The following is a 56,881-nucleotide window of genomic DNA, read 5'->3' on the forward strand; positions in this document are numbered from 1 at the left end:
TTCATAATGATAAATATAAATTATATATAAATATATAGTGTAGAAATTTTAATAGTAGTCAATTTCACTTATCATATAAAACTAAGAGATTGCAACATATATCTTCTGTGCTATATTCCACATGAAATTTACCCGCGATCAATTTATTTATTATTAAATATTTAAAATACGCAGAACATTAATTCTCTATTATTATTTTATTCATCCAATATCAGATGAATATTCGCAAAGGTTAACCCTATGATGACAAGACGTTCGTTCGTCAGGCAAGGTCTGGTGACTTCAACGAGTATGCTAGTCGCCGGTATGACAGGCATCAGTTTTAGCCAATTTGCCCGCGCAACAGAGAACCGCCGCTGGCAAATGCCGGATGAAGGCGCACCACATGCGGCAACCTGGATGGCGTTTGGTGCCAGTGCGGAGATTTGGGAACCTCATCTGCTGCCGGTGGTGCAGGAAAACCTGGCGTTAGTTGCCAAAACCATCGCCGCATTTGAACCCGTGAATATGTTAGTACGCAAAGAAGACAGCGAACTCGCCGCGCGTCTGTGCGGACCGTCGGTCAATCTTCTGGTTCAGCCGATAGACGATCTGTGGATCCGCGACACCGGGCCGGTGTTTGTGAAAAGCGCCAGCGGTGCGCTCGGCGGTGTGGGATTTAATTTCGATGGCTGGGGGAATAAGCAAGAGCACGAACGCGATGCCGATGTGGCTGAATTCGTTACTGATTACGTTCAGGCCGAGTTTATTCGCTCGGCGCTAACACTGGAAGGTGGCGGTATTGAGGTGGATGGTGAAGGTACAGCAATCATCTCCGAGAGCTGCGTACTTAATTCCAACCGTAATCCTGGCGTCAGCAAAGCCGAATGCGAAGAAGAACTTAAGCGACTGCTAGGTCTGGAGAAAATCATCTGGTTGCCGGGTATTGCCGGTAAGGATATTACCGACGGCCATACAGATTTTTATGCCCGATTCACGCATCCGGGTACGGTGGTGGCGGGTCTTGAGCAGGATCCGTCTTCCTTTGATTACGCGATCACCCGGCGTCATCTGGACATATTACGGGCCGCCACGGATGCCAAAGGCCGCCGGTTGAAGGTAGTCACGCTGGAAGGACCTTCTACCATCCGCCAGACTTATGCGAGTGATGATTTCGCCGCGGGGTATATCAATTTTTATCTGTGTAATGATGCCGTCATTGCACCGCAATTTGGCGATAAGCGCACCGATCGTAATACCCACGCTATTTTGCAGGAGCTGTTTGCCGATCGTGAAATTATACAACTGAACATTGATGGCATTGCGGCTGGCGGCGGCGGCATTCACTGCGCAACGCAGCAGCAGCCTCGTTAATGATTAACAATTGAGTGTGTTGTGGGAAGGTGGGGAAACTCACTTTCCTCACAATGACAGAATGATTCCCTTAGAAAGATGCCTCCGTAGGTTAATTTTTAATAAACAAAGCATTCAATTAACATTTGCGAAATAAGTACCATTAAAATATAACACTTTAATAGCTTTCATCGATCTTTCGTGGTATTTATGATCTGCTAAACCTATCGATAAAATCTATCAAAAGATTTATATTGATCGTTATTATCGATCGTATATTCTGTCTTAAATAATGGCTGCTGACGGAGTTTTTATTATCAGCACAGCCACAAAGATTGTTCTCCCCTGCGTTGTGAAACACAGGGAAATTATCGAGGGTTACCTTTAAAAAATTCATGTAACATATTTTAGAATGGTTTTCAATTAGCGAAAACATCCAAAAATACACATTTCAAACCTCCAGTCTAACCTGCTTTAAGTAGATAGCTTAAATCGATAACGGTGATAAATCACTGAGAATTGCGAATGATGATATTGCTAAGAAAAACGGAAAATATAAATTTCATTAATACATTTAGAGACTATTTTTGTGTCGGCATCGCGTTTTTTGCATTACAGTTGGTCGCTGGTCATCTCAGTAAGCAGGAGGATGTTGCGGGTATAACACTGCATTTTTACGATCTCACTTTACCTCTCATTTCTGCACTGCTGGTTTTATACCGGCAAAAGGCGCTGCCCATTTTGGGTGCCTTTTTCTTGTATGCGCTTTACTCTTACTCTTTATCTTCGGTATTCACGCTAACGGCTCAGCTACTGGCTGCTCTCATTAGCCAGACACTCTACTTTTTCTCGACAGGCAAACGAGGCGCGGTTAGCTTTGGTCGTAGCCAGCTTACAATCCTGCGTATTATCTGGCTCGTGTGTTTCAACGCCTTACTATTCATCTCGATTGATCACTGGTTCCAATCGAACACTGCCTCTGCACCGATCGCAAACCTTTTTACACTGCAAACATTAATAAACTTACAGTGGTTGATGAACTCTTGCCTGACTGGCATCCCTTTTTGTTATCTGTTGCTTAGAAGCGTTCAAAATCCTGCATGGTGCATTCTATACACCAGACAAGTGAAGGCGTTGATAAAATCCGGCCCTCCTATCCTGTATCAAGTATTATGGCTGGTGCTGTTACTCTGCATTATGTCCGCTTTGATCGTCATCAGAGAAGATATTCTTATATTTACAGACTATTCATTACTGTGGTTACTTCCAGTAATGCTATGGGGAGTGATCTGCATTGGCCATGCTTTTATATCCCCTGTCTGGGTAACAATGCTCATCCTGTTGGGATATTATATAAACAGTTATATTCCGCCTGCTAACTATAATAGTTATTTACACAGTCTCGTGATTTCCTCAACGATAGTGTTTGTCTTTTCTCTTACGATTGTTGTTACCGGTGTACTTGTAGTCCGTAACCGAAAATATCTCCGCCGCCTCAAACAACTTTTTAGATCAGAGCCTAACACCGGACTGCCTAACTTTCAGGCCCTGCAAATGGACATCCGTAAACACGCAACAGAGTGCTTGTGTTACATCCGTTGTACAGAGTTGAATACGCTTGAGCAAACTCATGGAATAGAATTCCGTTTTGAATTTGTAAAAGCGCTAAGCGCATATGTACGTAAATTGATTAAGGGTACAGGTGATATTTATTACGCACCAGGTCATGGAATAATTCTTCGCCTTAATGCTGTCCCTGACATTCCTGATTTTTACAAAGAGCTAAACTCTTTTCGTTTTATCTGGAAGGACTACCAATTAGGGCTATCTTGTGGTGTGGCATATACCACCGAGAAAAACCTGATTAAAAATTTATCTCAAGCAATTAAGCATCTTAATACCCAAAGCTACATCTCGTTAATGCAGGGGCAACCGTTGTTACTCAGCCCGCAAGTGCCAGGTGATAAAATTGTCAGTCAGGCTGTCATTCGTCATATGTTGCAAAAAGCAATTGACAGAAAGTCGTTTGAGCTTATGGCTCAACCCATCGTATCAACGATGCTGGTTGTTCAGCCGATCGTTTCAACCACGGGACTGACACGTTATCACGAGATACTTATTCGGATAAAAATGGTTGATGGTAAGTTAATCTTTCCAGATACCATCCTACCGGTTGCTCGCGAGGCAGGATTACTTCCTGCGCTGGATATCACTGTCATAGAGCAAACATTTCGTTTTATACAGTCACGGCAGAAATCTGACCCGAACAGTCATTTCTCCATTAATCTGACGCCAGATTCACTTAATAAAATCGATTTTCTTGATAATGTTTTCACACTATTTAGAAAATACTCAATCGCACCTGAACGTATAATCTTTGAAGTCATTGAGTCAGATATCATTGACAACGCTAATGTCACTGATGTTCTGAGAGCACTACGTAAAGCCGGTTCTAAAATTGCTATTGATGATTTTGGCACAGGAGCGTCAAGCTATTCACGACTACGAACGTTAGATGCAGATATTCTGAAAATTGATGGCTCCTTCATCCGTAATATACTGACCGATGAATTTAGTCGATGCGCTGTCAGATCCTTCTGCGAAGTAGCAAAACTCAAAAACATGGAAGTAGTCGCTGAGTTTGTTGAAAATGAGGAAATTGAAAAGATGCTAATTACGATGGGTATTGGTTGGTTACAGGGATACCATATAGGGAAACCCGTTCCTATTGAGTTGGCTGAATTATAATTCAGTAATTATAATAATAATGATATTCCTACATTGATTCACTTACCGGCTCCCGTGCCGGTTTTTTTATTCCCTAAAGTAAGCAGTACATTAATTAAAGCAGGTATGCCGCGATCGTTTGCCGCGACATACCGTGTTTCATTTTTAAGCCAACTCAACCAAACACGTCGACCGATTCCGTATCCATCACTCCCATGCCCGTTCGGTTTTCGCGGCGTCAAACTGCGGCGGCGGTTTGCGAAAACGTCCGGTCAGCCAGGCGAGATACACCAGCCCAACGCCGGCCCATACCAGACCCAGTGTCAGCGATGTAACTTCCAGATTCACCCACAGTACGGCAACCGTGGCGGCACCGACCATCGGCAATACCAGATAGTGCAACTTCTCCTGCCAGGTATGCTTGCGTCCTTCACGACGCCAGAAGTGGTTAAACACCGAGAGATTAACAAACGTAAAGGCCACCAGCGCACCAAAGTTAATCAACGCCGTGGCTGTCACCAGGTCAAAAAACAGAGCTGACAGCGCCACAATACCGACCATGATGACGTTCAACGCGGGAGTACGCCATTTGGGATGGACATAACCAAAGTACTTCTCCGGGAAGACGTTATCGCGGCCCATCACGTACAGCAAACGCGAAACGCTGGCATGCGACGCCAGACCTGACGCCAGCGTATTCACAAAGGTGGTACACAGGAAAATAGACTGGAACAGTTTGCCGCCGACGTACAGCGCAATCTCCGGCAGCGCCGCATCCGGGTCTTTGAATCGGCTAATGTCCGGAAAGAACAGCTGCATAAAGAATGAGGCGGCAATGAAGATCAGCCCACCGTACAGCGCGGTAAGGAAAATAGCTTTTGGAATGGTGCGCGCAGCATCCGGCGTCTCTTCAGAGAGGGTCGTCACCGCGTCAAAGCCGAGAAACGAGAAGCAGACGATGGTCGCCCCGGTGATAATCGGGATTAAATGCGCATTCTGGCTGACAAACGGTTGCAGCGACCAGACGGTCCCGACCCCTTCCCCTTTGTGCAGCCCCTGTACCACAAGGAAAATGAACACCACGATTATTGCGACCTGCACCAGGACAAACAGCGCATTGAAGTTCGCCACCAGATTAACGCTTTTCAGATTGGCTGCGGTAAGGATCGCGACGAACATCACCACCCAAATCCAAGGAGCAACCCCAGGGAACAGCGCAGAAAGGTAAATTTTCGCCAAGAGTACGTTAATCATCGGCAGGAAAAGGTAGTCAAGCAGTGACGACCAGCCAACCATAAACCCGACATGTGGGTTGATCGCTTTTTGCGCATAAGTATAGGCCGAACCGGCCTGTGGAAACTGGCGCACCAGCTTTCCGTAACTGATGGCAGTAAACAGTACTCCTGCCAGAGCCAGCAGGTAAGAGGCCGGAACATGGCCATTGCTGATACCCGAAACAATGCCAAAGGTGTCAAACACCGTCATCGGCGTGAGATAGGCCAGCCCCATCACCACCACCTGCCACAGCTTCAGGGATTTACGCAGCTGTGCTTTGCCCGGCTGAGCAGAGAGATCCGCAGAAGAATTAGTCGACATAGCTTCCCTCCCCGCGACGAGTCCAGATCTGCGTTCGAAACGTGGGTACTGCAGACCTGGGTCGTGTCGGGGAGGAAAGCCATAAGAAAGGCATCAATGTTGTACGGCACAGATGCGGTCCGTACTTGCTGCGGGAGCCATGGATGCTCACGCGGGGCGGGTTTTTAAACATTGGCATCATCACATTTCCTCGTCACAAACTCTGTCGGTTATCTGAAGACCCGTTGTCGCCCGCGCTCCATTACGCGACATCCGGGAAATGGCAGGTATTCCTGCAATTTTTACGGGCTGGCTCCGCTCAGCCCGCATGATGCGACTTCTTTTTCAATGACCTGTACAACGGTCAGGCGTTTTTCAGCATCCACTCAATTTCAGTGTCGGTTATCAGACGTTCAAACTGGATAAGCTCATCGTTTTTACAGGCGTGATACACATGGCTAAACCGCTCCCCGAGCAACTCACGCAGATGATCGTTTTGCATGAACTCCCACAGCGCATCACTCTGGCGGATCGGGAACGGTAGCCCTTCCTGCTCCAGTCCGTTGCCTTCTACTTCTTCCTGCAATGGCAATTCGTTATCCAGACCGTGAAGGATCCCCGCCAGGATGGTCGACATCACCAGATACGGGTTGGCATCAGCCCCCGCTACGCGATATTCAACCCGATGGTTATCACGGTCGCCGCAAGGAATACGCAGCGCCACCGTACGGTTGTTGTGCCCCCAGGAAGCCTGAGTCGGAACATACATCCCCGGCTGGAAGCGGCGGTAGGAGTTTACATTCGGCGCCAGCAGCGCCATTGACGCGGGCATCAGATCAATCATCCCGGCAAGCGCACGCTTAAGTAACATAGAATCATCGCCATTCGCATCGGCCAGCACGTTATCGCCTTTATTGTTCATGACGCTGATGTGGATATGCATCCCGCTACCGGCATGCTCCTCATAAGGCTTTGCCATAAACGTGGCATGCATCTTATGTTTTTCCGCCACCAGCCGTACCAGACGTTTCAGCGCCAGTGCGTCATCGCAGGCGTCGAGCACGTTGTCGGTATGGTAGAGGTTGATTTCAAACTGCCCTGGGGAGGCTTCAGCCACCGCGCCGTCAGCCGGGATCAGCTGCAAACGGGCCAGTTCATCGATATCGTTCAGCACATCAGCAAAATGGTTCAGGTTATCAACCGAGTAAACCTGACTTTGGGTATTTCTGTCGTCCGTTCCCGGCGCGCACGGCGGCTGCAAATAACCTTCGGGATCGCGCTTACGATCGAGTAAATAGAACTCCAGCTCTACCGCTACGACGGGGAACAAACCGCGCTGGCGAAGTTTCTGCCAGAGTCGGTTAAGAACGTTCCGCGGCTCAACGTCAAAGGGAGCGCCATCTTCATCCAGCATCGTCAGCATCATCTGCGCAATAAATTCCGGATCGGCAGCCGAAGGGGTTAACGTACCAGGCACAGGTACACAGGTCCGATCCGGTTCACCAAGCTCCTGACCTAATCCCGCCTCTTCCACCACATTGCCCAGAATATCCATCGCGAAAACGGATGCCGGGAAATAGCAGCCTTTCTCTAACTTATGCAATCCCGCAACGGGAAGGCGTTTACCGCGAAAACAGCCATTAAGGTCGGTTAACAGCACATCCACATACTGCGTATTAGGATAGCGTTCCAGATACTGCTTAACTTCGCGTGCAAACGCGCTACTTCGTCTCTCTTCAGAATGCTGAACAAAATTCTCAACTTCTACGATATTGGTTTCCATGATTCACCGCCGTTGGCCTGGTAAGCTGTTCTGTGATTTGACTGTTAAATATAATGTCCACCCTTCGACTCTGGATGCAAACAAATTGTTTGTCAAATGTTAAATTAAGTTTGCTGGAAGGTTATTTCGCTGCTAGATTGAGAAAATAATGAACGGAATGGCACAACAAGGAACCGTTTGGCAATAATTTATTCCAAAACGTGAGGTCGATCATGGGCAATATATTTGACAAGCCAGTTATTGGTGTAGTGATGTGTAGGAACAGGCTTAAGGGTCACCAGACCCAGACTCTGCAAGAAAAGTACCTGAATGCGGTATTAAATGCCGGTGGATTACCGATAGCGCTTCCCCATGCGCTCGCGGAACCCGAATTGCTAAACGCGCTGTTACCGAAACTGGATGGTATCTTCCTGCCAGGAAGCCCAAGCAATGTGCAGCCGCACCTCTATGGTGAAAATGGCGATGAGTCTGACGCCGATCCCGGGCGTGATCTTCTGAGCATGGCGCTAATTACCGCCGGACTCGAAAGGCGCATTCCCATTTTCGCCATCTGCCGGGGCTTACAGGAATTAGTTGTCGCCACTGGCGGGACTCTGTATCGTCGCCTGTGCGATCACTCACAGTTTCTGGAACATCGTGAAGATGCGGAACTCCCGGTGGAGCAGCAATATGCGCCATCTCATGAAGTCCAGGTTCAACAGGGAGGATTGCTATCTCAGTTAATACCAGGTTGCAGCACGTTTTGGGTTAACTCCTTGCATGGTCAGGGCGCAAAAACCCTTGGCCCGCAGCTGCGCGTGGAAGCACGCTCGCAGGATGGATTAGTGGAAGCAGCCAGCGTGCATGACCATCCTTTCGCGCTCGGCGTGCAGTGGCACCCGGAATGGAACAGTAGCGAATACGCCCTGTCGCGTTTGTTACTTGAAGGTTTTATCACCGCTTGTCAGAACCACCTCGCTGAAAAACAGCGACTCTGACCACTACAGTTAAGGAAATGCAATTATGAGCGATGACGGCCTGGCGCCGGGTAAACGTTTGTCAGAGATCCGCCAGCAATTGGGTCTTTCGCAGCGTCGTGCCGCCGAACTGTCTGGGTTAACGCATAGCGCCATCAGCACCATAGAGCAGGATAAAGTCAGTCCTGCCATCAGTACGCTGCAAAAGCTATTGAAAGTATATGGGCTGTCGCTCTCCGAGTTCTTCGCGGAACCGGAAAAGCCTGACGAACCGCAGGTGGTTATCAATCAGGATGATTTGATTGAGATCGGGAGTCAGGGAGTATCCATGAAGCTGGTACACAACGGAAATCCGAATCGTACGCTGGCAATGATGTTTGAAACCTATCAGCCGGGCACGACAACCGGGGAGAGAATTAAACACCAGGGTGAAGAGATTGGCACAATACTGGAAGGTGAAGTGATACTGACCATCAACGGTCAAACGTATCCTCTTGTTGCTGGGCAAAGTTATGCCATTAATACCGGCATACCTCACAGCTTCAGCAACACCTCGGCAGGGATCTGCCGCATCATCAGTGCCCACACTCCCACCACTTTCTAATAAGTAGCGGCCTGAGTTTCTCAGGCCTTCTTAAATAACGCGCATTAACAGGGTACATCCCTGGGGCATCGTGCAGCCTGATTTTGCCTGAAAAAGATCAGCAACGAACTTTATCTTATTGATATAAAAGGAGTAGCTATGAACTTTCAGAATTTTAAATATTGGCGTGAGAAAGCCAGCCATTATTCACCAGAAACCCGTTTATTTATTAACGGCGAATATTGCGCCGCCGCCGATAACGAAACCTTTATTACGTTGGATCCGGCAGGACAACGTCCTCTGGCTAAAGTCGCCCGCGGTAAAAAAGCGGATGTGGACCGCGCGGTCACCGCAGCCCGTACCGTGTTTGAACGCGGAGACTGGTCGCAAGCCTCACCCGCAGAGCGCAAAGCGGCACTGCACAAACTCGCCGATTTAATGGAGCAGCATCACGAGGAGCTGGCGCTACTGGAAACGCTCGATACCGGTAAACCGATTCGCCATAGCCTGCGTGATGATATTCCCGGCGCGGCCCGCGCTATCCGTTGGTACGCCGAAGCCATTGATAAAGTCTATGGCGAAGTTGCCACCACCTCGGTGAACGATCTGGCGCTGATTGTCCGCGAACCGGTGGGCGTGATTGCGGCCATCGTCCCGTGGAATTTTCCTCTGCTGCTGGCCTGCTGGAAACTCGGCCCGGCACTGGCGGCGGGCAACAGCGTGATCCTCAAGCCTTCCGAAAAATCACCGTTGACCGCCATTCGCCTGGCTGCGCTGGCTAAAAAAGCAGGTTTGCCCGATGGCGTTCTCAGCGTTGTTAGCGGGTATGGTCACGAAGCGGGCCAGGCGTTGTCACAGCACCCGGATGTTGATGTGATCACCTTTACCGGCTCGACCCGCACCGGCAAGCAACTCCTCAAAGACGCGGGCGACAGCAACATGAAACGCGTCTGGCTGGAGGCCGGAGGTAAAAGTGCCAACATCGTGTTTGCTGACTGCCCGGATCTGCCGAAAGCCGCCGCTAATGCAGCGGCAGGTATCTTCTATAACCAGGGCCAGGTTTGTATCGCCGGAACGCGCCTGCTGCTGGAAGAGAGTATTGCCGACGAGTTCATCGCCCTGCTGAAAGAGCAGGCGAAAAACTGGCAGCCTGGCAACCCGTTGGATCCGGAAACCACGATGGGCACGCTTATCGACAATGCGCATGCTGACACCGTGCACGGTTTTATTCGCGACGGCGAAGCGCAAGGCACGCTGGCGCTGGATGGCCGCAGCCACGTACATCCGGCCGCTATCGGCCCGACTATTTTTGTCGATACCGCACCGCAGGCCCACGTTAGCCGTGATGAAATCTTCGGCCCGGTACTGGTCGTCACCCGTTTTAGCAGTGAAGCCGAAGCCCTGGCGCTAGCCAACGACAGTGACTACGGCCTGGGTGCTGCGGTCTGGACCCGCGATTTATCGCGCGCCCACCGTATGAGCCGTCGCCTGAAAGCCGGTTCTGTCTTCGTGAATAACTACAACGACGGTGATATGACCGTGCCGTTCGGCGGTTATAAGCAAAGCGGTAACGGGCGCGATAAGTCCCTGCATGCGCTGGAAAAATTTAGCGAACTGAAAACCATCTGGATCTCCCTGGAGTCTTAATCATGACTGAACATACCAGCAGTTATTACGCCGCAAGCGCCAATCAATACGAACCGTTTCCGACCCTTAGCGAATCGGTTAGCTGTGATGTTTGCGTCGTGGGCGGTGGTTATACCGGACTCTCCTCCGCCCTGCATTTAGCGGAAATGGGTTATGACGTGGTGTTACTGGAATCCGCGCGTATTGGCTTCGGGGCCAGCGGACGTAACGGCGGTCAGTTGGTGAACTCCTACAGTCGCGATATCGACGTTATCGAACGTACCTATGGCCCGGACGCCGCCAAAATGCTTGGCAGCATGATGTTTGAAGGCGGCAATATCATCCGCGAACGCATCAAGCGTTATCAGATCGAATGTGACTATCGCCCCGGCGGGCTGTTTGTGGCGCTGAACCACAAGCAGATGGAAACGCTGGAAGAGCAGAAGTCGAACTGGGAACGCTACGGCAACACGCAGCTTGAACTGTTAGACAGCAGCGAAATTCGCCGCGAAGTCAGCAGCGATCGATATGTCGGTGCGCTGCTGGACCACAGCGGCGGCCATATTCATCCGCTGAACCTTGCGATTGGCGAAGCTAACGCCATTCGTCTGAACGGTGGGCGCGTCTTTGAACAGTCGCCAGTCACCCGTATTCAGCACACCAGCCCGGCGGTGGTCAGCACTGAAAAAGGCCAGGTGACGGCCCGCTTTGTGATCGTCGCGGGCAACGCCTACCTCGGAGACAAACTGGAACCTGCGCTGGCAAAAAGCAGCATGCCGTGCGGCACGCAAGTGTTAACCACCGAACCGCTGTCGGCGGAGATGGCGCGTTCGCTGATCCCGAAAAACTACTGTGTGGAAGATTGTAACTACCTACTCGATTACTACCGTCTGACCGGCGATAACCGCCTGCTGTACGGCGGTGGCGTAGTCTACGGCGCTCGCGATCCGGATGATATTGAGCGTCTGGTAATGCCGAAACTGCTGAAGACCTTCCCGCAATTGCAGGGGGTAAAAATTGATTACCGCTGGACCGGTAATTTCCTGTTAACGCTGTCTCGCATGCCGCAGTTCGGCCGTCTTGATACCAACATTTACTATATGCAGGGCTACAGCGGCCACGGCGTGACCTGTACCCACCTGGCAGGGCGCCTGATTTCCGAACTGCTGCGCGGAGATGCCGAGCGCTTTGACGCGTTTGCCAAACTGCCGCACTACCCGTTCCCGGGAGGCCGGAGCCTGCGCATTCCGTTTACCGCCATGGGGGCGGCATATTACAGCCTACGCGATCGCCTTGGGGTTTAAGTTCTTCCGCGATAAACCCGACGCACAGGGCGGTCCCCCCTGTGCGTTTTTTTATTCCTGGAAAGCGAAAAACAGATAACAGGCACGAAAATATCGCAATAGGACATAACCACACTCTTTGCATTGTTTCTCTACTCCGATCGGATACGCTTTTTTAGATATCGCTGGCGGCATGCGCCAGAACTCAACGGGGGAAGAAACGCGTGTTATGAATACGAATAACGAGGAGACCTTTTATCAGGCGATGCGCCGCAAAGGCGTGAGCAGACGTAGTTTTCTCAAATATTGTAGCCTCGCCGCTACATCGCTGGGGTTGGGAGCCGGAATGACGCCCAGAATTGCCTGGGCACTGGAGAACAAACCCCGGATCCCGGTAGTCTGGATCCACGGGCTGGAATGCACCTGCTGCACCGAATCATTTATCCGCTCCTCTCACCCACTTGCCAAAGACGTCATCCTCTCCCTGATTTCCCTCGATTACGACGACACCCTGATGGCCGCCGCCGGAACGCAGGCCGAAGAGGTATTTGAAGACATTCTGAGCCGCTACCACGGCCGATATATTCTGGCAGTCGAAGGCAACCCTCCGCTGGGCGAGCAAGGGATGTTTTGCATTAGCGGTGGGCGTCCGTTTATTGAAAAGCTAAAACGAGCCGCCGCAGGTGCCAGCGCGATTATCGCCTGGGGAACCTGCGCCTCCTGGGGCTGCGTGCAGGCAGCCCGGCCTAACCCCACCCAGGCTACGCCGATCGATAAGGTGATCACCGATAAGCCGATCGTGAAAGTGCCCGGCTGCCCGCCGATTCCGGATGTCATGAGCGCCATCATTACCTACCTGGTAACGTTTGACAGGCTGCCTGAACTCGACCGTCTTGGGCGTCCGCTGATGTTCTATGGTCAACGTATCCACGACAAATGCTACCGCCGCGCCCACTTTGATGCCGGGGAATTCGTTGAGAGTTGGGACGATGACGCCGCTCGCAAAGGCTATTGCCTGTACAAAATGGGCTGCAAAGGGCCAACCACCTATAACGCCTGCTCCACCACCCGCTGGAATGGCGGCGTTTCCTTCCCCATCCAGTCCGGCCACGGTTGTCTGGGATGTTCAGAAAACGGCTTCTGGGATCGCGGTTCGTTCTACAGCCGCGTGGTCGATATTCCACAGATGGGAACGCATTCAACCGCCGATACCGTGGGCCTCACCGCGCTTGGCGTCGTGGCGGCCGGTGTCGGCATCCACGCGGTCGCCAGCGCCGTCAATCAACACAACCGCCACAAACAGCAATTAAAAGACGCCGGACAACAGTCGCCAGACCATAAGGATAAACAGGCATGAGCAATTCGTATCAAACCCAGGGATATACGGTCAATAATGCCGGTCGCCGCCTGGTTGTCGACCCCATCACGCGCATCGAAGGCCATATGCGTTGTGAAGTGAACATTAATGAGCAGAACATCATCACCAACGCAGTTTCCTGCGGCACCATGTTCCGCGGGCTGGAAATCATTCTACAAGGGCGCGACCCGCGCGATGCCTGGGCGTTTGTCGAACGAATTTGCGGGGTGTGCACCGGTGTACATGCGCTCGCTTCGGTCTATGCCATTGAAGATGCCATTGGCATCAAGGTGCCCGACAACGCCAATATCATTCGCAATATTATGCTGGCGACGCTGTGGTGCCACGACCATCTGGTGCACTTTTACCAGTTAGCCGGAATGGACTGGATTGACGTGCTGAATGCCCTGAAAGCAGACCCGCGCGCCACATCACAGCTGGCACAAAGCCTTTCAGCCTGGCCGATGTCTTCTCCGGGCTACTTTTTTGACGTTCAAAATCGCCTGAAGAAATTTGTCGAAGGTGGTCAACTGGGGATTTTCCGCAACGGTTATTGGGGACATCCGCAGTACAAGCTGTCGCCAGAGGCCAACCTGATGGGCTTTGCCCACTATCTGGAAGCGCTCGATTTTCAGCGCGAGATCATCAAAATCCATACGGTGTTTGGCGGTAAGAATCCGCATCCGAACTGGATTGTCGGCGGTATGCCATGCGCTATCAATATCGATCAGAGCGGCGCGGTTGGCGCAGTCGATATGGAACGCCTGAACTTGGTGCAGTCGATCATCACCCGCACCGCCGACTTCATCAACAATGTCATGGTGCCTGACGCATTGGCTATCGGCCAGTTCAATAAACCCTGGAGCCAGATTGGCACCGGGCTTTCTGATAAGTGCGTTTTAAGCTACGGCGCGTTCCCGGATATCGCCAATGACTTCAGCGACAAGAGTCTGTTGATGCCTGGCGGCGCGGTGATTAACGGTGATTTTAACAACGTCATGCCGGTGGATCTGGACGATCAGCAGCAAATTCAGGAGTTTGTCGATCATGCCTGGTATCGTTATCCGGACGATCAATTAGGTCGTCATCCGTTCGAAGGGATTACTGAACCCTGGTATAACCCGGGCGATGTCAAAGGCAGCGATACCGATATCAAACAGCTCAACGAACAGGAACGCTACTCGTGGATTAAAGCCCCGCGCTGGCGCGGACACGCTATGGAAGTTGGGCCGCTGGCACGTACGCTGATTGCCTATCACAAAGGGGATGCCGCCACGATTGAATCCGTGGATCGCATGATGTCTGCCCTCAAGCTGCCGCTGTCGGGTATGCAATCAACGCTGGGGCGTATTTTGTGCCGCGCGCACGAAGCGCAGTGGGCCGTGAGCAAGCTGCAATATTTCTTCGACAAGCTGATGACCAACCTGAAAAACGGCAATCTGGCGACCGCAAATACCGAAAAATGGGAGCCTGCAAGCTGGCCGCAGCACTGTCGCGGGATCGGTTTTACCGAAGCGCCGCGCGGAGCATTAGGCCACTGGGCATCGATTCGCGACCAGAAGATCGACCTGTATCAATGCGTGGTTCCGACCACCTGGAATGCCAGCCCGCGCGATCCGAAGGGACAAATTGGCGCTTACGAGGCGGCGCTGATGGGCACCCAAATGGCGATACCGGATCAACCGCTGGAGATCCTGCGCACCCTGCACAGCTTCGACCCCTGCCTGGCATGTTCAACCCATGTACTCGGCGACGACGGCAGCGAACTTATCGCCGTCCAGGTTCGCTAAGCGTTAAGGAACGGAACGATGACTGGAAAAACATCCCCACGCGTCGGGGAGGCGCGCGATACCGCCACCAGCCACTATGTGTTTGAAGCGCCAGTACGCTTGTGGCACTGGCTGACAGTGGGCTGCATGTTGGTGTTGATGGTGACCGGATACTTCATTGGCCGACCGCTGCCGTCGGTCAGCGGTGAGGCCACTTATCTGTTCTATATGGGCGACATCCGACTGGTACATTTCGCCACCGCCATGGTGTTCACGGTGATACTGCTGATGCGCATTTACTGGGCCTTCGTCGGTAACCGTTATTCACGTGAACTGTTTATCGTGCCGGTCTGGCGGCGCAGCTGGTGGCAGGGTGCGTATTCGGTGGTGCGCTGGTATCTGTTTCTGGAAAAAAAACCGGGAGATGATATCGGTCATAACCCCATCGCGCAGGCGGCGATGTGCGGTTATTTCCTGCTTTCCGTTTTTATGATCCTCACCGGTTTTGCCTTATACAGCGAACATAGCCAGTACGCCATTTTTACCCCTTTCCGCTATGTGACGGAGTTTTTCTACTGGACCGGCGGGAACTCTCTCGATATCCACAGCTGGCATCGGTTGGGGATGTGGTTCATCGCCGCTTTCATCGTAGGCCATGTGTATATGGCGATTCGTGAAGACATCATGTCTGACGAGACCGTCATCTCAACCATGATTAACGGCTTTCGTAGCCATAAATTTCCCAAAGGCCAGCACGACAAGGAGGCGTCATGAGCGAACCTAACGTCATCGTGATGGGTTTAGGCAACCTGCTGTGGGCGGATGAAGGGTTTGGTATTCGCCTCGCCGAGCGCCTGTACGCCCACTATCACTGGCCAGAATGGGTAGAGATTGTCGACGGCGGCACGCAGGGACTGAATCTGCTGGGCTACGTTGAGCAGGCCAGCCATTTGCTGCTGCTGGACGCCATCGACTACGGACTTGAGCCGGGAACCCTGCAAACTTACGCCGGTGAAAAAGTCCCGAGCTACCTCAGCGCCAAAAAAATGAGTCTGCATCAGAACAGCTTCTCTGAAGTATTGGCTCTGGCGGATATTCGCGGTCATCTCCCCGCGCACATCGCTCTGGTTGGGCTACAGCCAGTACAGCTGGACGACTATGGCGGCAGCCTGACCGACATCGCGCGCGCACAGCTCCCGGCGGCGGAACAGGCCGCGCTTACGCAACTGGCCGCGTGGGGCATTGCGCCACAGACAAGCGATCAAGCACGTTGCCTGAACTATGAGTGTCTGTCGATGGAAAACTATGAAGGCGTGCGTATTCGTCAGTATCGCGTAACGCTGGAGAGATAATTAGCATGTTGAATGACAAACCATTTGCTGCGCTGTGGCAACGTATGCTGGCTAAGGGCTGGCAACCTCTGACGGCATCTGAACTGGATGACTGGGTAACCCGCGTGCGTGATGGCGTGGTCCTGCTCAGTAGCGATCCCCGCCGCACGCCGGAAGTCAGCGATAACCCGGTCATGATTGCCGAGTTGCTCCGCGCGTTTCCCCAGTTTGACTGGCACATCGCCATGGCGGATCTTGAACACAGCGAGACGATCGGCGATCGCTTTGGCGTGTTCCGTTTCCCGGCAACCCTGGTATTTACCCAAGGCGAGCTGCGCGGCATTCTCAGCGGCATCCACTCGTGGGCCGACCTGCTCACCCTGATGCGTCCCCTCGTTGAAGAACGTATACCGCCGGAGTCTGCATGATGAGCGATTCCTTTTTTCATCTGCTGGGACCGGGAACGCAGCCGGGCGATGACAGCTTCAACATGAATCCCTTGCCCCTCACCTGTCAGGTCAACAGCGACCCCAGCATGGCATCACTGGAAAACTGTCCGCACAGCCCGGCGGTAATGGCATTGTTAGCCGACGTACGCCACCAGCTCGCCCGGAGAATTCCCACCAAACAGGAGGTGCTGGGATGGGATTTATCCGCGCTCAATGCAGACGATCTCACCTTTCTGAATACACTGCTCGGCGAAGGCGAAGTTTCCGTGCGCATCCAGCATGCTGACGGCAGGGCGAGCGAGATTCAGGAGTCGATTTTCTGCGGCATCTGGCGGGGGCGTTGTCAGAATGACAAGGGGCAATGGGAGGAACATCTGGAAGCAGGTAGTGCGCCACGGGCGCTGTGGCAGGCGGCAACAATCAATACGCTGCCGGACGATAGCCTGCTGCCTCCGCCTATAGATGGGTTGATGAATGGCCTGACGCTGGCCCAGGAACTGCTGGCGCACGTGCGCGATCCGGCAACGCAACCCCATAGCATTAACCTCACCCAACTGCCGATTAGCGACGCGGATCGCCTGTTCCTCGCCCGCCTGTGTGGCGAAGGGCGCATTCAAATCCGCACCATCGGCTACGGCGAGAGCCAAATCGACGCCACGGCGCTGCGCCATGTCTGGCATGTTCGCTGTCTGGATACCCTGAAAGGGCTTTTGCTTGAGAGTTATGAGATCTGTCCGTTGCCGGAACTGGTGTTGGCCGCACCGGAAGATTTGCTCGACTCGCTCGAGCGCCTGAATGAAGTCTGCGGCTGGCTGGCATCCGGCCCGCCTGCCTGATCCCCCTCTTTAAGACCCGCGTACTTTTCTACTGCGGGTCTGGCGTTTTGTTCCTTACCTATTCACTCTCTAATGCCTGATGGAGTTCGCATGTGGGACGTCATTGACCTATCGCGCTGGCAGTTTGCGCTGACCGCGCTGTACCATTTTCTGTTTGTTCCCCTGACGCTGGGGCTGATTTTTTTGCTGGCCATCATGGAAACCCTGTTCGTGGTGACCGGCAAAACAATCTACCGCGACATGACGCGTTTCTGGGGAAAGCTATTCGGTATTAACTTTGCGCTCGGCGTGGCAACCGGCCTGACCATGGAGTTTCAGTTCGGTACTAACTGGTCGCTCTATTCCAACTATGTAGGCGATATTTTTGGCGCTCCGCTGGCGATGGAAGCCTTGATGGCTTTCTTTCTTGAATCCACCTTCGTTGGACTGTTCTTCTTCGGCTGGCAGCGCTTAAACAAGTATCAGCATTTACTGGTGACCTGGCTGGTCGCGTTTGGCTCCAATATCTCGGCCCTGTGGATCCTCAACGCCAACGGCTGGATGCAATATCCAACAGGCGCTCACTTTAATATTGATACTCTGCGCATGGAGATGAGCAGCTTTAGCGAGCTGGTCTTTAACCCCGTCAGCCAGGTGAAATTTGTGCATACCGTGATGTCCGGTTATGTCACCGGTGCCATGTTTGTGATGTCCATTAGCGCCTGGTATTTGCTGCGTGGTCGCAATCGCGAGTTCGCCCGGCGTTCCTTCGCGGTGGGTTCCGTCTTTGGCACGCTGGCTATCCTCGGCACGCTACAACTGGGTGATAGCTCAGCCTATGAGGTCGCCCAGCTCCAGCCGGTAAAACTGGCGGCAATGGAGGGCGAATGGCAAACCGAACCGGCCCCCGCGCCCTTTCATGTCATCGCCTGGCCGCAGCAGGAGCAAGAGCGTAACGCCTTCGCGGTGAAAATACCGGCCCTGCTGGGTATCCTTGCGACCCACTCGTTAGATACGCCGGTTCCTGGACTGAAAAACCTGATGGCGGACGCGCTCCCCCGCCTGCAGCGGGGCCGGGAAGCGTGGCTGCTGATGCAGGAAATCGCCAGAGGTAACCGCACGCCTCAGGTACTGAACGCTTTTCACGCTGTGGAGAAAGATCTGGGTTACGGCATCCTGCTGGCGAACTACGCGCCTGACATGAACCACGTTACACCAGCGCAATATCAGGCCGCGCAACGCGGCGCCATTCCACAAGTGGCCCCCGTGTTCTGGAGCTTTCGCATCATGATTGCATGCGGCTCACTTCTGCTACTAGTGATGGCGATTGCGTTGATACAGACCTTACGCTGGCGTATCGACCAGCATCGCTGGGTACTGCGCATGACGCTATGGAGCCTGCCGCTCCCGTGGATTGCCATCGAAGCTGGCTGGTTTATGACGGAGTTTGGCCGTCAGCCGTGGGCGATTCAGGATATTTTGCCGACCTGGTACGCCCACTCCGCGTTAAGCGCAGGCCAACTGGCCTTCTCCATGGGGCTCATTCTCACGCTTTACACCCTGTTTTTAATTGCCGAAGTCTACCTGATGCAGAAATACGCACGCCTTGGTCCAGATGCAATGCATAACCAGCAACCAGCGCAACAACAGGGATAAAGGAGACAATCATGTTGGATTATGAAACGTTGCGGCTCATTTGGTGGCTGCTGATTGGCATCATTCTGGTGGCCTTTATGATCACTGACGGATTTGATATGGGGGTCGGCTGCCTGTTGCCGCTGATCGCGCGAAACGATGATGAGCGACGGGTGTTGATTAATAGCGTCGGGGCACACTGGGAAGGCAACCAGGTGTGGCTCATTCTGGCGGGCGGTGCATTATTCGCGGCCTGGCCGCGGGTCTATGCCGCCGCATTTTCGGGGTTTTATGTGGCGATGATCCTGGTGCTGTGCGCCCTTTTCTTTCGCCCGTTGGCCTTTGATTATCGCGGCAAAATAGCCAATGCACGCTGGCGTGCTATGTGGGACACCGGGTTGGTTATCGGGAGCCTGGTCCCTCCTGTTATCTTCGGCGTCGCGTTCGGCAACCTGTTCTTGGGCGTGCCTTTTATCTTCACACCACAGCTTCATGTGCAATACCTGGGCACTTTCTGGCAGTTACTCTCACCCTTTGCCCTGCTGTGCGGCGCATTAAGCCTGATGCTGGTTATTCTGCAAGGGGGCGTGTGGCTCCAGTTGAAGACCGACGGCATTCTTCAGCAACGCGCGCTCTCTGCTACCCGTCGCAGCGCGATGCTAATAGTGCTCTGCTTCCTGTTAGCCGGTTACTGGCTATGGACGGGGATCGACGGCTATGTGCTACTTACTCAGGATCCTAATGGCCCTTCCAACCCGCTATTAAAAATGGTTACTACCTCACCGGGCGCGTGGATGGCGCATTTTTATCAGTCACCGCTGCTGTTAATTATTCCGCTGCTTGGCATGATTTTCCCGATGCTCGCGATCTATGCCTGCGGGCAGCGTCGGACCGTATGGGGATTTTTGTGCGCTTCACTGACCCAGGCCTGCGTGATCTTCACCGCCGGAATCACCCTGTTTCCATTTGTGATGCCTTCCAGCGCGTATCCGCTCTCCAGCCTGACGGTGTGGGACAGCACCTCCAGCCAGATGACACTCAGTATCATGCTGGTTATTGTGCTGATTTTTCTACCGATCGTTCTGCTTTATACCGTGTGGAGTTATTACAAAATGCTGGGACGAATCAACGTAGAAACGATCCGCCGCCACAATCACGAACTTTACTAGAGAGGACTGTACGATGTGGTATCTGTTTTGGTTTGTCGGCATTCTGCTGATGTGCGCACTCTCCACGCTGGCGCTGGTTTGGCTTGAGTCGCGACAGAAATAATTCTGAAACCGGAGGGAGTGCCATACTGCCTCCGGTTATTGTTGTCGTCATTCCGTATGACGAAAGAGCGGCCTGGAATTTCAGTAAAAATTAAGCCTTACTACTACGTCAGCGCTGAAAGGACCAGTTTTAACGTCCTGACCCGATACCTTTTGTAAGTTTGCAGTGAAATAGTTTTTCAGGATTGAATCCACTTTTACATCATCAATATTCCAGGCGCTGTTATAAGGAATATATTTCCCGGAAGTATCTGAAATTGATAATCCTAACCCGTTATTCAGGTTGAGAGATCCATCCGCATTAATCACCGGAGTGGCTGGGTCAAAGTACATATTAATACCAAATGGTGCGCTGACAGCAATGGTACACCCTTTACTCTTCTTAATTAACGTGGTGAATTTCCTTTGTAACTTCATCCCTTTTTCCATATCACTCATTTTAACCGCGCCAAAGTCAATCGTATCTGGGATAACCGACACGTCCATTGTGCAGGGGATATAGGTTATATTCGGGGTATACAGATTAATGATTCCCCTTGGGGCGGCATAATCAAAGTAAGGCATCACATACATACTCTGAAACCCGCCAGATAACAATGTTCCCGCAACAGGAATTTGCCCCATACTACTATCAACTTTGATATCAAACCATATAGGTACATCCTTATCTAAAGTTGCATTAGGACCGTAACTTGTGTAACCAATATCCCGAGTCCCTGGACTATCGTATGCAACCCCGTCAATATAAACGGTCAGTCTCACACCATTTCTTTTGCTTAGAAATTCATTATAATCTGCCGTTGTTGCAACTACGATTCGGGTCCGTACCTGAGCCTCACAATGTATTCTTGTAGTTATTTTAGGTGAAGTATACAGAACGGTTCCATTTGGCGTATCTGCAGGAATTGCCATCTTTGGGATAGTCAGATTCAACTGACCTCCGCCACCGAAAGCACAGCTGGCACCGCTAGGTGGGAGTGCTGCTCTGGCCGGAAATATCGTGAGATAGCCACCGCCAAAAATAAATAACAGCAATATAATTCTTAACATGTGATACCCCCGAAGCTTCTCCATTGGCATGGAAAATAAATATTATGGAGTTAAGGGCCGATTATTTTCTTTTCAGACTGCACAGTGTACCGGCACAATGATATTGATTAATATGAAGACCACCAAAGTCATCGATATATCCTACACTCAGGGTGTCACCATTAAATTTAGCGTTAAAATCCTGCGAGGCGAAAGGGGCTATCATAATACTGTCAAACCCGGGAAAGCTCCCTTTATTATCTGCACCTAAATACCCCAGTGTAATATAGTAGGGCGTTGGATTATTTAGCACCAGCTTATCATTCTGACGCGTTACCGTGATTTTTTCCTCAACACGGTCACTGGCCTTTTTCTTTATGCCATCAGGACGATAAAACAGCTTCAGCCGACTCTGCAGGGCAATTTGCAGCACATTTTCCTTGTCACTTTTTGGCGGAATTTCTCTGACGTTAAAGTAGAAAAGTGTTTCCCGGTCTTTAGCCAGAGAAGCCGTAGCCGGTAAGGCCATAATTCTGACCTGCGTTTTTTTGCCAGCATCAATTCGCTGTAAAGGCGGTAACGCCAGTAAATATGATTCTGAGCGTTTGCCGCTGGCATCATCGATCCATGACTGTGCCAGATAAGGCTGGGTTTTACTCTGATTGGTCAACGTGATTGCCAGTGATTTGTCAGCCCCTCCCATAACGATTCGGGTCCGGTCAATATTTACAGCCGCATTAGCAGTACCGGCACTGACCAGCGAAAGACCAACAACAAGCGACGCAAACAGTTTATTAACGCGTTTAGATAACACTTCTTATCTCCATTAATGGCAGGGTAACAACAGTACACCCGACGTCAGGTCCGAATTTTCAGGAAGCTGTAATCTGCATTGCCCCTGTGACCAGGCAAGGCTGACATCATTGCGATCGTCATGGCTGATCCCGGAAAGGTAGGTAAAACCCTGATCGCCGATAATACCCAGAACCTTACCTTTGTGGCTTTTCACCTGCGTACCGAGGGGCGGGAACGAACCATCGGCCAGGCGGATAGTCCCTATCAACTGACCGCCTTTCGTGGCCACAATTTTCTTGTATCCGATCGCCCCTTCGGTCAGCACTTTACTGATGACATTACCCGACACGCTGATATCTGCAGGCAGGGCAGTAATATCAACGGCAATGTCTGAGCGTTCATAGCTTGAGCCAGCCGGTACAACCGCGATACCAAAGCGGTTGGTAACACCGTTATCATTATCAACAGGTACCCCCGCGACATCCCCGGTATCAATCATCAGCCGGGGATCGTTTTCCGCCATATTCTGATGGAACGCGGCGCCATAACGCGTGGCCGTGAAGGAACCATACCAGTTGAGACCTAAGCTCCTGTACTGCTGGCTCAGCATACTGAGGTTCGCATTGCCCTGCCCGTATGGCGTCATTGTCTGAATATTGCCGTTCAGCAACGTACCTTCCTGCTGCCCTTCATCACGCTGTTGACCGACTCCCAGGCTCCAGGAGGTTTTATCCGACGGGCGGTTATAGAGGGTTGCGGTCTGATTCATACGCCCGTTACTGTCGTGCTGCATGCTGTAACTAACCTGCCGTCGGGTATCCCAGGGCAGGGTTAATGAAAGATAAATTTGATTATCCTGTTCATTAAGTAAGGTGCGATTACGCCCCAAAGACAGTGAAGCAGTTGCTCCCTGGAAAGGACCAAGGTTAAAGATCTTATTCAGTGATGCGGTATAGTTCTCACTGGCATTACTGTTCCAGTAATTCTGATGACTCACGGAGAACAGAACGTTCAGCCCGAGTGAGCTGATGGACTGATTAAACGTAAGCACATAGCTCTGTTTTTCTGCCAGTGACGAACCGTAGCCATTCGAACGGTCTATATACTGGCTCATCGACATAAAGCTTTTTTCAGAAAAACGGTACCCGGCAAATGCGATAGTACTGCCCGTTTTATCGAAGGTTTTAGCGTAATTAAAACGGTAGCTGTAACCGGTCTGCTGAGGCTGGTTTTGTATCTGTGCCACCGACTGTGTGACATCAAATGACGCAGCCCCAAGTATCCCCATGTTTTCGCCGACGCCCAGAGCCAGCGCACGGTAATCGCCATCACTGGCAATAAAGCCGCCATAAAGGGATGTATTGTTAAATGCTCCCCATGTCATCTCGCCGGTTGAGAACAGCGGCTCAACGGTGTGGCTGCTACCAGCGTAGACCAGAGGTTTCCCTGCTGAGGTTTTAAACTGTACGTTTCCTTTGCGGGTAAGAAACGGGACGCTGGCGGTATTCACCTACCAGGTATGTACCTGACCGTTGTCTTCCCGGACGGTCACATTAAGGTTTCCACGGACCGTTTCGCTTAATCCCGGCACCACAAAGGGACCCGCAGGTACCTGAGACTGCCAGAGAATACGTCCATTCTGGGATACGGTAACCTGGGCATGGGTTTGTGCGATCCCGGTTATCTGTGGCGCATAGCCACGTAACGACGGGGGCAGCATACGCTCGTCGCTGGCAAGTGATACTCCGCTAAAACGGAACGTGTCAAAAATATCGGAGTTGAGATACGTTTGCCCCATCACCAGTCTGGCCTAGAGTGAAGGAACGGGACGAAAGAGGTACGTTTGTGGGAAAGTCAGTGATGACTCGTTTTCGCCACTTCCCCTGGTCGTGTTGTACTGGTAATCAGAACGTAAGCGCCATGCACCAAGATTCAGTCCTGACGTACCGTATAAACTGTAATTACTGCTGGTATCCCCCTGGTGCGGCATATAGCGGCTGCCAAGCAGGTTATAGTCAAAAATAAAACCGTTGACTCCATTATCCCACTGAGCAGGTGGAGACCATTCATCATCCTGATACAACAGGTCGGCCTGTGGCACCGTCACAGATAAAGTCTGGCTGTCAGGAGAATATACGACACTGCTGTCAGGGGCAGTAAGATTGACACACTGCGTTCCCGGGTAAAATGACAGGTTATCTTTGACTTCATTTTTGAGCGCCATCAGCTCAATCAATGACGGCGTAAGGCAGGCAAAGCTGTTACTCTTATCCTGATTTAAATAAAAATTAACAACCTGTTGTTCTTTAATCGTCTGGCCATTAAGAACAACATCAAGAATATATTCACCAGGGGCAACATAACCCTCTTTAGAATAGGCTGACAAATCCACATTCTTTTTATTATCAGTATCTAAAAGATGAGTATTAAACTCAACACTCCGTGCATTCACCACAGGAAAATAGATTGCCAGAAGCAATGCGAGATATGCAGGTCTAATACTCATATAATTATCTGATTTCAACTAATAGATAACGAACCCGGTTTTGAGGTAACGGGTAATATTTTATTTATAGTTCATTGCATAAGTAACATCAGCAGCAACGGTTCCTGTTGCAACTGCATTACCATTTTTTTCCAGACGGGCACCAAATTTCAGTAAATTATCGCCAGATGTCAGACCATGATCCGCTGAGACAGCATTAGCCGCCAGTGGTATATTTCCCGCCATGGTATCCATCAGACGAATACCTACTCCCTGAGCAGTACCCGTATTTGCATACAAATCTGCATTTGTCGCATCGGCAGAACCCGCAAACTGGACGGACACTTTAGAGAATGCAGGATAGTCGATGGTTCCAGTACCACTGGTTACACCCGTATGTGCAGTCAGATCACAGTTTTGCAGATGAATTGTGATTGGCTGTGTGAGAGAATAACCAGCACCAGCTTCCAGAACTTTATTGGCAACCTGACCCAGTGGAACGTCAATATCTTCGTCTCCCGGGGCAATGCTGCATGGAGAGTTAATCACGCTACCAGTGAAGTGTAAGGTACCATGGCCATAATCAGCACCTGTTGGGACTGCTGCCCATGCACCGTTCGCCATACCGCCAGCAACGCAGGCCGATAAGATTAACTTGTTTACTTTATTCATTTTTCAGTCCGTTCATTTAGGCAATTTAGACAGATAAAACCTGACATACTGTTCTGCTTATCGGTTAACGGGGAGCGTTATTCAGTGTGTGAAAACTCGGGCTATCAACCAACCGTCACTTCGTAGCATTGCTAAAAAGCCTAATCATTTTTTGTATAATGTTTACAACAAATAAAATCGATCTTTACGATCGATAATAACGAGTAGAACGCTAACCATCACGTCAAAAACCAATAACCAAAACTAAGAATATCGCTGATAAACAATGATATAGATAACTTCCAGAATGATTTAGTTGAAACGCTATCTATCTATACTTCTGACAAAACCTGCCTTTATCGTTCGAGGTTATAAACCTGCGATAAAGCAATCAAAACTATGCTGAGGCCTTTTATCGCGGGCATTTCTATTGCTCAAATATTTATGCTAAATAGCAGAGGTCTGTTTCTATCATTTTGATGCGTGTCACCTATCTTATCGATTGATATTTTTTGCTTTTAATATTATCCATACTATTAATAGGATGTTTTCATGACACAATAATTATTTTGACTTTTAATGCACACGGTGCGCTGATGAATAATATCAAACAGAAACAGCTGGAAACATTTTGGATCGAAGTTTTACATAGATCAAAAATGCAATTAAGCGATATGAATATTGGTAAATTCCATCAGTGGAGAGCGATTATTGGTGACAGAAAGATAAATCGCTTATTAAAATTGATGGAACTAATACTGTGTCCAGACAACAATAAAGTTGAAATAAAATTCATTATTGATTTAATTAATAACCAACTTAATGGACAACTTCTTTTCAGTTGTTTTAGAACAAGTGGCAGAATAATAGTAAAAGAAGGTCTGAAAGGTGACATCTACTGCATGCCTGTTTTGTACGTGATTATTCGCTATTTAATAGATAACTCAACTACAGCTCTCTCAGTAAACAAAGAACAGGACCAGGATGTTGACATAAAACAAATGTTTATATCTAACCCTATTAAACTAACCTTGTCCCAAACGTCGTAAAGATAAGAACTGAACAAACTTTAACAACAACATTGCTGTTTTAAATAGGATAATAGCATGAAAAATAAATCACTAAAAAAAATAAATTATCACAATGCAATTATACCCAAAAGTGTTTCACAATACGCAAAGCAACCACTGTATATCATTATTTCCCTATGGTGCCAGCAACAAAAAAAATGGGTTAATCGTAACGACATCGCTCAGGCTTTTTCTATGCCAGAACGAAGAGCATCGTTCCAATTATCATATATTTTAAGTCGTCCTAACTATATTCATTTTCGATCACGACTGCAGACACAACCAGGAATGCGCCACCCATGTAATGAAATATGGGTAGAACGCGTCATCATTGAATCAATGAAGAACAAAACAAAAAGTTCGTACCTACCAGATACAAAATCCCGGAGAACGATTATGGGATCTTATCGTTCACGAGTTGGAAATGGTATGTCAGGTAGCAAAGATGTGTGGCAAACCCTTGTTATGATGCGGAATGCAAAAGCGGAGGGAGGTGATGAATAACCTTAGCTATAGTGAATGCATCATCGTTTATGCACTACAATGGCCTGAAACTTATGCGATCGAGGGGTTGTATAATCAGGTTTCGCCCGCCACCCAGATTGAGCCCTGCTTCTCGCCAGAATCACTCATAGAATTATTGGAGGCATATACCACTGCGCCAGTAATCCTCGGAATACTGCCGCATGAAAGTGTCATATTATTATCCAGATTAACACATTATCTACAGCAGCGACGAATACTATTTTTTGGCCAAAAATTTAACTATGCCGACCGCGTAGTTCCATTCTATTTTTTACCAATGGATATTGAATTTATTGAATGGACGAATAACACGCCAAAAAAAATCCTGCCGATTTTATCAAGCTTTATCATACCTGAAGCTGTTAAACCTGATATTGATAAAAACCATCCTACCCCCCTTCTTCCATCTAATGCTGACGAGTTAATATATCATGTCAACATCTATATCTATCAAATGCTATCAAACTATGGAGTAGGAAAACAATCAAGAAGAGTCCTACTCATGTTAGCAAGTAGTTTATCAATTCGGAAAATTGCAAAAATATTAGATATTAATATAAAAACGGTAAGCTTATATAAACTTAAAGGATTATATCGTCTGGGTATGGGAACAAGTAGTTATGATGTTTATCGAGGTATTTTTGTCAATACCTTACTACAGCAATATAGACCAGATGATAAATGCCATCAAAAAATGGAGTTTCCCAGCAATCAAGTCAAAAAAGAAAACAATAAAAACCTACTATTACTTATTCAGGCACTAGACCAAGAAATTGACATAGCTGAGCACTTTCAGTGAAAAATATCATTTGAGATAATTAGGTACTCCCCCTAAGGCTATATTGGGGAGCATCCTATGAATAACCCTGATTTCCCCCATTCACCACACACACATAATCAATTAGAAGTTGGGGAGAAAAAAGTTAACACGTTCTTTTTCTTATATATACGCACTATTACCGCTTGTTTATGCCCTTTCCATCAGCTCTCCAAGGCGCTTTATCTGCCGTCCCTGGTTATCGAAATTACGCTCATCGAGCCACAGATCGTAGGCCGGTCGAAGTGTCGGGTACTCAGCGTCAATGATTGAGTACCATGCAGTATCTCGATTACGCCCCCGCGTGACAACAGCCTGACGAAATATGCCTTCAAAACTGAAGCCAAAGCGCTCCGCCGCCCCACGGGAAGGCGCATTAAGCGCATCGCATTTCCATTCAAAACGGCGATAGCCCAGATCCTCAAAAACGTACTTTAAAAGCAATGAGATGACTTCCGTTGAAATTCGCGTGCGTTTCATGCGTACGGAGTAAGAAACATGCCCTACCTCAATCACACCATTTGAGGGATCAATACGCATCAGTGCAAACGTACCAACAGGTTTCATACTGGTTAAATCGATCACGGCAAAATGCATCGGATCTGTCTGTTCTTCCATCTTTTTTAAATAAACCTGGAAGGCATCAAAAGTTTCAAAAGGCCCGACCGCCAGATATGTCCAGTCACGACAATCGCTTGCTTCGCAGTACGCTTCATACAGATCTTTTGCGTGGCGTTCGGCGTTAATGCGTTCAAGCTTACAATAGCGACCAGTTATTTGCTGGGCCTGTGGAAAGGGTGCACCTTTCCAGTCAGGCAGGGATACACCCACAGGTTGTTGGAATTGATTAAAGATGCCCGACATATCCATACCTCTTACATAACAGGACTAAACCAGCGCAGGGTATGATCAAACTAACCAGACCAAAAGAACCACAATGCGTGTTTTTAACGGATCCACACTTTTTAATTGTACAAAAATCAGGCGCTTTATTTTTACACGTAGCGAAAGAAACGTATTTACTGCATTAATGCTAAGAGCTGAATAAATTATAATTTAAATAACCTGAGCCAGACGACGAATCCCATCAACAATTGCCTCTACCGGATGATTTGCAAAACCAATCAAAACCCCCTGTCGTGAGACATCGCTCTGGTAATAACGACTTAGTGATAATATTCCCATCTCTAGTAATCTGGCTTGCTCCTCGACTTCATTTCCAGTTAATCCGTTTTGTAGCCAGCACACAATATGGACGCCAGAGTCAGAAGGCTGCACAATCATTTTATCAGCCAGATATTCCTGAATAGCGTTGACCAGCGCAGTTCTTCTTTCATAGCATGCCTTACGAATTCGGCGCACATGACTGGCATAGTGACCATCCTCTATAAAACTCGCCATCACAGCCTGCTCAAGATAACTGGTGCCAAGATCGGAAAAATATTTCGTCACCATAATCTGTTCTTGTAAACCCGGCGGGACAACTAAAAAACCTAAACGGAATTCCGGGTACATCATTTTAGAAAATGTTCCGGCATAGATTACGCGTTGATTCTGATCTAATCCTTGCAGAGCCTGTAAAGAACGGTCGGCATAACGGAACTCGCTATTATAGTCATCTTCAAAAATCCATGCCTGATTCGACTTCGCCCATTCCAGCAACTCAAAACGGCGGGATAAACTCAACGTTCCACTTAATGGATATTGATCCGACGGGACGACATAGGCCAGCTTAGCGTCAGGAAAATGATCAATACCATAGCGGACGTTCATTCCCTCGCTATCAACCGGTACCGGCCTCACCATCGCGTCAACAGACATGAAGGCTCCACGGGCGCCTTTGTAACCCGGGTCGTCCAGCCAAACGTCACTTCCTGCCGACAACAATGCTCGCGCAGTAATGTTCAATGCCTGTTGAATACCATTTACGATGATTATTTGATCTTCGTTACAGTTCACTCCACGTGTTGTTTTAATGTAGCGGCAAACCGCTTTTCTCAAAGGAAGGTACCCGCAAGGATGAGTGTGAGCTCCCAGTTGATGCCGGGATTGTCTCCAGACACGTTGTAGTTGCTTTCCCCATAACGCATGCGGGAAGAGATCCGTACACCCGACACCAACCGCAAATAGACGGTTCATGCCGCGCCCTTCATACTCATTTGACCATAAATCGCGAACAGGATTATTTCGGCTGTGAACCTGTTCATCAGGCAAGACAATGTCCCCCGACGCCATCTTTGGATAGCTATTGCTGATACTCCGATCCGGAATATTATGTGAGACATACGTTCCAGACCCTTTACGGGTCAGGATATACCCTTCATCTAATAGCCGGTCATAACCAGCGATCGCTGAGTTTCGTGAAATTGACATCATCTCGGACAACGCCCTGGTTGACGGCATTTTTGTTCCTGGCGGCAATCGCCCTTCGAGGATGTGATCGCGGAGGATGTGGTAAACCTGCTCCTTAACCGCTCCTTTTCCTAAAACAAATCCTTGAAATAAAGGCGCATTGTTTTTCTTCATTGTATTAACCTTTATACTAAAAGTGGATCCTATCAATATATCGAAAGTGTCTCTTTACGAGAATTTATAAAATTCTTAGTATCATCATACTAACACATTACTCGTACAAAATATCAGGATATATATGATTAACATGAATACCGTTACTATTGAAAGTGCAGAACAAAAAGACTACGCCAGCTGGCTTCCTTTATGGATAAACTATCAAACATTTTACCAAACTATAATTTCAGATGAAGTTACAAAATTAACGTGGGAGCGTTTCCTTACCCCGAGCGAACCTGTTTATTGTGCTGTAGCCAAATATAATGGGAAAATAGTGGGGCTGGTGCACTATCTCTTTCACCGCTCAACCTGGGCAGAATCAAATTATTGCTATCTCGAAGATTTGTTTGTTAGCGAAGATGTACGAGGTCAACACATCGGTAAACAACTTATCGAATATGTCCAACAACAAGCCCAAAAACACCACGCGTCAAGATTATACTGGCATACGCATGAAACCAATCTCCGTGGGCAACGTCTGTATGACTGGGTGGCCAAAAAGAGCGGAATGATCGAATATCGTATGTAAGGATAATAATACTCAGGAGAGTATTTAATTATTCAGTACTAAAAATAAGCCTCTGAGTAGATATACTCAGAGGATGTCTCGGTGACAAATCCCCCCAATCTGAATAAGATAAGGAAAAAAACCAGCGATAAGCAAATTCTTAAGAATCAAAAAGGTAAAGAGCCAGCATGGCAACGATAAAGGATGTTGCAAAGTTAGCGGGAGTGTCCACCGCAACAGTTTCACGAGTTATTAATCAAACCGCATGGGTTGAACCCGTGACGCGTGAACGTGTTGAAAAAGCCATGCGTGAACTGAACTATCATCGCAATGCCGCCGCTATTGCATTAGCGAAACGCAGCGGCGACATGCTCGGGTTATTGACCGGTAATCTTGCCGATCCTTTTTTTGCCAGGCTTGCCCGAGGCGTGGAAGAAGTATCACGCCAGCAGCAATTTCGGCTGATGGTATGCAGCGGTGGCCACGATGAAGGAATGGAAAAATCAGGACTCGATTTCCTGATAAACCAGGGCTGTGAAGCTATTGTTGTCCATGCCAGTAGGCTGTCTGAAAAGGAACTGTTGCGATATGCCGCTCATTTTCCTGCCATGGTGGTCGTGAACCGCTATATTGCCGGGATGGCCAATCGCTGCGTGTGGCTGGAAAATAGCCAAGCAGCCAAAACAGCCACGCTACATCTCCTGGAGCAAGGACACCGTTGTATTGCCTGCGTGACAAGTGACTTACCGATTATCGATCGCCGTGAGCGGCTGGAAGGCTATCGCCAGGCGCTGGCTGAATATGGCATTACGCCAGATAAAAACTGGGTGATTAGCGTGCCCTTCAATGAAGAGGGTGGCGAACGCGCTGCACATCAGCTGCTTAATTGCGGCATTCCTTTCACCGCAGCGGTAACGTTTAATGATGTGATGGCCGCCGGGATTATGCGCATCCTCCATCAGCAGGGAATTACACTTCCGCAACAGCTTTCGATCGTTGGATTTGATGATGTGGTGATGGCTCGCTATCTCTATCCTGCACTCACAACGATGCATTATCCCGTTGAGCGCATGGCTCGTTGCGCTTCGCAGCTGGCGATACAGCTTTTTAAAGGCGCAACTCAGCGTCCCAGCGTGAATAGTTTCACTGCGGATTTAGTGATCCGCGATTCTGTTCTTCCCCCCTCTCTCTGAAATCAATGCGTAAATCGTCAAGCCCCTGAATTGTGATCGACTTCAAGTTTAACGTCTTCATGTAATCGCTTACATGAGGGCCAATGAGCGATCACAGTCAGGCAAAAGGGTGTTCTCTACTCTTGAGCGACCTTACAGACTGGAGATTCATGAATGAATGCCTCTCAAAATCAGAAAAAAACACTCTCATTTGGACTGGCAGTGATCCCTATTTTAGCCATGCTACTGCTGTTAATTATTGGCTACGGCATCATGGGGCTACGTATTGAGCCTTTGTTGCTATGTTCTGCTGCAGTCGCCGCAGGCATGGCCTGGTGGCAGGGGTATTGCTGGGAAGACATCATTAATTCGGTGGTTGATAAACTAGCCAAAGCAATGCCGGTGATCATGATTCTTATCTGTGTTGGCGGTCTGATTGGTACATGGATGTTCAGCGGCACCATCCCTTACATGGTGTACTGGGGACTTAAACTCATCAGTCCCGAATACATTCTCATCGCCGCCTTCTTTTTAACCAGCGTCGTATCCGTATGTACCGGAACATCATGGGGTTCCGCCGGAACGGTTGGCGTAGCGCTGATGGGGGTTGCCGCCGGACTGGATGTTTCGATGGCAGCAGCGGCAGGTGCCGTTGTTTCTGGCGCTTACTTCGGTGACAAGATATCGCCGCTGTCAGACTCCACCAACTTTGCGGCCATTGTCGCAGATACCACCCTTTTCGAGCATATCCAGCACTTATTGTGGACTACTATTCCCAGCTTTCTGCTTGCCGCCGTGGTTTATCTTATTGCAGGTCACAGCAATATGCTCGGCGAGGTCGCCACGCCGCAACGGGTTACCGATATTGTCAACGCTCTGGAGTCGCTATACCACTTCAATATCATTCTGATTTTGCCACCGGTTATTGTGTTGTGGGGCGCGATTCGTAAAAAGCCGGTCATTCCTTTAATGCTGAGTGCATGCGTATTAGCCCTGATTCTGGGCGTTGTCATGCAAGGACTCAGCATCAAGCAGGGACTGGATGCCTTTATAGATGGGTTCAACATTACTATGTTCCCGCAAGGGAGTGAGGGCATTATTGCTGATGTTCCGCGCCTGCTGAACCGCGGCGGAATGTTCTCAATGATGAGCACCATCCTTCTGGTATTTTGCGCATTCTCTTTTGCCGGTGCCTTAACGTTAACGGGCGCACTCAACATTATCATTAACCGCTTACTGACGGTCATTCACAGTGTCGGTCAGTTAATTGCGGCAACCATTGGTACCACCCTTCTGGTGACCGGAGCGACAAGCGACGGCAAGCTGGCTCTTCTGGTTCCAGCTGAACTGTTTAAAGACGCATACCGTCGTATGGGACTGGATACTAAAAATCTGTCCCGCACCATTGAAGACGCTGGCACCGTCATTGAGCCGTTGTTGCCGTGGACCGCCGCCGGAGTTTATATGGCCACGACATTAGGAGTGAGCACGCTGGATTTATTGCCATGGGCGATTCAGTGCTATGCCGCAATCTTCTTCGCCTTGATTTACGGTTTCACGGGAATCGGTATTGCGAAGGCGCCATCAGTGGCAGAAACAGAAAAAAATATCACGGCAACAGAATAGGGAGAGCATGCAATGGATTTTAATAAGATTATCGATCGCCACGATACCGCCTCACTGAAATGGGACTTTATGGCGCGATATTTCGGTGAGGATACACATCAACTGTTGCCAATGTGGGTGTCTGATTTTGACTTTACTTGTCCGCCCGCTGTTCAGGAAGCTTTAACTCACCGCGTCGGGCACGGTATTTTTGGTTACAGCGAACGGCCACAAAGCTACTTTGATTCATTAATTTCATGGTTCTCAATCCGACATCAGCTGGAAATCAAACAAGAGTGGATCTGCAGTATTGAAGGTGTTGTTCCGGGATTATCGCTACTCGTACAAATGCTGAGTCAACCCGGTGAAGGCGTGGTCGTTCAGGGGCCTTATTATGGGTCATTCGCTAAAATTATCTCTCTGAACGGCAGACAGTTGCTGGAAAATCCGTTGTATGAGGACCCGGCTACCGGTTATCAAATGGATTTTGCTCACCTGGAGATGTTATTCCGGACTGAACATCCACCGTTGATGATTTTATGTAATCCGCATAATCCAACCGGCCGTTGTTGGTCTGTACAGGAGCTGGAACAGCTACTTACGCTGTGCGAGACCTATGATGTGACGTTGCTGTCTGATGAAATATGGGCAGATTTATTGCTTCCTGGAGAACAATTTACTTCAGTTCTGCATCTGGGAGAACGCTGGCATTCGCGTGTAATTTCAGCCACTTCAGCCAGTAAAACGTTTGGTTTGTCGACATTGCGTATTGCTAATTTTCTAATACCGGCACCGGCATTGCGTGAACACTTTTTACGCCGTCTGGATGCACATGGGCTGGATGTATTCAATGCGCTATCCGTCGAAGCGAGTACGGCAGCATGGCAACATGGTGCACCATGGTTAGACGAGTTACTTGGCTATCTGGCTGAAAATCGACGCTGGTTTATTCAACAAATTGATGAATATCTCCCGTGGGCTCGGGTTGTTCCTTCTCAGGCAACTTATCTATTGTGGATCGATTGCAAAGCGCTTGGACTGGATGATGAGCAGCTCAAATGGGTAATGCTTGATGTTGCCGGTATTGCGCCTTCAATGGGAAATAGCTTTGGTCCTACTGGAAAAGGTTTTATCCGCCTGAACATGGGATGTCCACGCGTCTACCTCGAAAAAGCGGTTGAAGGATTGAAGCGTATTGCATTTACATCTTGCTGAATCTACTCAGTAAACGAATCGGCCCTGGCGCAGGGCCGCTCGATATTATCAGCCATTTCGACGAGGCCTAATTAACGGCCGCTGAACTACCAACCAAAAATGCGATGCGGAGAACGTGGAGCAGGTTACCCAGGAAATAAGATGCGCACTGAAAACCGCAGTAAACGGGGTTTGCGTTTATTTCGGTAGACCTGGGAAGAGTTTGAAATGGTGCGATAATAGGAACATAACACAACCTATATAACCATTGATAAATATACATATTTTCTTGTTTCATCTTTATAAATGCCCCCTTTTGTGCCCCCACCTTGTTTTTCATGGGACTCGATGAGCCTTTCATCGAGTCGCCAATATCACCAATTTCGTTACAGACCGTGCAAATCTTCTCGACTCCTGGAGCTCTCCTCACTGCCGTGATCGGCTAAGAACAATATTACTTACTTCCCGATACGAACAACTGTTCATTAATCCGCATGCTCTCCTGGCATGAAGGATATCTGTCACAGTCAAATATGGCGCTTGTTCCTGTGAGGTAAATCCTGTGCGATCGATACGTACTAACTCATGCTTTTCTACAAGAAAGTTAACGGCATTAGCCAGAGTGATACCGGCATCGATATGTTCCTGTATAACGGTTTGATCCCAGAACGGCGTATCGTTCAGGGTCAGACCATAGTGTTTTTCCAGTAGCCGTGTAAGAAGCATTTGCCAGACTGCAACGGGCGACAGACAAGGCTTCGCCGCCCGCGAAATTGTAGCAGGTCGAGTTTTCATGTTTGCTCTCGTGAAATTCGTTAGCGTTGAGTGGGATAAATGGCGATATATACGTAGCCGCAACTACCAAGGGTATCGGCTTCGCAGGTAAAACCGTTGTGGTACAGAGTGACACAGTGGGCATGGCGAGGATTCATTTCACCAGTAGTCAGCATTGATTCCATCTGACTGATAAAATGCGGGAATGCGACATCCAACTTCAGGCATTCGGCATCACTAAACTTACCGGTGATACTTGCCCGGTCAGCCAGATAGTGCATCCGGTTGCCCTCCTGCACCAGACGTGCTCCCAGGCGCGGCGTGATATCCCGCTGCAGGCACCATGTGGTGTTGTTCATTTATAACCTCTTTATTGTCAGTTCAGGGTGATACTCATCAGGCAGGCGTAAGGCCCGTTGCGGTCCTGGCGGCGTTCGGCGTACACAGCCAGGACTCCTGTGATATCCGGAACTTCCCTGCCGCTGTAATGACAGACGCTACCGTGCCACTGATATTTTCCAGTGCAGTAGCGAAATATTCGGGACTCAGGATGCTGGCGATATATCGTCATTGCCCGGCGTTTACTGATAATTTTCATGTAATACCTCACAGCAGACCGTGTTCTGCGAACGAATAGATTTGCCTGCCGCCGACAATCAGATGGTCAGGGACGCGGATATCAACGAGCTGAAGTGCCTGCACCAAACGCTGCGTGATGGTCTTATCTGCCTGGCTGGGTGTGATGTCACCGGAGGGATGGTTGTGCGCAAATAACACTGCTGCCGCATTGAAGTACAGGGCGCGTTTGACCACCTCGCGGGGATGTACCTCGGTACTGCTAATAGAACCGGTAAACAGGGTTTCGTGGGCAATCAACTGGTTCTGCTGGTTCAGATACAGCACCATAAACTCTTCGCGCTCCAGTCCCGCCATTTTCAGTTTCAGCCAGTCACGGGCAGCCTGAGTAGAGGTGAATGCCACGCCTGTTTCGCGCAGGTGTCGATCAAGCAGTGTTAAGGCGCGTTTTATCGTGCGTTGTGCGGTTAGTGGAAGTATCGGACTTAGTGGGCTAAGTGACTGTTCCATCATGGGTATCCTTAATCAATAATGCGCAAAATGGCGCTGGATTCAGGGTGCTGCAGGGCGTAATCCCGCAGGCGGTAATAGTGCTCAGTCATGGCATCACATTCGGTGCGACAGGCGTGATGGCTGTATTCAATCAGACAGACAGCGATACCTGCGGCTTCCGCGCTCATTTGCGCACCATTACCGTTCATGCTGTTAAACAGATGCCATTTATCATCAATGTCAGCATCAGGAGCCATAAACGCGCCGCCATTGCTGAGCGTGTAAAAGGACCAGATACCACCGTTGTACTCATCACAGAAGCGGTCCATCCAGGTGAAAATACGGGGTTCCAGCGTGATCCACTGCGGGATAGTGCCAAAGTGTTGTGGCCAGAAATCGAGACGCTGTTCGTTAGGTACCTTCGTTACGGTCAGTTCAAATTCGGACTCGTTAGCAGATGCAAGATTATTTTGTGCCGCTGTTGTCATGGTTATGTCTCCGTCAATAAAAAACGCCAGCGGCGATGGCTGGCGTATGGGTAATAATGTGTGTTCGGGAAGGTTAAATGTTGCTGGTTAAGGGTTTGGGGTCAGTGGGTGGATACGTCCGTACAGATACCTGGCTTGCGGATATAGCGGTTAAGACCTTCACCGGCATCCGGTTCAAAGTTCCATGCCCTCCAACCTTCGGCATCGTGAATTATCAGACGGACGTGACTGCCCTGCCGTCTTCAATGTTAATACCGGTGATTCCGGCAGGTACCAGTGGCGCTGCTGCGCAATCAGCCGATAACCACTGAGGTAGGTCATAAAACGATTGGTAAAACGACTTCAAACCTTCAGAATTGTTCATTATTACTCCTCAGAAAAATAATAAAAAAGCGGCAGAATCGTGAGATTCTGCCGTGATCGGTTATGTTCAGAGGAATGATATATATCTGAATACTTTTATAAGGCTGATAGGCCGTTCTGTGCTGTGAGTTCAACGAGTCGATGCAACGCTATCCTTAATCAAGGGGGTGTTGCCATGAAACGAAGAACGCGTATTAACTACACGCCAGAACAGAAAGCGATTATCTGGGACAGGTATAAGCAAGGTGATTCCCTGCATGATATCGCCAGAATGTTCGACAGATATCATTCTTCTATTATGCCCACTATCCACCAGACTGGTGGCTATCGTCCCCCTGTCCGAAAGCGGCATCCGTTGGCTCTTTCACTTAATGAAAGAGAGGAAATATCCAGAGCGCTGGTAGCAAAAATCAGCATCAGAGCGATTGCAAACAAACTTTCGAGAGCACCCTCAACGATTAGCCGCGAGATCAAGAGGCACGGTGGTGCAAAACAATACCGTGCATCAAAAGCTGATACTGCTGCGTGGGAAAATGCTCTGAGACCAAAACCTTGCAAGCTAATCGAAAGACCCGCACTGTGTAAAATCATCGCAGAGAAGATGCATCAGGACTGGTCGCCGGAACAAATCGCCGGTTGGCTGAAACGCTGTTATCCGGATAATCAGGAAATGCATGTGTCACACGAAACGATATATAAAACGCTTTTTATACAAACCCGGGGTGCATTAAAAAAAGAGCTGCAGCAATGCCTCAGAAGCGGGAGAGTCGTGCGTAGATCCAGAACATCATCGCTTAAAGGGAAAGGACTAGGGTCAATCCCGGATACAATCTCTATCAGCGAAAGGCCATCTGAAGCCGCTGACAGAGCCATACCGGGTCACTGGGAAGGTGATTTGATTCAGGGTTCTAAAAACTCCTATATCGTCACCCTCGTAGAACGTCATTCCCGTTTTGTTATGCTGGCCAAGATCAGGGACAACAAGACCATCACGGTTATATCAGCACTTATCAAACAAGCCAGGGAATTACCTGCTGAGCTTTATAAAACATTAACATGGGACCGGGGCGCTGAAATGACCAGCCACACCCGGTTTACTGTAGCCACAGATATTCAGGTTGACTTCTGCGATCCTCAATCCCCCTGGCAACGCGGCTCCAATGAAAATACGAACAGATTACTCAGGCAGTATTTTCCAAAAGGAACTGACTTATCGGTACACAGCCAGCAAAGACTAAACAGTGTTGCCAGGCAGCTCAACGAGAGGCCAAGAAAAACGCTGGACTATGAATCACCCGCAGAGCGTTTTAACCAATGTGTTGCATCCATCGGTTGAACTCACAGCCAATAGCGGACGTTGTTAAGCTCATGCAGTATGGATTCACGAAGAATAGACGTTATATTTTGTCCTGATTGACACGGGATGAAAGCTCCTGATGGCTCTCTTTTCGCTCGCTGTAACGATCCGCAAGATAACCGGTTTGTCCCTTAAGCAGCAGTGTGATTTTAAACAGCTCCTCGGCTACATCGACGATGCGGTCATACCATGACGAAGGTTTCATTCGTCCGTTTTCGTCGAACTCTTGCCATGCCTTGGCTACGGAGGACTGATTGGGGATCGTAAACATCCGCATCCAGCGGCCCAGAATACGCATCTGGTTCACTGCATTGAAGGACTGCGAACCGCCGCAAACCTGCATTACCGCAAGCGTTTTACCCTGTGAAGGACGAACTGCGCCTTCACTTAAGGGTATCCAGTCGATTTGTGCCTTCATAACCGCGCTCATTGCCCCATGCCGCTCCGGCGAGCTCCACACCATTCCGTCACACCATCTGACCAGGCCGCGTAGTTCGGTGACCTTAGGGTGCGTGTCCGGTGCATCATCCGGCAGGGGTAAACCGGAAGGGTTAAAGAGCTTCACCTCCGCGCCCATCGCCGTCAGCAGGCGACCGGCTTCTTCCGCGGCAAAGCGGCTGTAGGAGCGCTTCCTTACTGAGCCATACAGGATCAGAATCCGTGGCGTCTCCTGCAGGTGCAGGCGTTCAGCGATGTGTTGATCAAAGCATTCGGTGTTCAGGGCAGGAAATTGTTCCATTTTTCTCCTCCGGAGAGAACAGATGATTTCAAATTTAATACATATGATTTACCATATGTGTATTCTAAAGGGAATGGAGTGATAAATGCTACAACCTGTTCAGCTTTTCAAAATCCTGTCGGATGAAACACGGCTCGCCATCGTCATGCTCCTCCGGGAGTCCGGTGAACTGTGCGTCTGCGATATCTGCGCGGCCACCTCCGAATCACAGCCCAAAATTTCGCGACATATGGCTATCCTTCGCGAGGCTGAGCTGGTTCTTGACCGTCGGGAAGGCAAATGGATCCACTATCGTCTGTCACCCCACATACCGGCATGGGCAGCAGAGACAATCACGACGACCTGGCAGTGTATGCGGGAGGATGTGCGTGAATGGCTGGATAAATCAGCCTGCACCTCCTGCTGAGAAAGAAAAACACATTTACATAATCATATATAACGGAGTCTGAGATGCTTTTGGCAGGGAGTATATTTTTACTGACGCTGGTACTGGTGATCTGGCAACCCAGAGGCCTGAGTATTGGCTGGAGCGCGAGTATCGGGGCAGTGCTGGCTCTGGGAACCGGTGTCATCGATATTGCTGATATACCCGTTGTCTGGAATATCGTCTGGAACGCGACAGCGGCATTTATTGCGGTGATCATTATCAGCCTGCTGCTCGATGAGTCCGGTTTCTTTGAATGGGCCGCACTGCATGTCTCCCGCTGGGGTAACGGGCGTGGCCGCCTGCTTTTTACCTGGATAGTGTTGCTCGGTGCCGCTGTTGCTGCGTTGTTTGCCAATGACGGTGCCGCGCTTATCCTGACGCCGATTGTGATTGCGATGCTACTCGCACTGGGGTTCAGCCAGGGCACGATGCTGGCCTTTGTCATGGCCGCAGGATTTATTGCGGATACGGCCAGCCTGCCGCTCATTGTTTCTAACCTGGTGAATATCGTCTCAGCGGATTTCTTCGGTCTGGGCTTTACGCAGTACGCCTCTATTATGATCCCCGTGGATGTGGCAGCGATTGTGGCCACGCTGGTTATGCTGCATCTCTTCTTCCGTAGGGATATTCCGGCCTCGTATGACGTTTCTCTGCTGAAGTCCCCTGCCAGTGCGATAAAGGATCCGGCGACCTTCAGGGCGGGCTGGGTTGTCCTGTTATTGCTGCTTGTCGGTTTCTTTGTTCTGGAGCCGCTGGGGATCCCAGTCAGTGCGATAGCGGCTGCCGGCGCTGCAGTGCTGTTTGTGGTGGCGAAACGAGGTCATGCCATCAACACCGGGAAAGTCCTGCGCGGTGCGCCATGGCAGATTGTTATTTTCTCGCTGGGCATGTACCTGGTGGTCTATGGTCTCCGCAATGCCGGACTCACGGAGTACCTGTCTGGCGTGCTGAACCTGCTGGCAAACAAGGGGTTATGGATAGCGACGTTCGGCACCGGCTTCCTGACGGCATTTCTCTCATCAGTGATGAACAACATGCCGACGGTGCTGATTGGCGCGCTGTCAATTGACGGGAGTACGGCGACTGGCGTCGTCAAAGAGGCAATGATTTATGCCAATGTGATTGGCTGCGATTTAGGCCCCAAAATCACCCCGATTGGCAGTCTGGCAACCCTGCTGTGGCTGCATGTGCTTGCCCAGAAAAATATGACCATCACCTGGGGATATTACTTTCGTACCGGCATTGTCATGACTGTGCCCGTGCTGTTTGTCACTCTGGCCGCGCTGGCATGGCGGCTCTCTGTCACTTTGTAATGAGATACTGATATGAGCAACATTACCATCTATCACAACCCGGCCTGTGGCACCTCGCGTAACACGCTGGAGATGATCCGTAACAGCGGCAATGAACCGACAATAATTTATTATCTCGATACGCCCCCGACCCACGATGAGCTTATTAAACTTATTTCAGATATGGGAATTACGGTACGTGCATTGCTGCGTAAGAATGTTGAGCCTTATGAGCAACTGGGACTTGATGAAGAGAAATTTAGTGATGAGCAGTTGATTGATTTCATGCTTCAACATCCGATCCTGATTAATCGGCCGATTGTCGTTACGCCGCTTGGCACTCGTCTTTGCCGTCCTTCAGAAATAGTGCTGGATATTCTACCGGAAGGCCAGAAAGGAGCGTTTACCAAAGAGGATGGCGAGAAGGTCATTGACGAAACGGGGAAGCGGGTTAATTAATCTTCCCACTTCAAAATATCGGACGCCTGTTTACGCTATGTGAGCGTCCGCTTTTCGCTCTCAGCGGACCTTTGGCTTAGAAAGCTTGTCCGCTTTGTGCTGTGAGTCCAGCGATTGTTGCAAGAATCGAAGTACACTAACCAACTGGGAGCGGGTCACGTCGGCAATTGAAGCTGCAGGCAGCTCCTGCAGCTAGTATTGTTAACATTTTAACAGCAGCACTCTGCTTCTTTTTCACTACATTCTTCACAAACTCTGCAAGAGCAGAAGTCCTCAAGATTATTACACTGGCTACATTTTTTGCAGGTACAATCCGATTCTTTCTCGTCACAGTTCTCACAAGTTCCACAGGTGCATGCACTCATCATGTGTGCACACTTATCACAAATTTTATCCATAGTTTCTCTCAACCGCTAAATAAACAATCTCAACATAACACGTGATTATTTTATCATTTCTATATGGTCAACTAAAACTGGCCACTACGCTCATCATTCGGAAGTGCCTGGACTAATCGGTGGAAATAAAAAGTAAAAAAATAAGCCCTGACTGCCTCTGGCAGCCAGGTATGTTGTTATGGATGGAAAGCACGACAGTCACTCGTTAGTGCAGTCTGCTAATGTTGGCAGTGCCTTCGTAGCTTTCGTCAGGTCAACGCTGAAGGTCCCTGCTTTGCGGTCATTGACGTAGACTTCGAACTGACTGGTCTTGCGGATATCCATGATGAAACTAAACCAGGCATTATCCCCGTTACGCCAGCCAAGGGTTGAGGGAATGGCATATTGCTTATGGTCCATCACCACTGTGATGTCGGTACTGTTATCATGCGAGCTGATCGTTTTATCTCCTGCGAGGGTCAGAAAAACCGAGTGCTGGTAAATACCGTTCTGGTCCGGATTTTCCGTGCAGTTGATGGTGAACATCTTTCCGCTGCTATTCGTCACACTGTATTCCGCATTGCCCTGACCGTACCCCTGTTGCCAGAGCCCTGAAACCGCCGAGGCATTGAAGCTGACAAGCAGCAGTCCTGCGAGCATGAGCCGGTTTAAAGAATTTATTTTCATTTCTGTCTCCTTTGTCTTTGTATTTATTCCCGGTTATCAGGATTTGAGGGTATCAGCAGCCGTCCCATCAGTTTGCCGTCATGGGAATATTCAAGGAAACGCTCCCGGGTGCGCGGGTCAGTTTTCTCGTGGTATTCCAGGCTGATGTTGTCGGCAATACACAGCGCATTCATCAGCGGCTGGACGGTTTTTTCCTCCATATCCACCAGATAGTAGTAACTGCCACCCTCGCAACCATCGGGCGACTGGCGGGTACGTAAGACCTGCAGAGTGGGGCCAGAAAGAGCAATCTGCGACCACTCTTCCCTGACATCATCCTGACGGCTGACCACATCGCTGAAGCGAGGGGGCGTGAGATCCTTAAATTTAATGACAGCTTTCAGGTCATCACTCCTGTCATCGCAGGCGCTCAGAAACAGAGTGGTGGCAACCAGCGCCAGCAGAGGTAGTGTTTTACGTTTCATTATTTTTTCCCTGAAATCAGACGAACCACTTTGGCAAAGACATAAATCCCCACGAAAATACCCACCGGCACGCCGACAAACGGCGTCAGCGCGACACTGGCAGCACCGGCTGCGCCACCTCCCGTCAGTAGTGCGGCAACGGTGGCAAGTGTCAGGGCCGTGAGGCTGTCGGAAACCCCGGTTTTATTCAGAATGATGACGATGATAACAATGGCGATAATGGCAATAACGGGCACTGGGCTCCTCCCTGTTGCCGGGTTGATAACAACGCCTCCGCTATTCCGGTGGACTGTCAGCCGGAACAAACGTAAGCAATGACTGCTGGATAAAGCGAAAATGGGGTAAGGCCTGAATGAAGACCGGGTCTTCAGTCAGATGGCACAGACTGTCATTGCGGCGAAAAGCCTCCTGCAAAGGCTGAATCAGATGGATTTCATCAAGTGTGAATACGGCGATATGCCCTTCGTGTTCAGCCACCAGATACCAGGTCTGCTGGTGGATGAGTAACCGGCAGGGAGCCAGGCGCTCACAGCGTCGCCCCTCCGCAATCAGCGTCACCCGCCTGCGCCCGGTAATGGCCTGAATCAGTCTCCAGAAAGACAATGCTCCTGAAGGCGAAGGAACCGGATTGGCTGGTGCTATCACGCAGGGAGACTCATCGCACATCAGCAGTGCGTTCACCAGACGGCGGTCAAGGCCGGGAAAAAGTCCGGCCAGCCCGCTGCGGTGGGCAAAGATAAGCACGTCGGGCACCATCTGCATCTCACTGCCAGCAGTGCGTAAGCGGCAGTATCCGGACTGATACTCCAGGTCCAGATACATCAGTCGCTCACGAAAATCACGCCGCAGCGTACGCACTGACACGCCAAACTCAGCGGCCAGTTTGCGCACGCTCAACGTTTCACCCGCCACCAGACGGCTGATTATCAGTGACAGCCTGACAGCCAGCCGGTCATGGCGGCGTTCTGCCTGTGTCATGAGAGGTTCTCCAGGAAAGTTAACTGACTGAAAATGATGTGATTACTTTAAAGAAGGGGGCGGACAGGGTATGGACAACGCAGAAACTATTTTTTATTTCTGCAAAAGCCAGATGTAACGGGGGTTACAGGCTATTACCGGGAGATTGAGGCATACGAGCACGTAGCAATTCGGACAGGTGGTGTCCGATATTAACAATGTGGCAACATGAAACGTCTACTGCAGTTGCGTGAGCAATGTTTCTGCCATCACCCACAGCGCACGGTTAAGCTTCATATCCCCGTCAATGCCACGCACAGCACGGGTATGCGTCCGTCCGCCTTTAGCATTACGCCCGCTGAGTCCGCCCTTAATCAGGTTTTCCTGCACACGCTGATAGGTGGTCCAAAGGTCATTGCTCTCATCCTGCCAGCGGCGCGGGGAAAGTATCTGCGATTCAGTAACCGGCTGGTGGTCCTCGCCAAAGCGATACGTAAGCGCGGCTTTTGCCAGTGCCTGCTGCACAGGTAGCGGTAACAGCAACGACTGCATGGCATCCCGCTTTTCTTCCACACGGTCAAAAATCCCCAGCACTTCATACGCCCCCTCAATAACCTGACTCACCACATCCCCCTTGTGTGGCACCCGTACCTCGCCAAAGGATTCGCCGCAGACAAGCCCGTTTTGACACACAGCCCTGAACAGGCCAGGCAACATCTGGTAAGAGCTGGTGCCATCATGGGAGTTGAGCAGGATAATTTCCGGCACCTGCTTACCGGTAATCTGCCCCTCACGTCGCAGGCGCAGCATGTGCTTCGTATGTTCACGACGGCCAGGATCGCGAACACGGGTCTGACAGGCAAAGAATGGCTGGAAGCCTTCCCGCTGTAGACTGTCCAACAGAGATATAGTCGGAATATAGGTATAACGTTCACTGCGGGATTCGTGTTTGTCCTCGCTGAATACGCTGGGCACCACTCGAAACAGTTCCTCTCGGGTTAATGGACGGTCACGACGAATTAGGTTTGATGCGCCAAAGCGCGAAGCCAGACGGGTCATAAGCAGACTCCTCAGTATGGGTAAAATAAATTAAGAAAGCCCTGCCGCAAGTGCGGCAGGGCTCGGAGAATAACAGGGCAGAATTAAACACTCAGAAGAAGAAATCCCAGACAGCGCGGGCCACTGACACCACCGAGGAACGCACGGCCTGAATAATGGTCCGCACCGGGGCGGGAATAAGGGGAAAGGTGCTTACCGTATCGAGTATGGCACCTACGGTTTCACCGAAATCATCACGGGCCTGTTCCCGGACTACCGTTGTGCGAAAGGGATGCTGCAGTTGCGCTACCACCGGGCTACTGACCTCACGTGGCAGACACTTAATCATCCTCTCAGCCATCATCCGCAATCCCCATTGCAGACGGACCGACACGGCACACACCGGATGCACAGGCTGAAAAATCTCATGCAGCAGGCAAATTTTACGGCTGATGTTTTGTTTTTGCTCTGTGGACAATCTTTCTCCACCGGTTGTGGGCTCGGCCTTGTCCGACTGGCTGATAACAAACAGCACCTTATGCCGGTATGCTTCACCAATCACCTGACGGTAAAAATGCTCATCAGTCGCCAGTGCCCGGTCATCAGCTTTAATCAGCCACAGCACTAGGTCGAGCCGGGGAAGTTGCTCACGGTAGAGCGCAGTATACTCAGTATCTCGAACACCACTTTCGCCCACGCCGGGCATGTCTACGATGGTCATAAAGCGCTCACCGACTTGCAGACGAAATCGCAAAGGTTCACGGGTGCAGGCCGCAACATCGCTGACCGGCGATACTTCGCCGACAAACAGAGCATTGCAAAGGCTGCTCTTTCCCACCCCGGTTTTACCCATAATGCCGATCACTGGCTCGTAGCGGGTTATCTGATTTATCTGCTGCAATATACGTTCAGACACCCACTGCGGCAGGCCGGAAAGCGAATGGTTTAATGGCTGCAAACCTTCTGGGTTATTCATGATAACTCCTGCAATAAATAAAGCTAAAAACGGCAGGACCGTGAAGTTCTGCCGTTATGCTGGTATGTTCATGAAAATGATATATATCGAAAATATTTTTAATCTTTGTTTTTTTCTTTCATTCTTTGGTAAGCATCATCAATCAAACTTTTCAGTATGGCATTTGGTTCAACGCCTGATAACTGCTGTATAGCCATAAGCTTTTTCCTGGATTGCGCCGTAAGCTTGATTCCCGTCGTATCTTTTTTTATTTTCTGACGATGCCGCCTCTGCACCCAGGCATTGCGCGCATTGTCCAGGAAAACGTTCCTGCAAGCATCGGGCGTAGTGGGATTTAATAGCTTCTTTAGCGAAGACGGCTCTTCGGGGTTAGCCCTCACTTTACGGGCATTTTCTTTTTGTTTACTAAACTGTTCATTCGTCCACCCGGCCCAGTTATCAAACGTTGCCAGCAAAAAATATTTTCTTTGCTTAGACGATGACGGAAGCACATCGCATCCAATATGATTTTTCCGCATGTAGTCCCACAACCAGAGAACATTATCTTCTTCGTTTAAATCAATCCACTTAAATGGGCGAGGGAATCGACTAAAATGCTCGCACCACGCTTGGTGTGCTTTATCTATTAAAGAAATCTTTTTATCAATTGTAGTGTTTATCTGATCAATCAGGAGCATCACATTAAAAATGTAACCATCAACCGTATCGCTGACAGTGTTAATACACTGAAAGTTAATTCCATTAGCATGATCATCAACAAAAACGCCGAAATTATTCTTTTCAAAAAAAGGATTTTTCAGATTTTGATCACCTTTAGAAACAGTCGTAAACTCTTGAACCGAATGTATATATGAAGCATCAGCAGTATGTTCTGACTTATCATTAATAAAAGGATTGAAATCACTTTTAACAGATGGGATAGAGAATCCTTTTAAGCTACTTAAAACAGGAAGAGAAATCTCACTATGGCTTGCTAGCCAAAACATTGTATAACATGCAACCCTGTCGCTATCTTTCATCCAAATAAAATAAACCTCAGGAACAATAGTCGCAGAGGCATATGCCTTCATATCACGAACGATTATTTTCCTTCGTTCTCTTAACGAGTCATTATCAGCAATAAGTTTATTGATCAAATAAGCATATTGAGTCGCAGAGTGAAAAAATCTCACTTCTTCCCAGTTCACCTTTGCTTTGTAGAGCGTCTCAAGGCATCTCAGATACTGATAATACTTCCTACAACGACCATAATCCATCTGCGCCATCCAAATCACCCAATAGAGCCACTACATTTGAAGTTAAAACCCATCAAAAGCTGTGTGCAATCAAGCTACGCGTAATTTTTTACATTACTAGGTTATGGTATAAGCCGCTCCCTCCTCCATACACAGCCAATTTTTGTTCGTATGAGTTGCCAAGGTTTCCACCTTGCACAACTGCTTCAAATGCAGCACAGATACGTCAACATCCAACAGCATCGTAGAATCAGTGCTAGTGACGGCTGTTACTTCGTAACAACGATCATTTAGGTTAATTAGTTTAATTAATATTCCTTCCACCTCTTGCCATCAAACCACCTTACAAAAAATACAACACATCCCTTTCCTCTGGACCATAATCTCAGAGGAAACAACATGAACGATAACTATCCATACATTGCCAAATATAAAATGGACTGGTTTTTACATAGCCTGATAAATCACCACCTGAATAGTGTCATTGAACGCTATTCAAAGGTGATCGGTCTCCGACTGGACTTTTCGTACAACCAGAACTCAGAACGTTACAAAAAGGACTACAGTTGCCTCCAGCAGGATCTTCGGAAGCTATTTAAGCAAGTCGAACAGGAACATAGTATAGCTGGATTTTTTTGGGTAATTGAATATGGTGAGGACAATAGGTTTCATTCTCATACAGTGGTGTATCTGGACGGACAAAAAATACGTAAAACATTTCCGGTAGCAGAACGTATTGGTAACTTATGGAGGGAGATAACTCAGGGAGACGGTAAATATCATCGATGTGAACACAAGGAGAACTATAAGGCTGACATCAATAAGATCATTAACCATCGGGATACTGATTACATCCAGGGATTGAGATATATCATTAGCTATCTTGCTAAGCAGGAACAGAAGTATGGCATGAATATCTACGGGAGTAGTGAAGTGCCAACACCAAGTGGATTAGGCCGCCCAAGGAACTTATAAGCGAAGTATTTTATATAGGTAAGGTTTACCCTTGCCTATGTTCCAAACTTTTTTTACAACTGAAGCCATTGATGTGGAGGAGCTGGCAGTAAATAATTTTACTAACGGCTCTGGTTATTTATCCTTAATCGGAACACATCACAATGTATACAAAGCCCACATTGCTTGAAGATCAATTTATTGATATGAAATTCATTACCCAGCTCACTGGTCTGAGCGATAAATGGTTTTACAAACTAATACAGGATGGATTATTCCCGAAGCCAATTAAGTTGGGCAGAGCTTCCCGATGGTTAAAAAGCGATGTGGAAGAGTGGTTGTATTATCGGATTTACGAATCCAGAACATAATCCAGCCTGGTAAATTGCGGACAGAATCATCTCGCCAAAAAAATTCATTTTGTTTATTCCCAAATTAGTATCTCTCAAGAGTATTCTTTGAGAGTCAGAGTTGCATCCATCTACAAGTTCTCAGTATTAATGAATACCATTCATAGTCCCTATCCTCCCTCCTGTGATTATCAGCGAGCACAAACCCGTTAACATACCCCTATCTCTTCATGTCCAACGGATCACCATGCTTAATCAACAGGCACGTACACAGCCGGCTACTGCTAAAAAAACCGGCCTGTCGTTTTTACTCATTCTCAGCGCCCTGATGGCTGTTACCTCCTTATCAACCGACATCTATCTTCCCGCCATGCCCGTCATGGCGAAAGATTTACAGGGTGATGCTGAGCTGACAATCACAGGGTTTCTTATCGGCTTTTGCATTGCACAACTGATTTGGGGACCGATTAGCGATCGTTATGGGCGTCGACTGCCACTGTTTATCGGTTTAGGTCTATTCATCGTCGGCTCGGTGGGCTGCGCGTTATCAACGGATATCGTGCAAATTGTCTTCTGGCGCGTTTTTCAGGCGTTAGGTGCCTGTACCGGGCCGATGCTGGCTCGAGCAATGATCCGTGACCTGTTTAGCCGTACTCGTGCAGCACAAATGCTTTCGACTCTGATGATCATCATGGCCATCGCGCCGATTGCCGGGCCCCTGATCGGCGGGCAGATAATTAGAGTCACCTCGTGGCATGCCATTTTCTGGCTGCTGGCGATTATCGGAACATTAATGCTGATGTCTTTATTCTGGTTACCCGAAACATTACCTGCTGAAAAACGCTCGCAAGCCTCCGTAACCAGAGCCTTTCAAAACTACTATGCTTTGCTAACTAACGCTAAATACATGCGGTTTACGCTATGCCTGACGTTCTACTACGTTGCAGCCTACGCCTTTATCACCGGTTCCCCGTTTGTGTACATCACGTACTTCGGCGTTGATCCGCAGCACTACGGTTGGCTGTTTGCAGTAAACATTGTGGGATTAATGGCTGTGAGTATGGTCAACAGACGTCTGGTTCACCGCTATCCACTGGAAGCGTTGCTCAGGAATGCCGTATTCATCGCCACTATTGCCGCAATAGTGCTGGCGGTCACCACCGGCCTGGGTGTAGGTGGAATTACCGTGATTGTCGGCGCTGTGTTCGTATTCTTCTCCATGAATGGCATCATCGCAGCGACATCCACGGCTTGCGCATTAGATGCAGTGCCAAATGTGGCTGGCTCCGCATCGGCGCTAATGGGGGCATTACAATACGGCAGCGGCATCATCTCTTCACTTCTTCTTGCCCTGTTCAGTGATGGCACACCATGGACGATGGGATGGATAATTGCGTTGTTTACAGCAGCCAGCGCCCTGATGGCACTGACCGTTCAGCTAAAAAAATAAAACGTCGTTATTGATGCCAGACGACACTTTCGTCCAGAGATACCCGCCCTTCCCTGTAACTTAGGGAAGGATGCGTTTCATCTGGGATCCCAAAAGAAATACCGTAAAGCAGCCTGAAGCCCTCAGGAACATTTAATATTCGACGCACCGTTTGGGCAAAATAACTCAGCACTGCCTGTGGAACGCCTGCGTAACCACGAGCTGCCAGAGAAAGCAGGAATGTCTGGGCATACATCCCGGCATCCGAGGCAACACGAACGTTGTCCCCAACAACAGGAATGAACAACAGGGCAACATGAGGTGCTCCGAAAAATTTCACGTTACGCTCGACCACTTCTGAGCGACTTAAGTTGTTCCCCCGCGCAACGCCCAGTGCCTGATAGTACGAGCGTCCCTGCTCCGAAGCTCGTTGCCTGAATGGCTCGGGATAGGCTTCTTTATCAAACGTAAAATCAAGACTGTAGTTCCCAGTCCTCAGATCTTCTGTCAGCGCGCGGCTTAATTCCCGAAGTTTATCTCCTGCAACGATATGCAGGGACCAGGGTTGAGTATTGCAGTTGGATGGTGCGCATTGCGCTTCGAGCAAAATGTCTTTGAGGATATCGCTGGGGATGGGAGATGGAAGAAAGGCTCTAGCCGAGTATCTGTTTTTTACTACCTCACTAAATGTTGGCTCTTGCGTACTCATTTGCTTCTCCGCCTGAAAGTAATTTGAAGTGAATGATTCACTCTCTCCCGATCCATCCTGTCACATCAGGCTCATCGTTTTCATTCCCGGTTCCAGATTAGGTCTATGAATTCCATTCATAGCGCCTATTTAAGCAGCGTAATTATCTTTAACCGCAACTTCGTTAATCTGGGTCTATCGCGTGAACACGCAAGCGGAAAATGGCTACAGCTGATGGACATACCCCAGCCTGCGCGGCTGGGGCCTCATCGGAGGCTAACTAAATATTCTTATTGAAGAAGACGTCTAGCTTTTGCAAAGCCTCATCAACGTATTTTGGCACCCAATACGTCTCGATATGGGTAGCGCCATCGATCAGGAAGAGTTCTTTGTCCTTCGTACCGGTGGCTTTCGCGAACGCATTTTCAGTCATATAGAGCGTATCCGCTTTTGTACCGGCAATCATCAGCAGCGGTTTATTGATGAGATTGATATGGTCCGTTACGTCAAAGCTTATCAAATCCAGAAGACTGCTGGTGGTGTATTTAAACGTGGAATTCGGGTGCGCGTGAGTTTTCCAGTAGTACTCGTAACCCTGGCGATACAAGGCAAAAGGTAATTTAGCAATCTGTTCATCAGTCAGGTTGGCATCGCCGGAGTAAAGCACTTCTCCTACGGCTGCTTCCTGAGCACGTGCGTCAGAAGCCTGCTGAAGACGCTGCTGGATAGTATCCAGCTGTGAATCCTGCATACCGTTGCGGCGCACAAGGCCTGAATTAAACATGCTGATGGTTGCTATCGATTTGAACCGCTTGTCAGTTTCAGCCGCAACAAGTGAATACCCGCCGCCTCCGCAAATACCCAGCAGACCAAGGCGGGCGGTATCGACACCAGGATATTGACTGATGTAGTCAGCCATGCCGTGGATATCCTCAATGCGATTAGCGGGTTTATCCACGCTGCGAGGCATCCCACCGCTAGCGCCCTGATAAGCCGCGTCGGCGGTAATGGTGATGTAGCCCTGTTCGGCGAGACGCTGGGCATACAACCCGGCGACCTGTTCTTTTACGCCACCATTAGGATGTGCAACCACCACCGCAGGGTATTTTTTGGCGGGATCATAGTTAGCAGGGGTATAGACATTCGCCGCAATCTGGATGCCATGCAGATCGTATTTCACCGGATGAATGTTGACCTTGCCTTTGACGTTCTCGGTGATGGCACCGTCATAGACGAGTGTGAATGGATTTTTTTTGTAATCAGCCGCATTGACTGAGGTCACTCCAGCCATTGCCGTGAGTAGCATTGCACTGATAAGCGTGAATTTCATGGTCTCTCCCGATGAGTGTCGGCCTGGTTATACAGGCTCGCGGAATCAAATTTGCAGGCTCAGATTAGGCGGAGAGGGCTGTCAACATCGTGACAGGGAAATAACATTTTTGTCAGGAATAGACTTGATAGGTAGGTGTTTCTGACAACGCTGTCAGGTAGCCGTCAGCTTTATGTTGGCAATCACAACGCAGAATGGTCCCGCTTAAATGAGAATCATGTTTAATTTTCTGAGAAACGGAGCGATCAATGAAAAGCCAGAATGCCCCAACAATGCCAGAGCGGCGCAAGCTATTAGTCGCCGGGGCCGGTATTGCCGCCGCCTCGCTGATTCCGCACGTATCAGCGACGAGCCAAACCTCTCAGGTCGATTCATCCAGACAATCCAGCCAACGCCCTTCAGCTCCTGGCAAGCGTAAACTCGGGAAGCTGGAAGTTTCTGCCATCGGTCTGGGCGTGCAGAACATGAGTCGTAAATACGACACCTCCGTTCCCTGGCGTCCCGAGATGATCAATGTTATCCGTCGGGCATTTGATGAAGGGGTAACGTTTTTCGACGCAGCTGAAGCCTACGGCCCGTTTGAAGTCGAAAAAATTCTCGGGGAAGGCGTCGCCCCGTTCAGGGACAAAATCGTTATCGCCACCAAGTTTGGCTGGAACATTGACCAACAGACGGGAAAGCGTCTGCCGGGCCTTAACAGCAGGCCGGAGCATATCAGGCAGGTCGTCGACAATATGCTCAAACGCCTACGTACCGATCGTATCGACTTACTGTATCAACACCGGGTTGATCCACAGATCCCTATCGAAGATGTCGCCGATGTGGTGAAAGATTTAATGGATCAAGGGAAAGTCCTGCACTGGGGTCTGTCTGAAATGGGCATCAACACATTGAGGCGCGCCCATGCAGCATTACCCGTGACCGCCGTACAAAGTGAGTACTCCATGCTCTGGCGTGGCCCTGAAAAACAGGTGCTTCCAGTGTGTGAAGAGCTGGGCATTGGCTTTGTACCATGGAGCCCACTCGGTGTGCAGTTTTTAACGGGCTGGATTGATGAGAATACCCGGTTCGCTGCCGGTGATTTCCGCGCGACAGAAACACGCTTCTCGCCTGATAACCTGCCACACAACTTACAGCAGGTTGAGCTACTGAAGTCCTGGGCAATAAGAAAAAATGCCGCGCCGGGGCAGATTGCACTGGCATGGCTCCTGGCCCGTAAACCGTGGATTGTTCCCATTCCTGGCACCACCAATAAAGACCATATGCTGCAAAACACAGCGGCTACCGGCGTGTCGCTGACTTCCGCCGAGATGACCGAGCTCACCCGCTCACTGGACGCCATCACTATCCAGGGTCAACGTCTGCCGGATGCCGTGCAGGTTTATTCCGATGTTGAAGCACCGATGAAAAGTTAAGAGGAAGTCCCGTTATGCGTCTGTTGTTAGTCGAAGATGAAGAAAAAACGTCAATCTATCTCAACCGTGCGTTGAGTGAGTCCGGATTTACGGTAGATGTCTCTGCAGACGGAGCTGAAGGTCTTCATTACGCGCTGGAGTTCGACTACGACGCGATAATACTGGATGTGATGCTGCCGGGGATGGATGGTTACCGGGTACTTGAGGGTGTGCGAGCTGCCAAACAGACGCCGGTGCTGATGCTTTCGGCTCGGGGTTCGGTCGATGAACGCGTTAAAGGGCTTCGTCTTGGCGCGGATGATTATCTCCCCAAGCCCTTCTCGCTGATTGAGCTGGTGGCGCGTATTCAGGCACTGGTACGTCGCCGCGCTACGGATGGCGCAGACATCACCCAACTGCAAATTCACGATCTGCATCTCGACCTGCTGGCTCGCCGCGTATTTCGTGGTGGAACACGGCTGGAACTGACCGCAAAAGAGTTTTCCCTGCTGAGCCTTCTGGCCCGGCATCAGGGGGAGATTCTGTCAAAGATGATGATAGCTGAGCAGATATGGGACATGAACTTTGATAGCGATGCCAACGTGGTTGAAGTGGCCATTAAACGCCTGCGAGCCAAAGTGGATGCGCCGTTCGACGTCAAACTATTACATACCGTTCGTGGCATGGGTTATGTCCTCGAAGTCCGGTCCGAATAAATGAAGGGGATAAGCATGCCTAAGCGTTCCATCTCCGTCCACCTGGCGCTGATGTTTGCCTTATCCGCGCTGCTGATTGTGTCCGTTATCGGCATCCTGCTCAGAAGCTCTTTGCATGACTCTTTGCAAAAGCAGATGCACAACGAATTGTTATTCCGTGAATCATTAATGAGCCCGTGGATCACCGCCCGAACCTCCGCTGACGGCTGGTCTACCCTGGCCAATAAATTCACCGTGTTAACCAATTCTGAAGGTGAACGCGTTCGCTACTGGATAGTGAGCGATAACCCACGCTTTAGCATGGGGGGAACACCACCGGTGGGTGTTGAGTGGTCTTCTTTACAGGAAGGCTTTAATAAAGTGCCCGGCGCATCGGAAGGTGCCTGCTCGCTGTTTCTGTTAGTGAAAACGATCCCCGCCAACGGTGAAAGGCCTGAGCTGCGCTATATCGTTGCCATCGACTCCACGCCGTATATGGGCACACTGAATGCCTTCACCCGGACGCTGTTAATCATAGCCGCGCTGGGCATCGTGATTGTGGCCTTGCTGGGATACATCGTATCAAGGATCGGTCTTCGTCCCGTTGGAGCACTCAGTAAAGAGGCCCAGCATCTTGCACCGGGTGACCATGGCCAGCGTCTGAATACCCGCGCTTTGCCAGAAGAACTGCAGCAACTGGCGTCATCATTTAATGGCGTGTTAGAACGTCAGGAAATCGCCTGGCGTCAGCTCGACAGCTTTAACGCCGATGTTGCGCATGAACTCCGTACCCCGCTGACCAACCTTATCGGCCAGACGCAACTGGGTCTCTCGCGCCGACGCTCGCATGAGGAACTGGAAGAATTATTGGGTTCCAATCTGGAAGAACTGGAACGCATGACGTCTATCGTTAACGACATGCTGTTCCTGTCCCATGCCCACGCGGGTGAACATGCTTCCCAGCTTACGCAGGTGTCCCTGCGCGAAGAAACCCTAAAAACAGCGGAGTATGTGGAACCCTCTTTTGCTGAAAAACAGCTCTCTCTCGATGTTCAGGGCGACGTCACCGCGGACATCGACCGACGACTGTTCCACCGTTCACTGGCCAATTTACTGGAAAACAGCGCAAGACACTCCCCCTCCAACAGTACGGTTACGGTGCGGTTAAGCGAAACCGGTCATCAAGCCTGTGTTGAAGTGTCAAACCCGGGCGATCCAATAGCACCAGAGCACTTACACCGGCTTTTCGAGCGGTTCTATCGCGTTGACACCTCCCGGGCCAAGAGTGATACCCATCATGGACTGGGCCTGTCGATCGTGCGTGCCGTCGCCATTATGCACCGGGGATATGTCTTTGCCCGTAGTGAAGGAGGCATCAATACTTTTGGCCTCACCTTTGCGCTACAAGCGGATAAAGCGGCAGACAATGCTCAATCCGGTACTGAGCCGGGACCCGGGTTAGCTGACAGAATTGTCAGGGGGGCGTCAGCCTGACGTCATTACCCTCCCGATAAAATCATCGCAGGCAATCCCCTCTTCATTGATAAGGACGCTTTGCATGATCGGACATTTACGTTACCTCGGGCTGTTACTGCCCTTCTTCACATTTTCATCCTGGGCAGCGGAACAAAATCCCGCTGTCCATATCGCCCCCGCAGGAAGTCAGAATGCGGTGTTCGGGCCAGCCGAGAACTTTACCGGTCGTGTCAGGGTTGATCCTCTCTTCAAACCGGATAACGACATCCCTGTTTCCGGGGCTTATGTCACGTTTGAACCCGGCGCTCGTTCCGCCTGGCATACGCATCCGGCAGGTCAGCGGCTGATTGTGACCTCGGGTGTTGGGCTCACCCAGCAAGAAGGCCAGCCGGTGCAGGTTATCCGCGCCGGTGACGTTGTCTCTTGCCCGGCGGGCGTCAAACACTGGCACGGGGCGGCCCCCGGCAGCGCGATGACGCATCTGGCGATAACCGGGATTGTGGATGGCAAAAGCGTTAACTGGATGGAGAAAGTGACAGATGAACAATACCACGCCCATTAAAACATTAGCGGCAGCGGTACTGCTGACCTTTGGTTTTGGTCTCGCGGCACATGCTGCGTCCGTCAATAAAGGAGCCTCAGAAATGAACCACGAACAAACGGTTTCAGATACGCTGTCAGCGAGCCAACAGGCCATCCCGTTGATTGCGGCATCGATGGCCAGCAGCCAGATGGATAAGCTGAATGCAGCCCTGAATCAGGGTCTTGACGCAGGGCTCACGATAAACGAAACCAAAGAGATTCTCGTCCAGCTTTATGCCTATACGGGCTTCCCCCGTAGCCTGAATGCGCTTAGTGAACTGATGAAGGTCGTCGAAGCACGTAAACAACGTGGTATCAAAGACGTTGAGGGTAAAGAACCGGTTGCCCCGATCCCTGTCGGGGATGAG

57 protein-coding genes and 2 pseudogenes (1 of these 59 cut by a window edge) are annotated in these 56,881 nt (G+C 49.7%); 34 read left to right on the forward strand and 25 right to left on the reverse strand.

All coding sequences use genetic code 11. The features are described 5' to 3' along the window. Positions 1-240 precede the first annotated feature (240 nt). A complete protein-coding gene (locus BZK41_RS20465; protein ID WP_079939354.1) occupies positions 241-1,353 on the forward strand; it encodes an agmatine/peptidylarginine deiminase in 1,113 nt (370 codons plus the stop codon). Positions 1,354-1,857: 504 nt separating this feature from the next. Continuing rightward, the gene (locus BZK41_RS20470; protein WP_079939355.1) at positions 1,858-4,080 is read left to right on the forward strand and encodes an EAL domain-containing protein; all 2,223 of its coding nucleotides are present in this window, start codon (positions 1,858-1,860) and stop codon (positions 4,078-4,080) included. A 186-nt stretch (positions 4,081-4,266) separates the two neighbouring features. Here BZK41_RS20470 and BZK41_RS20475 read toward each other — a convergent pair whose 3' ends face one another. Further along, complete coding sequence (locus BZK41_RS20475) at positions 4,267-5,655, reverse strand: APC family permease (protein WP_079939356.1); 1,389 nt, start codon at positions 5,653-5,655, stop codon at positions 4,267-4,269. Positions 5,656-5,998: 343 nt separating this feature from the next. Further along, positions 5,999-7,417: a glutamine synthetase family protein gene (locus tag BZK41_RS20480; protein ID WP_079939357.1), complete on the reverse strand. Its 1,419-nt coding sequence runs from the start codon at positions 7,415-7,417 to the stop codon at positions 5,999-6,001. A gap of 212 nt (positions 7,418-7,629) precedes the next feature. Between BZK41_RS20480 and puuD the strand changes: the two genes are divergently transcribed. The 13 genes from puuD (at position 7,630) to cbdX (ending at position 20,493) form a co-directional block, all read left to right on the forward strand. Next, complete coding sequence (gene puuD, locus BZK41_RS20485) at positions 7,630-8,394, forward strand: gamma-glutamyl-gamma-aminobutyrate hydrolase (protein WP_043015313.1); 765 nt, start codon at positions 7,630-7,632, stop codon at positions 8,392-8,394. Between the two features lie 25 nt (positions 8,395-8,419). After that, complete coding sequence (gene puuR / locus BZK41_RS20490; RefSeq protein WP_003830877.1) at positions 8,420-8,977, forward strand: HTH-type transcriptional regulator PuuR; 558 nt, start codon at positions 8,420-8,422, stop codon at positions 8,975-8,977. 138 nt (positions 8,978-9,115) lie between these two features. Then, the gene (gene puuC, locus BZK41_RS20495) at positions 9,116-10,603 is read left to right on the forward strand and encodes an aldehyde dehydrogenase PuuC (protein ID WP_079939358.1); all 1,488 of its coding nucleotides are present in this window, start codon (positions 9,116-9,118) and stop codon (positions 10,601-10,603) included. A 2-nt stretch (positions 10,604-10,605) separates the two neighbouring features. Next, positions 10,606-11,886 (forward strand): FAD-binding oxidoreductase, encoded by a 1,281-nt coding sequence (locus tag BZK41_RS20500; RefSeq protein ID WP_016155784.1) that lies wholly within the window; start codon positions 10,606-10,608, stop codon positions 11,884-11,886. Between the two features lie 208 nt (positions 11,887-12,094). Next, positions 12,095-13,222 carry a hydrogenase 1 small subunit gene (gene hyaA / locus BZK41_RS20505; RefSeq protein ID WP_139762638.1) on the forward strand — a complete coding sequence of 376 codons (1,128 nt, stop codon included), beginning with the start codon at positions 12,095-12,097 and terminating at the stop codon, positions 13,220-13,222. Continuing rightward, positions 13,219-15,012, forward strand: coding sequence for a Ni/Fe-hydrogenase large subunit (hyaB, locus tag BZK41_RS20510; protein ID WP_079939360.1), 1,794 nt, complete (start codon positions 13,219-13,221; stop codon positions 15,010-15,012). The genes hyaA and hyaB overlap by 4 nt, the downstream gene beginning before the upstream one ends. An 18-nt stretch (positions 15,013-15,030) precedes the next feature. Next, positions 15,031-15,765 carry a Ni/Fe-hydrogenase b-type cytochrome subunit gene (gene hyaC / locus BZK41_RS20515; RefSeq protein ID WP_079939361.1) on the forward strand — a complete coding sequence of 245 codons (735 nt, stop codon included), beginning with the start codon at positions 15,031-15,033 and terminating at the stop codon, positions 15,763-15,765. Continuing rightward, the gene (hyaD, locus tag BZK41_RS20520) at positions 15,762-16,343 is read left to right on the forward strand and encodes a hydrogenase 1 maturation protease (protein ID WP_079939362.1); all 582 of its coding nucleotides are present in this window, start codon (positions 15,762-15,764) and stop codon (positions 16,341-16,343) included. Before hyaC ends, hyaD begins: the two co-directional genes overlap by 4 nt. 5 nt (positions 16,344-16,348) lie before the next feature. After that, positions 16,349-16,750 (forward strand): hydrogenase-1 operon protein HyaE, encoded by a 402-nt coding sequence (hyaE, locus tag BZK41_RS20525; protein WP_079939363.1) that lies wholly within the window; start codon positions 16,349-16,351, stop codon positions 16,748-16,750. Beyond that, complete coding sequence (locus tag BZK41_RS20530) at positions 16,750-17,607, forward strand: hydrogenase expression/formation protein (protein WP_079939455.1); 858 nt, start codon at positions 16,750-16,752, stop codon at positions 17,605-17,607. The genes hyaE and BZK41_RS20530 overlap by 1 nt, the downstream gene beginning before the upstream one ends. 90 nt (positions 17,608-17,697) lie before the next feature. Continuing rightward, on the forward strand, positions 17,698-19,242 hold the full coding sequence (appC, locus tag BZK41_RS20535; protein WP_079939364.1) for a cytochrome bd-II oxidase subunit 1: 1,545 nt from the start codon (positions 17,698-17,700) through the stop codon (positions 19,240-19,242). A gap of 11 nt (positions 19,243-19,253) precedes the next feature. Beyond that, complete coding sequence (gene appB, locus BZK41_RS20540; RefSeq protein WP_079939365.1) at positions 19,254-20,390, forward strand: cytochrome d ubiquinol oxidase subunit II; 1,137 nt, start codon at positions 19,254-19,256, stop codon at positions 20,388-20,390. Positions 20,391-20,403: 13 nt separating this feature from the next. After that, on the forward strand, positions 20,404-20,493 hold the full coding sequence (cbdX, locus tag BZK41_RS20545) for a cytochrome bd-II oxidase subunit CbdX (protein WP_003830863.1): 90 nt from the start codon (positions 20,404-20,406) through the stop codon (positions 20,491-20,493). Positions 20,494-20,573: 80 nt separating this feature from the next. On the opposite strand, the gene BZK41_RS20550 is transcribed toward cbdX, so the two are convergent. The 4 genes and pseudogenes from BZK41_RS20550 to BZK41_RS20565 all read right to left on the reverse strand — a co-directional run bounded on the left by BZK41_RS20550 (position 20,574) and on the right by BZK41_RS20565 (position 25,473). Beyond that, positions 20,574-21,542 carry a fimbrial protein gene (locus BZK41_RS20550; protein ID WP_079939366.1) on the reverse strand — a complete coding sequence of 323 codons (969 nt, stop codon included), beginning with the start codon at positions 21,540-21,542 and terminating at the stop codon, positions 20,574-20,576. A gap of 61 nt (positions 21,543-21,603) precedes the next feature. Next, entirely contained in the window at positions 21,604-22,335 is a 732-nt protein-coding gene (locus BZK41_RS20555) for a fimbria/pilus periplasmic chaperone (protein ID WP_079939367.1), read from the reverse strand. Between the two features lie 12 nt (positions 22,336-22,347). Beyond that, a pseudogene (locus tag BZK41_RS20560) lies at positions 22,348-24,816 on the reverse strand (fimbria/pilus outer membrane usher protein). A gap of 66 nt (positions 24,817-24,882) precedes the next feature. Beyond that, positions 24,883-25,473, reverse strand: a complete 591-nt coding sequence (locus BZK41_RS20565; protein WP_079939368.1) for a fimbrial protein — start codon at positions 25,471-25,473, stop codon at positions 24,883-24,885. 575 nt (positions 25,474-26,048) lie between these two features. Here BZK41_RS20565 and BZK41_RS20570 point away from each other — a divergent pair. From BZK41_RS20570 to BZK41_RS20580, 3 genes are read left to right on the forward strand one after another with little or no spacing between them, the layout of a single operon-like run. Further along, positions 26,049-26,501: a hypothetical protein gene (locus BZK41_RS20570; protein WP_249417978.1), complete on the forward strand. Its 453-nt coding sequence runs from the start codon at positions 26,049-26,051 to the stop codon at positions 26,499-26,501. Between the two features lie 57 nt (positions 26,502-26,558). Then, positions 26,559-27,026, forward strand: coding sequence for a CaiF/GrlA family transcriptional regulator (locus BZK41_RS20575; protein ID WP_079939369.1), 468 nt, complete (start codon positions 26,559-26,561; stop codon positions 27,024-27,026). Beyond that, positions 27,019-27,846, forward strand: a complete 828-nt coding sequence (locus BZK41_RS20580; RefSeq protein WP_079939370.1) for a hypothetical protein — start codon at positions 27,019-27,021, stop codon at positions 27,844-27,846. Before BZK41_RS20575 ends, BZK41_RS20580 begins: the two co-directional genes overlap by 8 nt. 168 nt (positions 27,847-28,014) lie before the next feature. Here BZK41_RS20580 and BZK41_RS20585 read toward each other — a convergent pair whose 3' ends face one another. Together BZK41_RS20585 and BZK41_RS20590 are read right to left on the reverse strand one after the other, a co-directional pair. Beyond that, positions 28,015-28,728 (reverse strand): GNAT family protein, encoded by a 714-nt coding sequence (locus tag BZK41_RS20585; protein WP_079939371.1) that lies wholly within the window; start codon positions 28,726-28,728, stop codon positions 28,015-28,017. Between the two features lie 192 nt (positions 28,729-28,920). Further along, positions 28,921-30,390 carry a PLP-dependent aminotransferase family protein gene (locus BZK41_RS20590; protein WP_079939372.1) on the reverse strand — a complete coding sequence of 490 codons (1,470 nt, stop codon included), beginning with the start codon at positions 30,388-30,390 and terminating at the stop codon, positions 28,921-28,923. A 124-nt stretch (positions 30,391-30,514) separates the two neighbouring features. Between BZK41_RS20590 and BZK41_RS20595 the strand changes: the two genes are divergently transcribed. From BZK41_RS20595 to BZK41_RS20610, 4 genes are all read left to right on the forward strand, one after another. Beyond that, positions 30,515-30,964, forward strand: coding sequence for a GNAT family N-acetyltransferase (locus BZK41_RS20595; RefSeq protein WP_079939373.1), 450 nt, complete (start codon positions 30,515-30,517; stop codon positions 30,962-30,964). A 167-nt stretch (positions 30,965-31,131) separates the two neighbouring features. Then, the gene (locus BZK41_RS20600) at positions 31,132-32,136 is read left to right on the forward strand and encodes a LacI family DNA-binding transcriptional regulator (protein WP_079939374.1); all 1,005 of its coding nucleotides are present in this window, start codon (positions 31,132-31,134) and stop codon (positions 32,134-32,136) included. A 153-nt stretch (positions 32,137-32,289) separates the two neighbouring features. Then, the gene (nhaC, locus tag BZK41_RS20605) at positions 32,290-33,741 is read left to right on the forward strand and encodes a Na+/H+ antiporter NhaC (RefSeq protein ID WP_008783827.1); all 1,452 of its coding nucleotides are present in this window, start codon (positions 32,290-32,292) and stop codon (positions 33,739-33,741) included. Between the two features lie 12 nt (positions 33,742-33,753). After that, a complete protein-coding gene (locus tag BZK41_RS20610) occupies positions 33,754-34,935 on the forward strand; it encodes a MalY/PatB family protein (protein ID WP_079939375.1) in 1,182 nt (393 codons plus the stop codon). Positions 34,936-35,340: 405 nt separating this feature from the next. On the opposite strand, the gene BZK41_RS20620 is transcribed toward BZK41_RS20610, so the two are convergent. The 7 genes and pseudogenes from BZK41_RS20620 to BZK41_RS27305 all read right to left on the reverse strand — a co-directional run bounded on the left by BZK41_RS20620 (position 35,341) and on the right by BZK41_RS27305 (position 37,608). Beyond that, positions 35,341-35,709, reverse strand: a complete 369-nt coding sequence (locus BZK41_RS20620) for a TA system toxin CbtA family protein (RefSeq protein ID WP_079939377.1) — start codon at positions 35,707-35,709, stop codon at positions 35,341-35,343. 20 nt (positions 35,710-35,729) lie between these two features. After that, on the reverse strand, positions 35,730-36,047 hold the full coding sequence (locus BZK41_RS20625) for a type IV toxin-antitoxin system YeeU family antitoxin (RefSeq protein WP_079939378.1): 318 nt from the start codon (positions 36,045-36,047) through the stop codon (positions 35,730-35,732). 17 nt (positions 36,048-36,064) lie between these two features. Next, positions 36,065-36,286: a DUF987 domain-containing protein gene (locus tag BZK41_RS20630; protein ID WP_079939379.1), complete on the reverse strand. Its 222-nt coding sequence runs from the start codon at positions 36,284-36,286 to the stop codon at positions 36,065-36,067. An 8-nt stretch (positions 36,287-36,294) separates the two neighbouring features. Then, the gene (gene radC / locus BZK41_RS20635; protein WP_079939380.1) at positions 36,295-36,777 is read right to left on the reverse strand and encodes a RadC family protein; all 483 of its coding nucleotides are present in this window, start codon (positions 36,775-36,777) and stop codon (positions 36,295-36,297) included. Positions 36,778-36,785: 8 nt separating this feature from the next. After that, entirely contained in the window at positions 36,786-37,244 is a 459-nt protein-coding gene (locus BZK41_RS20640) for an antirestriction protein (protein WP_079939381.1), read from the reverse strand. 101 nt (positions 37,245-37,345) lie between these two features. Beyond that, positions 37,346-37,480: pseudogene (locus BZK41_RS20645) on the reverse strand (DUF905 family protein); the annotation flags it as partial. Beyond that, positions 37,459-37,608 (reverse strand): hypothetical protein, encoded by a 150-nt coding sequence (locus BZK41_RS27305; RefSeq protein WP_172313249.1) that lies wholly within the window; start codon positions 37,606-37,608, stop codon positions 37,459-37,461. The pseudogene BZK41_RS20645 and the gene BZK41_RS27305, both read right to left, overlap by 22 nt. A 174-nt stretch (positions 37,609-37,782) precedes the next feature. On the opposite strand from BZK41_RS27305, the gene BZK41_RS20650 reads away from it, so the two are divergent. Continuing rightward, complete coding sequence (locus BZK41_RS20650; protein WP_079939382.1) at positions 37,783-38,943, forward strand: IS30 family transposase; 1,161 nt, start codon at positions 37,783-37,785, stop codon at positions 38,941-38,943. A gap of 61 nt (positions 38,944-39,004) precedes the next feature. Here BZK41_RS20650 and arsH read toward each other — a convergent pair whose 3' ends face one another. Further along, the gene (gene arsH, locus BZK41_RS20655; protein ID WP_079939383.1) at positions 39,005-39,703 is read right to left on the reverse strand and encodes an arsenical resistance protein ArsH; all 699 of its coding nucleotides are present in this window, start codon (positions 39,701-39,703) and stop codon (positions 39,005-39,007) included. Between the two features lie 85 nt (positions 39,704-39,788). Between arsH and BZK41_RS20660 the strand changes: the two genes are divergently transcribed. The 3 genes from BZK41_RS20660 to arsC are packed head-to-tail and all read left to right on the forward strand — an operon-like array spanning position 39,789 to position 41,881. After that, on the forward strand, positions 39,789-40,109 hold the full coding sequence (locus tag BZK41_RS20660) for a transcriptional regulator (protein WP_079939384.1): 321 nt from the start codon (positions 39,789-39,791) through the stop codon (positions 40,107-40,109). A gap of 44 nt (positions 40,110-40,153) precedes the next feature. After that, positions 40,154-41,443 carry an arsenic transporter gene (locus BZK41_RS20665; RefSeq protein WP_079939385.1) on the forward strand — a complete coding sequence of 430 codons (1,290 nt, stop codon included), beginning with the start codon at positions 40,154-40,156 and terminating at the stop codon, positions 41,441-41,443. Positions 41,444-41,455: 12 nt separating this feature from the next. After that, the gene (gene arsC / locus BZK41_RS20670) at positions 41,456-41,881 is read left to right on the forward strand and encodes a glutaredoxin-dependent arsenate reductase (RefSeq protein WP_079939386.1); all 426 of its coding nucleotides are present in this window, start codon (positions 41,456-41,458) and stop codon (positions 41,879-41,881) included. Between the two features lie 596 nt (positions 41,882-42,477). On the opposite strand, the gene BZK41_RS20675 is transcribed toward arsC, so the two are convergent. The 7 genes from BZK41_RS20675 to BZK41_RS20705 all read right to left on the reverse strand — a co-directional run bounded on the left by BZK41_RS20675 (position 42,478) and on the right by BZK41_RS20705 (position 47,645). Beyond that, entirely contained in the window at positions 42,478-42,945 is a 468-nt protein-coding gene (locus tag BZK41_RS20675) for a hypothetical protein (RefSeq protein WP_079939387.1), read from the reverse strand. A gap of 23 nt (positions 42,946-42,968) precedes the next feature. Beyond that, the gene (locus BZK41_RS20680; RefSeq protein ID WP_079939388.1) at positions 42,969-43,409 is read right to left on the reverse strand and encodes a YfjS/YafY family lipoprotein; all 441 of its coding nucleotides are present in this window, start codon (positions 43,407-43,409) and stop codon (positions 42,969-42,971) included. Further along, a complete protein-coding gene (ypjK, locus tag BZK41_RS20685; RefSeq protein ID WP_001144029.1) occupies positions 43,409-43,645 on the reverse strand; it encodes a protein YpjK in 237 nt (78 codons plus the stop codon). Before ypjK ends, BZK41_RS20680 begins: the two co-directional genes overlap by 1 nt. Before the next feature lie 40 nt (positions 43,646-43,685). Then, a complete protein-coding gene (locus BZK41_RS20690; protein ID WP_079939389.1) occupies positions 43,686-44,387 on the reverse strand; it encodes a WYL domain-containing protein in 702 nt (233 codons plus the stop codon). A 216-nt stretch (positions 44,388-44,603) separates the two neighbouring features. Further along, positions 44,604-45,425, reverse strand: coding sequence for a DUF932 domain-containing protein (locus BZK41_RS20695; protein WP_079939390.1), 822 nt, complete (start codon positions 45,423-45,425; stop codon positions 44,604-44,606). A 91-nt stretch (positions 45,426-45,516) separates the two neighbouring features. Further along, positions 45,517-46,380 (reverse strand): GTPase family protein, encoded by an 864-nt coding sequence (locus BZK41_RS20700; RefSeq protein WP_079939391.1) that lies wholly within the window; start codon positions 46,378-46,380, stop codon positions 45,517-45,519. 98 nt (positions 46,381-46,478) lie between these two features. After that, the gene (locus BZK41_RS20705; protein ID WP_079939392.1) at positions 46,479-47,645 is read right to left on the reverse strand and encodes a hypothetical protein; all 1,167 of its coding nucleotides are present in this window, start codon (positions 47,643-47,645) and stop codon (positions 46,479-46,481) included. A 369-nt stretch (positions 47,646-48,014) separates the two neighbouring features. On the opposite strand from BZK41_RS20705, the gene BZK41_RS20710 reads away from it, so the two are divergent. From BZK41_RS20710 to BZK41_RS20720, 3 genes are all read left to right on the forward strand, one after another. Then, positions 48,015-48,590 carry an inovirus-type Gp2 protein gene (locus tag BZK41_RS20710; RefSeq protein WP_079939393.1) on the forward strand — a complete coding sequence of 192 codons (576 nt, stop codon included), beginning with the start codon at positions 48,015-48,017 and terminating at the stop codon, positions 48,588-48,590. A gap of 143 nt (positions 48,591-48,733) precedes the next feature. Continuing rightward, positions 48,734-48,940, forward strand: a complete 207-nt coding sequence (locus tag BZK41_RS20715) for an AlpA family transcriptional regulator (protein ID WP_079939394.1) — start codon at positions 48,734-48,736, stop codon at positions 48,938-48,940. A gap of 226 nt (positions 48,941-49,166) precedes the next feature. Further along, positions 49,167-50,369: a multidrug effflux MFS transporter gene (locus BZK41_RS20720; RefSeq protein WP_079939395.1), complete on the forward strand. Its 1,203-nt coding sequence runs from the start codon at positions 49,167-49,169 to the stop codon at positions 50,367-50,369. Positions 50,370-50,376: 7 nt separating this feature from the next. Here BZK41_RS20720 and BZK41_RS20725 read toward each other — a convergent pair whose 3' ends face one another. Together BZK41_RS20725 and BZK41_RS20730 are read right to left on the reverse strand one after the other, a co-directional pair. Beyond that, positions 50,377-51,057, reverse strand: a complete 681-nt coding sequence (locus BZK41_RS20725; protein ID WP_079939396.1) for a nitroreductase — start codon at positions 51,055-51,057, stop codon at positions 50,377-50,379. 259 nt (positions 51,058-51,316) lie between these two features. Continuing rightward, entirely contained in the window at positions 51,317-52,342 is a 1,026-nt protein-coding gene (locus BZK41_RS20730; protein ID WP_253193779.1) for an alpha/beta hydrolase, read from the reverse strand. A 272-nt stretch (positions 52,343-52,614) separates the two neighbouring features. Between BZK41_RS20730 and BZK41_RS20735 the strand changes: the two genes are divergently transcribed. The 5 genes from BZK41_RS20735 to BZK41_RS20755 form a co-directional block, all read left to right on the forward strand. Beyond that, complete coding sequence (locus tag BZK41_RS20735; protein WP_172313252.1) at positions 52,615-53,781, forward strand: aldo/keto reductase; 1,167 nt, start codon at positions 52,615-52,617, stop codon at positions 53,779-53,781. 14 nt (positions 53,782-53,795) lie between these two features. Next, on the forward strand, positions 53,796-54,476 hold the full coding sequence (locus BZK41_RS20740) for a heavy metal response regulator transcription factor (protein WP_079939398.1): 681 nt from the start codon (positions 53,796-53,798) through the stop codon (positions 54,474-54,476). Between the two features lie 15 nt (positions 54,477-54,491). Further along, positions 54,492-55,949, forward strand: coding sequence for a heavy metal sensor histidine kinase (locus tag BZK41_RS20745; RefSeq protein WP_079939399.1), 1,458 nt, complete (start codon positions 54,492-54,494; stop codon positions 55,947-55,949). Between the two features lie 64 nt (positions 55,950-56,013). Further along, positions 56,014-56,493, forward strand: coding sequence for a cupin domain-containing protein (locus BZK41_RS20750; protein ID WP_032950016.1), 480 nt, complete (start codon positions 56,014-56,016; stop codon positions 56,491-56,493). Then, on the forward strand, positions 56,471-56,881 hold the 5' portion of the coding sequence (locus tag BZK41_RS20755) for a carboxymuconolactone decarboxylase family protein (protein ID WP_079939400.1). Its footprint extends 351 nt past the window's final position; 411 of the gene's 762 nt are visible here — the first part of the coding sequence; the start codon lies at positions 56,471-56,473; its stop codon lies off the right edge, out of view. Before BZK41_RS20750 ends, BZK41_RS20755 begins: the two co-directional genes overlap by 23 nt.

Source organism: Citrobacter sp. A316 (assembly GCF_002042945.1).
GTDB lineage: Bacteria > Pseudomonadota > Gammaproteobacteria > Enterobacterales > Enterobacteriaceae > Citrobacter > Citrobacter portucalensis.

What these genes read in the sequence shown, in the direction of transcription:
- BZK41_RS20630 (WP_079939379.1), bottom strand. Translation starts at nt 36,286, where the DNA reads ATGAAAATTATCAGTAAACGCCGGGCAATGACGATATATCGCCAGCAT.
- BZK41_RS20750 (WP_032950016.1), top strand. Translation starts at nt 56,014, where the DNA reads ATGATCGGACATTTACGTTACCTCGGGCTGTTACTGCCCTTCTTCACA.
- BZK41_RS20720 (WP_079939395.1), top strand. Translation starts at nt 49,167, where the DNA reads ATGCTTAATCAACAGGCACGTACACAGCCGGCTACTGCTAAAAAAACC.
- BZK41_RS20565 (WP_079939368.1), bottom strand. Translation starts at nt 25,473, where the DNA reads ATGAATAAAGTAAACAAGTTAATCTTATCGGCCTGCGTTGCTGGCGGT.
- BZK41_RS20480 (WP_079939357.1), bottom strand. Translation starts at nt 7,417, where the DNA reads ATGGAAACCAATATCGTAGAAGTTGAGAATTTTGTTCAGCATTCTGAA.
- BZK41_RS20625 (WP_079939378.1), bottom strand. Translation starts at nt 36,047, where the DNA reads ATGAACAACACCACATGGTGCCTGCAGCGGGATATCACGCCGCGCCTG.
- BZK41_RS20740 (WP_079939398.1), top strand. Translation starts at nt 53,796, where the DNA reads ATGCGTCTGTTGTTAGTCGAAGATGAAGAAAAAACGTCAATCTATCTC.
- BZK41_RS20590 (WP_079939372.1), bottom strand. Translation starts at nt 30,390, where the DNA reads ATGAAGAAAAACAATGCGCCTTTATTTCAAGGATTTGTTTTAGGAAAA.
- BZK41_RS20580 (WP_079939370.1), top strand. Translation starts at nt 27,019, where the DNA reads ATGAATAACCTTAGCTATAGTGAATGCATCATCGTTTATGCACTACAA.
- BZK41_RS20705 (WP_079939392.1), bottom strand. Translation starts at nt 47,645, where the DNA reads ATGGCGCAGATGGATTATGGTCGTTGTAGGAAGTATTATCAGTATCTG.
- BZK41_RS20500 (WP_016155784.1), top strand. Translation starts at nt 10,606, where the DNA reads ATGACTGAACATACCAGCAGTTATTACGCCGCAAGCGCCAATCAATAC.
- BZK41_RS20610 (WP_079939375.1), top strand. Translation starts at nt 33,754, where the DNA reads ATGGATTTTAATAAGATTATCGATCGCCACGATACCGCCTCACTGAAA.
- puuD (WP_043015313.1), top strand. Translation starts at nt 7,630, where the DNA reads ATGGGCAATATATTTGACAAGCCAGTTATTGGTGTAGTGATGTGTAGG.
- BZK41_RS20550 (WP_079939366.1), bottom strand. Translation starts at nt 21,542, where the DNA reads ATGTTAAGAATTATATTGCTGTTATTTATTTTTGGCGGTGGCTATCTC.
- cbdX (WP_003830863.1), top strand. Translation starts at nt 20,404, where the DNA reads ATGTGGTATCTGTTTTGGTTTGTCGGCATTCTGCTGATGTGCGCACTC.
- BZK41_RS20695 (WP_079939390.1), bottom strand. Translation starts at nt 45,425, where the DNA reads ATGACCCGTCTGGCTTCGCGCTTTGGCGCATCAAACCTAATTCGTCGT.
- BZK41_RS20675 (WP_079939387.1), bottom strand. Translation starts at nt 42,945, where the DNA reads ATGAAAATAAATTCTTTAAACCGGCTCATGCTCGCAGGACTGCTGCTT.
- BZK41_RS20475 (WP_079939356.1), bottom strand. Translation starts at nt 5,655, where the DNA reads ATGTCGACTAATTCTTCTGCGGATCTCTCTGCTCAGCCGGGCAAAGCA.
- hyaC (WP_079939361.1), top strand. Translation starts at nt 15,031, where the DNA reads ATGACTGGAAAAACATCCCCACGCGTCGGGGAGGCGCGCGATACCGCC.
- nhaC (WP_008783827.1), top strand. Translation starts at nt 32,290, where the DNA reads ATGAATGCCTCTCAAAATCAGAAAAAAACACTCTCATTTGGACTGGCA.
- BZK41_RS27305 (WP_172313249.1), bottom strand. Translation starts at nt 37,608, where the DNA reads ATGAACAATTCTGAAGGTTTGAAGTCGTTTTACCAATCGTTTTATGAC.
- BZK41_RS20595 (WP_079939373.1), top strand. Translation starts at nt 30,515, where the DNA reads ATGATTAACATGAATACCGTTACTATTGAAAGTGCAGAACAAAAAGAC.
- puuC (WP_079939358.1), top strand. Translation starts at nt 9,116, where the DNA reads ATGAACTTTCAGAATTTTAAATATTGGCGTGAGAAAGCCAGCCATTAT.
- BZK41_RS20730 (WP_253193779.1), bottom strand. Translation starts at nt 52,342, where the DNA reads ATGCTACTCACGGCAATGGCTGGAGTGACCTCAGTCAATGCGGCTGAT.
- BZK41_RS20650 (WP_079939382.1), top strand. Translation starts at nt 37,783, where the DNA reads ATGAAACGAAGAACGCGTATTAACTACACGCCAGAACAGAAAGCGATT.
- BZK41_RS20570 (WP_249417978.1), top strand. Translation starts at nt 26,049, where the DNA reads ATGAATAATATCAAACAGAAACAGCTGGAAACATTTTGGATCGAAGTT.
- radC (WP_079939380.1), bottom strand. Translation starts at nt 36,777, where the DNA reads ATGATGGAACAGTCACTTAGCCCACTAAGTCCGATACTTCCACTAACC.
- BZK41_RS20600 (WP_079939374.1), top strand. Translation starts at nt 31,132, where the DNA reads ATGGCAACGATAAAGGATGTTGCAAAGTTAGCGGGAGTGTCCACCGCA.
- arsH (WP_079939383.1), bottom strand. Translation starts at nt 39,703, where the DNA reads ATGGAACAATTTCCTGCCCTGAACACCGAATGCTTTGATCAACACATC.
- puuR (WP_003830877.1), top strand. Translation starts at nt 8,420, where the DNA reads ATGAGCGATGACGGCCTGGCGCCGGGTAAACGTTTGTCAGAGATCCGC.
- BZK41_RS20465 (WP_079939354.1), top strand. Translation starts at nt 241, where the DNA reads ATGATGACAAGACGTTCGTTCGTCAGGCAAGGTCTGGTGACTTCAACG.
- hyaB (WP_079939360.1), top strand. Translation starts at nt 13,219, where the DNA reads ATGAGCAATTCGTATCAAACCCAGGGATATACGGTCAATAATGCCGGT.
- BZK41_RS20715 (WP_079939394.1), top strand. Translation starts at nt 48,734, where the DNA reads ATGTATACAAAGCCCACATTGCTTGAAGATCAATTTATTGATATGAAA.
- hyaE (WP_079939363.1), top strand. Translation starts at nt 16,349, where the DNA reads ATGTTGAATGACAAACCATTTGCTGCGCTGTGGCAACGTATGCTGGCT.
- BZK41_RS20660 (WP_079939384.1), top strand. Translation starts at nt 39,789, where the DNA reads ATGCTACAACCTGTTCAGCTTTTCAAAATCCTGTCGGATGAAACACGG.
- BZK41_RS20735 (WP_172313252.1), top strand. Translation starts at nt 52,615, where the DNA reads ATGAAAAGCCAGAATGCCCCAACAATGCCAGAGCGGCGCAAGCTATTA.
- BZK41_RS20710 (WP_079939393.1), top strand. Translation starts at nt 48,015, where the DNA reads ATGAACGATAACTATCCATACATTGCCAAATATAAAATGGACTGGTTT.
- hyaA (WP_139762638.1), top strand. Translation starts at nt 12,095, where the DNA reads ATGAATACGAATAACGAGGAGACCTTTTATCAGGCGATGCGCCGCAAA.
- BZK41_RS20700 (WP_079939391.1), bottom strand. Translation starts at nt 46,380, where the DNA reads ATGAATAACCCAGAAGGTTTGCAGCCATTAAACCATTCGCTTTCCGGC.
- BZK41_RS20470 (WP_079939355.1), top strand. Translation starts at nt 1,858, where the DNA reads ATGATGATATTGCTAAGAAAAACGGAAAATATAAATTTCATTAATACA.
- arsC (WP_079939386.1), top strand. Translation starts at nt 41,456, where the DNA reads ATGAGCAACATTACCATCTATCACAACCCGGCCTGTGGCACCTCGCGT.
- BZK41_RS20585 (WP_079939371.1), bottom strand. Translation starts at nt 28,728, where the DNA reads ATGTCGGGCATCTTTAATCAATTCCAACAACCTGTGGGTGTATCCCTG.
- appB (WP_079939365.1), top strand. Translation starts at nt 19,254, where the DNA reads ATGTTGGATTATGAAACGTTGCGGCTCATTTGGTGGCTGCTGATTGGC.
- hyaD (WP_079939362.1), top strand. Translation starts at nt 15,762, where the DNA reads ATGAGCGAACCTAACGTCATCGTGATGGGTTTAGGCAACCTGCTGTGG.
- BZK41_RS20745 (WP_079939399.1), top strand. Translation starts at nt 54,492, where the DNA reads ATGCCTAAGCGTTCCATCTCCGTCCACCTGGCGCTGATGTTTGCCTTA.
- BZK41_RS20680 (WP_079939388.1), bottom strand. Translation starts at nt 43,409, where the DNA reads ATGAAACGTAAAACACTACCTCTGCTGGCGCTGGTTGCCACCACTCTG.
- BZK41_RS20725 (WP_079939396.1), bottom strand. Translation starts at nt 51,057, where the DNA reads ATGAGTACGCAAGAGCCAACATTTAGTGAGGTAGTAAAAAACAGATAC.
- BZK41_RS20620 (WP_079939377.1), bottom strand. Translation starts at nt 35,709, where the DNA reads ATGAAAACTCGACCTGCTACAATTTCGCGGGCGGCGAAGCCTTGTCTG.
- BZK41_RS20575 (WP_079939369.1), top strand. Translation starts at nt 26,559, where the DNA reads ATGAAAAATAAATCACTAAAAAAAATAAATTATCACAATGCAATTATA.
- BZK41_RS20640 (WP_079939381.1), bottom strand. Translation starts at nt 37,244, where the DNA reads ATGACAACAGCGGCACAAAATAATCTTGCATCTGCTAACGAGTCCGAA.
- BZK41_RS20665 (WP_079939385.1), top strand. Translation starts at nt 40,154, where the DNA reads ATGCTTTTGGCAGGGAGTATATTTTTACTGACGCTGGTACTGGTGATC.
- appC (WP_079939364.1), top strand. Translation starts at nt 17,698, where the DNA reads ATGTGGGACGTCATTGACCTATCGCGCTGGCAGTTTGCGCTGACCGCG.
- BZK41_RS20690 (WP_079939389.1), bottom strand. Translation starts at nt 44,387, where the DNA reads ATGACACAGGCAGAACGCCGCCATGACCGGCTGGCTGTCAGGCTGTCA.
- BZK41_RS20530 (WP_079939455.1), top strand. Translation starts at nt 16,750, where the DNA reads ATGAGCGATTCCTTTTTTCATCTGCTGGGACCGGGAACGCAGCCGGGC.